Genomic DNA, 54,825 nt, shown 5'->3' on the forward strand with positions numbered 1-54,825 from the left:
GATGTTTGGTTGCGGGAGCCGGATTTGAACCGACGACCTTCGGGTTATGAGCCCGACGAGCTACCAGACTGCTCCATCCCGCGTCTGTGTGGCGGCATTCTACAGGCGAACGGCGAGGTGTCAACCGCTAATCCCGTAAAGGGTCAAATAAGTGTGAATTTGCGTCAAACGGTCGCAGCGGCGCGGTAAGTTTCGGAAATGCAACGAATTCCTGTTCGCCCGGATGTGCGTGATGCAGAGGCTGGTTTGAAAAACAGACAGACACAAAAAAGGCCACTCTTTCGAGTAGCCTTTTTTGATGTTTGGTTGCGGGAGCCGGATTTGAACCGACGACCTTCGGGTTATGAGCCCGACGAGCTACCAGACTGCTCCATCCCGCGTCTGTGTGTCGGCATTCTACAGAGGATCGCCGGGGTGTCAACCTTGAATCTGGATAAATCTGTTCCTGTTCAATCGGTTAGCGCTTTTTCCAGTGCAGGAGACGGGCGCGCAGGGCAGGTGGGGCAAGGCTTTCAGCTCTATCGTTCGATGATTCTCGATTGAGAAAATAAATTCATGGTTGTTTTCCTACAACCTGAAAAGAACCTTCAGACCACTGGTGCTATATACAGGTGCGAGTGAGATACTGCGTTTCCGGCTCGCCATGTTTCCTTTTCTGTCATGACCCAGCGAAAAATCATCCACGTCGACTGTGACTGTTTCTACGCCGCCATCGAGATGCGCGACGACCCGAACCTGGCCGGCAAACCGCTGGCGGTGGGCGGGTCGGCGGATCGGCGTGGGGTCATTGCCACCTGCAACTATGAAGCGCGGGCGTATGGCGTACGTTCGGCAATGTCGTCCGGGCATGCCTTGAAGCTGTGTCCCGACCTGACCATCGTCAAGCCGCGCATGGAGGCCTATCGCGAAGCCTCGAAGGAAATCCATACGATCTTTCGCGATTACACCGATCTGATCGAGCCACTGTCGCTTGATGAGGCCTACCTCGACGTCTCCGACAGCGCGCATTTTGGCGGCAGTGCCACGCGCATCGCGCAGGATATCCGCCGGCGGGTCTCCAATCAGTTGCACATCACCGTGTCTGCGGGCGTGGCCCCGAACAAGTTTCTGGCCAAAATCGCCAGCGACTGGAAGAAGCCCAACGGGTTGTTCGTGATTACTCCGGACCAGGTCGAGGATTTCGTCAGTGGCTTGCCGGTGAGCAAGTTGCACGGCGTCGGCAAAGTCACTGCCGACAAGCTGGGCAAGCTCGGTATCGTCGATTGCCTGCAACTGCGCGAGTGGGACAAGTTGGCGCTGGTGCGTGAATTCGGCAGTTTCGGTGAGCGACTCTGGAGTCTGGCCCGTGGGATCGATGACCGGTTGGTGCACAACGACAGCCGCCGACAGTCAATCAGCGTGGAAAACACCTACGACGTCGATCTGCCGGATCTGCGCAGTTGCCTCGACAAGCTGCCGGAGTTGCTGGAAACCCTGAAAACCCGCATGGAGCGGATCGACAGCAGTTATCGACCGGGCAAGCCGTTCGTCAAAGTGAAGTTCCATGACTTTACCCAGACCACACTGGAACAGGCCGGGGCAGGGCGCGATCTGGGCAGTTATCAGTTGATGTTGACCCAGGCGTTCAACCGGGGCGGGAAACCGGTGCGGTTGTTGGGTGTGGGGGTGAGACTTGAGGATTTGCGCGGTGGGTTTGAGCAGATGGAGTTGTTTGAGCGCTAATTGCTGCGGTGTTGCTGATGCCGCTTTCGCGAGCAAGCCCGCTCCCACATTTGATCGAGTTCCTTCAGTGGAATGCAATCAACTGTGGGAGCGGGCTTGCTCGCGAAGCTTTTCAGGCTTAATTCGGTCCAGGATCAGCGACCAGACGCCCCGCATCCTTGGTCAGCGACTTGAGAAATTCCGCCTGCAACTCAGGATCGTTGCGCGTCAGTTCTATGAGGCTTTGTTCCAGCTCGCTGGCCTCTTCCTCCAGACCCAGTTCCGACAGACGTTTGACCCGGTGGACCCACTGGCTCACTTCGTCGTCTTCCAGATCGTCATAAATCAACCCGTGCGCTTCGAGCAACTTGCTGCGCAAATGGCTGCTGATCGCCAGGGATGAGTCGCTGTGCACGTCATCCTTGCCGTCTTCGACGCTGATCTGCAGCTTGCCGATATGGTTCAGGTCATTTTCGGCGAACGGACTGTCCAGCAGGTTCAGGCGCAGCACGCCGTTGCGGTCAGTGGTCATGTCGAAGGTCTGCTTGCCGGCCTTGACCTGCACCGGACGCTCGCTCCACGGCAGGCTCGAATACTCGGTGCGTTTGTCGCGCTGGACTTCATCGATACCGGCCAGGTTCTGTTGCGCACGACCGTGGGACTGCACGTTCATGAACGGGTTGACCCCGGCAATGCCGTAGTTCAACCAGTCCTTGGTCACGCTGTCCGGCAGGTTGCCCAGAGCGAATACGTTGACCACATTGGCGCCAATACCGGCGACCACGGCCACTGCACCCAGCGGAATCTCGTAGATTTCGCGCCAGGGCTGATAAGGCGTGTAGCGATCGTAACGACGGGTGACCTCAAACTCGGTGACTTCGAAGGTCTTCTGTTCGTTGATTTTCACGCGACGCTGCGGCAGTTCGAGCACCTTAGGCTCACCGACATCGATCTGCAGGCTGTGATCGAGCAGTTTGCGCTCGACCCGCTCTTCGTGCTCGCTGCGCTGTGACATCTGATTGGCACAGCCGCTGACCAGCAGGGCGCCGCACAAGGCGGCGCCACCGAGGCCCAAGGTGTTTCGCTTGAACATGAGGTCTCTATCTGGATTCAGCGGCGGATACGGGCCTGAAGGAAGGACAGCACATCGGCAACCGGCAGCGCTTGCGCTTCGGCCTCGGTGCGGCTCTTGTATTCCAGGTTGCCTTCGGCGAGGCCGCGGTCACTGACCACGATCCGGTGAGGAATGCCGATCAGCTCCATGTCCGCGAACTTGATGCCCGGGCTGGTTTTCTTGTCGCGATCGTCCAGCAACACTTCGAAACCGGCCGCCGTCAGTTCTGCGTACAGCTTGTCAGTGGCTTCGCGCACCTGCTCGGTTTCATAACGCAGCGGTACCAGAGCGATCTGGAACGGCGCCAGGGTGTCGCTCCAGATGATGCCTTTCTCGTCGTTGTTCTGCTCGATGGCGGCAGCGACCACGCGGGATACGCCGATACCGTAGCAACCCATTTCCAGGGTGACCGGTTTGCCGTTCTCGCCCAGCACTTCGCACTTCATCGCCTTGCTGTACTTGTTGCCCAGCTGGAAGATGTGCCCGACTTCTATGCCGCGCTTGATTTCCAGGGTGCCTTTGCCGTCCGGGCTTGGGTCACCGGCCACGACGTTACGCAGGTCGGCAACGGTTGGAACCGGCAGATCGCGTTCCCAGTTCACGCCGAAGTAGTGCTTGTCGTCGATGTTCGCGCCGATACCGAAGTCGCTCATCAGTTCGACCGAGCGGTCGATGATGATCGGCAGCGGCAGGTTCAGCGGGCCGAGCGAACCGGCACCGGCGCCAATGGCGTCACGCAGCTCGGCATCGGAAGCCATGACCAGCGGGCTGGCCACGCCTGGCTGGTTGGCAGCCTTGATTTCGTTCAGCTCGTGGTCGCCACGGATGATCAGGGCAATCAGCTTGCCTGGCTCTTCGGCGTGGACGATCAGGGTCTTGATGGTCTTTTCAATCGGCAGATTGAATTTTTCCACCAGCGCGGCAATGGTCTTGGTGTCTGGAGTGTCGACCAGGCGCAGCTCTTCGGCCGGCGATGGACGCGAGGTTTCCCGTGGCACGGCTTCGGCTTTCTCGATGTTCGCCGCGTAGTCGGAGCCGTTGCTGAAGACGATGTCGTCTTCGCCGGACTCGGCCAGTACGTGGAACTCGTGGGAGCCGGCGCCACCGATCGAGCCGTTGTCGGCTTCAACTGGGCGGAATTTCAGGCCCAGACGGGTGAATACGTTGCAGTACGCCTGATGCATGCGGTCGTAGGTGACCTGCAGCGAAGCCTGATCGGCGTGGAACGAGTAGGCGTCCTTCATGATGAATTCGCGGCCGCGCATCAAACCGAAGCGTGGGCGGATTTCGTCACGGAATTTGGTCTGGATCTGGTACAGGTTGATCGGCAACTGCTTGTAGCTGCTCAACTCGTTGCGCATCAGATCGGTGATCACTTCTTCGTGGGTCGGGCCCGCGCAGAAGTCGCGACCGTGGCGGTCTTTGATGCGCAGCAGCTCAGGGCCGTATTCTTCCCAGCGCCCCGATTCCTGCCACAGCTCGGCCGGTTGGGTGCTCGGCATCAACACTTCAAGAGAACCGGCAGCGTTCATTTCTTCGCGAACGATGGCTTCAACCTTGCGCATTACCCGCAAGCCCATCGGCAGCCAGGTGTACAGGCCCGAAGCGAGTTTGCGGATCATGCCGGCGCGCAGCATCAGCTGATGGCTGACGACGACCGCATCGGAAGGCGTTTCTTTCTGTGTGGCGAGCAAAAATTGACTGGTGCGCATGGTTGGCCGTTGTCGGTTGCTATGACTGGAAATGACGGAGCAGTGTACCGGCGAGATTTGCCGACGTACAGGATTGCGCTCGGCGGTGAGGCTCAACGGCGGGAATCCTCCCGCCGTATCTGAATTGTCCTACGACTCTTCGACCACGGTGGTCGGCACAGGCTCGGGCGTTGGTGTCGGGCCTTCGCGGCGGTTTTCCTGAAACCAGTGCAGGGCGATCAGCACCAGGGTCGGCACGCCGAGCAGCGCCGTGATCATGAAGAAGTTGTGGTAGCCGAACTTCTCGACCATTACCCCGGAATAACCGCCGATCAGGCGCGGCAGCAACAGCATGATCGAGCTGAGCAGGGCGTACTGGGTGGCCGAGAACTTCAGGTTGGTCAGACTCGACAGGTAGGCGACGAAGGCTGAGGTCGCCATGCCCGAACTGAAGTTGTCGAGGGAGATGGTCACCACCAGCATCTGCAGGTTCGGGCCCATGTCAGCCAGCATCACGAACAGCAGGTTGGTTGCCGCCGAAGCTGCGCCGCCAATGAACAGGATCGGCAGGATGCCGAAGCGCACGATCAGCAGGCCGCCCATCCCGGCGCCGAGGAGGGTCATGATCAGGCCGAAGATCTTGCTGACGCTGGCGATCTGATCCTTGGTGAAGCCCTGGTCGATATAGAACACGTTGGCCATCACGCCCATCACCGTGTCGGACATCCGGTAAGTGGCGATCAGCCCGAGCAACAGCAACGCCTGCCAGCGGTAGCGCAGGATGAAGTCGTTGACCGGGGTCAGCACCGGCGCCAGGCCGCGACGGCCCATGGTCGACAGGCACAGGCCGGTGAGCAGGGTGTAGAGGATGGCGCGCAGGAAGGCGCGGTCTTCGAGCAACAGGTCGAGCGGGCTCATATTGCCGAACAGCACGCCGGCGAAATCGGTGTTGTAGAGCTGGGTGAACATCGCCGGAACCGACACCAGCAACACGATCAGCACGAATACCGAGGCCAGTTGATGCCCGAAACTGTAGCGGCCGGCCTGCAACTGCGTGCGCAGTGGCACTGGCGGTTCGCGCATCAGCAGCGAGGTCAGCAGGGCAGGCACCATCAACACGCCGAACAGGGCGTAGGTGCCGGTCCAGGCCGAGTGTTGATAGTTGAAACCGGTGGAGCCGAAGCCTTCGGCAAAGAACAGCGCGCCCGCCGTGGCGAGCAGGGCGGCGACGCGGTAGCCGGACATGTAACTGGCAGCCAGCGCGGCCTGGCGGCTGTCGTCAGCGATTTCCAGGCGATAGGCGTCGACCGCGATGTCTTGGGTGGCGGAGGCGAAGGCGACGATGACGGCAATGGCGATCAGCCAGGACAGGTGTTTCTGCGGATCACAGAAGCCCATGCCGATCAGCCCCAGAATCACCAGGGTCTGCGAGAGCACCAGCCACGAACGGCGGCGGCCAAGCTTGCCCAATAAAGGCAGGCGCCATTGGTCGAGCAGCGGTGACCACACCCATTTGAAGGCGTAGGCCAGGCCGATCAGGCTGGCGTAGCCGATGGTTTCACGGGCAACACCGGCTTCACGCAGCCAGACGGAAAGCGTCGAAAATACCAGCATGTACGGCAGGCCGGCAGCAAAACCGAGCAACAACAGCACGAGCGTCGAAGGACTGGCATAGGCGGCGAGCGCGGCGCGCCAGGTTTTACGGGGCATGGGCTGAAGTCTGCCTCAAGATTGCGAAAACAAAGCGCGCACTCTAACCGCTGTGCTCTATCGGACGCCAGCCATGGCGCTGAATATCCACACGATTGTTCAGGACGGTGACGCCTTCAGAACGCAATCGTGCCCGTTGTTCGTCCCCCGAGGGGCTGCCCAGTGGCAGACTGATCCGACCGCCGGCACCCAGTACCCGGTGCCACGGCAGTTTGGTATCGCCGGGTAATTGGCTCAGGGTCCGGCCGACCCAGCGGGCGGCGCGCCCCAACCCTGCGAGTTCCGCCAATTGACCATAGCTGACCACCTTGCCCTCAGGCACTTGGGCAAGGGTGGAATAAAGCGCCGTGCGTCGGATTTGCGCTTCGCTTTCCTCGGGATGATTCGGCTCTTTCACCTGCGCGGTTCCTGAACAATAGTCGTATCGATGGGCTCAAGCGTAATCGCTCGTTGGCCAGATGAGAAATGAACTCAATGGAAATCGCTCGGTCAGTCCTTGTCAGGGTCTTATTCCTACGGATAATGCCGACCTTTTTTCGCAAACTTGAGCCCTCGATCCGCTTATGTTGTCCAGAACCCTGCTGTGCCTTGCTGTCTTCAGTGCCTCCACGCCGCTGCTTGCCGATACCGTCTGGTTAAAGAACGGTGACAAGCTGAGCGGTAAGATCTCCGTTTTCGATGGCGGCAAATTGCTGATTCAGACCCAGTATGCGGGTGCGGTCAGCATCGACTGGAAAGAGGTCAAGACCCTGCAGAGTGATCAGGAGCTGCTGGTCAAACAGGACGCCTACAACGGTGAAAAAGCCAAGTCGCTGACCGCCGCCGATGACGGCAAGGTCACCCTGGCCAACGGCGAGGCGCCGAAGACCGTCGAGCTGGCGAGCATTCAGCAGATCCTCAAACCGAAACCGGTGGTCGAGGATCTGGTGTGGAAAGGTAATATAGGCCTGGCGATGGATTATCAACGGGCGGAAAAGGACACCGACGACTACGACATCGACTTCAAGACCACCGCGCGTCATGGCCGCTGGCGGCACACCGCCGAGGGCGAATACAACCGCGAAGTGCAGGACGAGCAGGTCACCACCAATAACTGGCGCGCCGAATACGCACTTGACCGCTTCCTCACCGACAAATGGTTCTGGCAGGGCCGCCTGAACTACAAGCGTGACTACGTTGAAGAGCTGTCGCGTCAGCGTGTGGTCGGTACCGGTCCGGGTTACCAGTTCTGGGACGACGAGCTGGGCGCGTTCTCGCTCGGTTCGCTGCTCAACCGCACCGATTACGAGTACAGCGATGGCGGCAAGGACAACTTCTATTCGGTCGCCATGAAGTGGGATTACAACCGCTACCTGATCGGCAAAAAAGTCGAGTTCTTCACCAATGGTGAGCTGGGCAAGCCGCTGTCTGACGTAGCCAATTACGCGCTGGATGCCGAGATGGGCCTGCGCTACAAGGTCACCGACTGGGCGTCGCTCAACCTCAAGGCCGAACGCGACATCATCAGTGGTACCAAGGATGCAGATTTGAACAAGACCCGCTACACCGCAGGGTTTGGCGTGGCCTGGTAAGGCAAGTCGAAAAAAAAGCAGCCGTGAGGGCTGCTTTTTTTGTGGCCGTTAAAAAACACACGCCCACAAAAAAGCCCCGCTTTGAGGGCGGGGCTCTTTTCTAAAGAAGCTACAAGTTAGATAACTTGTACTTCTTCAGCTTGCATGCCTTTCTGACCGCGGGTAGCGATGAAAGAAACCTGTTGGCCTTCTTTCAGGCTTTTGAAGCCGTCGGATTGGATAGCTTTGAAGTGAACGAACAGGTCGTCACCGGATTGTGGAGTGATGAAGCCGAAGCCTTTTTCATCGTTGAACCACTTAACGGTACCGGTTTGGCGATTAGACATGGTGTAACTCCTTGAACAAAGATAACTGCGACTCAGGAAGAACCCTGGCCGAGACTGAGTGCAAAGAGCAGGAAAAATTCTTGTAGATGGTTGGATCGAAATTCAACATATCGTGTAGAGATTCTCAGTGACACAAGCAACACAGTGGCGCCACCTTAACCCTTTTTCCGGAACGTGCCAATGTTTCTTGCGAAGGTTTCTCTGTTTTAGGGATCGACGGTGTGACGGTTCGTCGCCAGAGCCTGTATTTCCAGGGTGTTCGGCGAGAATTTCAGCGCGGACTTTGAACCCGGCGGCGCGCCCGGTAAGATGCCGGACAGATTTTTTCCACCTCGCTATTCAGGACACCCGCCATGAGCATCAAATCGGACAAGTGGATTCGCCGCATGGCGCAGGAACACGGCATGATCGAGCCTTTCGTCGAGCGCCAGGTGCGCGGCAGCGACGACAGCCGTGTGATTTCCTACGGTGTGTCGAGCTACGGCTACGATGTGCGCTGCACCAACCATTTCAAGGTGTTCACCAACATCAATTCGGCGATCGTCGATCCGAAGAACTTCGATGCCGGCAGCTTTGTCGACATCCACAGCGACGTCTGCATCATCCCGCCGAACTCCTTCGCCCTGGCCAGCACCGTCGAATACTTCCGCATTCCGCGCAACGTATTGACCATCTGCCTGGGTAAAAGCACCTACGCGCGCTGCGGCATCATCGTTAACGTCACCCCGCTCGAGCCTGAGTGGGAAGGCCACGTGACCCTGGAATTCTCCAACACCACCAACCTGCCGGCGAAAATCTACGCCAACGAGGGCGTGGCGCAGATGCTGTTCCTCGAATCCGACGAGCAATGCGAAGTTTCGTACAAGGATCGCGGCGGCAAATATCAGGGCCAGCGTGGCGTGACCCTGCCGCGTACCTGATCCATCCGGCAGTTCGCGGGAATTCTTTGGCGGGCAGACACTCTATGGGGTGTACTGCCCGTTTTTGCTTCTGGCAAAGCGGGCCTTCGCCGAGGAGGTTGCATGAAGATCGATCCGCATATCACCGCCCAACTGGCAAGGCTTGAGCCCAATCAGGTTGGCGTTTTGGCCTGGTCATTGTTGGCACACCCGGCTTTCCATATGGCAGGCGGCATTCCCGGTCAGCCTGATCCCGACACCCCTAACGAACAACCGACCGAACCCGGCGAGCCGACGCTGCCGGACGAGCCGCCACCCGCGCCAGTGGCCTGAGTCGCTACTCCATGAATGGCCAGTCGGCTGAGGTTTGCCCAAGACCTCAACTGACGGGCCATATTTCGTTGTCGCCGATGACGAAAATCCTGCACTGAGCGTCTTTCTCGACCTGATAACCACCGGTAAAGGCACCAAAGGCCGGCAGCAGGCTCAATCGCTCACCCAGTCGAAAACACGCCAGCCGCAAACGCTGCCGCCCCTTGCCGTTGAGCCGATAGACCGGATGCACATGCCCGGCCAGCACGTGTCGTTCGGGATGCGGGTCGGGTTCGTGTTGCAGGGCAAACGGCCCGAGCAGCAGCGGTTCCGGAACCACCCGGATATTCAGCGCCGTCGGTGGATCCCCGGCACGTTTGTCGTGGTTGCCGCGAATCAGCGTCATCGGCAGATCGGCATGACGTGCGCGCCATTCGGCCAAGGCATTCAGCGTACCCGTCGCATGCGAACCGGGGCCGTGCAGAAAGTCACCGAGGAAAATCAGCTGCCGACAGGGCAGTCTGGCCAGCAATCGGTCGAGCACTTCGATATTCGCCGTCGTGGTGCCTTGTGGTACCGGCTGGCCGAGGCTGCGATAGGCCGCGGCCTTGCCGAAATGCACATCGGCGATCAGCAGTGCTTGCTGCGCCGGCCAGTACAGGGCCTTTTCCGGCAGCAGCCAGAGTTCTTCACCGGCCAGGCGCACTGGATACGCTGCACTCATGAGGCTTGACCCTTGTCGGCGGATTTCTCCAGATCGCCGACCATGCGCCGGATGCGGTCAGCGAGTTTTTCCGAACTCATGCTTTCGCGCATGCGCTCCACCAGCAACGGAAAGCCTAGCGGCGTAGGACGTTTGATCAGGTGCATGTCCAGTTTCATCCGGTTGATCCGCTCCAATGTCTGCTCCAGACGACGAATATCCAGTTCTTCCCGTAAGACTTCTTCCCCGGCTTGAGCCAGCAGCAGGTTGTCAGCGTCGTATTGTTTGAACACTTCGAAGAACAATCCGCTGGAGGCCTGCACCTGACGGGTACTTTTCGGCGCACCGGGATAGCCGGCGAACACCAGCCCGGCGATCCGCGCGATCTCGCGAAAGCGCCGCAACGCCAGCTCCCCGGCATTGAGGCTGGCCAGCACGTCGCGCAGCAGATGCTCGGGGCTGAGCAGCGCCGCATCGAGTTGCTCGAACCAATCGACCGGCGTGGCGCTGAGCAACTCCAGCCCGTAATCATTCACCGCAATCGAGAACGTCAGTGGCTGGCGCTGACTCACGCGCCACGCCAACAGGCTGGCGAGCCCCAGATGCACCTGGCGCCCGGCAAACGGATAAAGGAAAAGGTGCCAGCCTTCACGGGATTTCAGCGCTTCGGCCAACAGACAGTCGGAGGTGGGCAGACCCGACCAGCGCGCCTGGGTTTGCAGCAACGGTTGTAGCGCCTGCATTTCCGGGCCGACGAACTCGCCCCGTGCTGCCGCCGTGAAGCGGCTGACCACGGCGGCGGCCAGTTCGTTGGAAAGCGGCATCCGCCCGCCATTCCAGCGCGGCACGGCGGCTTTTTTCGCGGTGCTGCGTTTGACGTACGCGGTCATGTTTTCCACCCGCACTAACTCCAGCAAACGCCCGGCAAACAGAAAGCCATCGCCCGGTTTCAGCCGCGCGATAAAACCTTCCTCGACGCTGCCCAACTGCTTGCCACCGCCACCCTTGCTCCAGAATTTCAGATTAATGCTCGCGTCGCTGACGATGGTGCCGATGCTCATGCGATGACGGCGCGCCAATCGCGCATCGGGTACCCGCCAGACGCCGTGTTCATCCGGTTCGACCCGGCGGTAATCCGGATAGGCCGTCAGAGAAAGCCCGCCGTGACGTACGAAAGCCAGCGCCCAGGCCCAATCTGCCCGTGTCAGATCACGATAAGCCCAGGCACCACGCACTTCTTCGTACAGCTCTTCGGGAATAAAGCCACCGCCCAGCGCCATGCTGACCAGATGCTGCACCAGCACATCCAGCGGTTTGTGCGGCGACAGACGCGGTTCGATGAGTCGTTGCGCCACGGCGTCGCCTGCGGCAGCGGCTTCGATCAGTTCCAGGCTGTGTGTCGGCACCAGCGTCACGCGCGAGGTGCGCCCCGGCGCGTGACCAGAGCGCCCGGCGCGTTGCATCAGTCGCGCTACGCCTTTGGCCGAGCCGATCTGCAGGACCCGTTCCACCGGTAAAAAGTCCACGCCCAGATCCAGGCTCGAGGTACAGACCACGGCTTTCAGCTTGCCGTCCTTCAACGCTTGCTCAACCCAGTCGCGGGTCTCGCGGGACAGCGAGCTGTGGTGCAACGCGATCAGCCCGGCCCAGTCCGGCCGCGCTTCGAGCAATGCCTGATACCAGATTTCCGACTGTGCCCGGGTGTTGGTGAAGACCAGGCTGCTGGCGCAGGCATCCAGTTCGGCGACCACCTGCGGGAGCATCTTCAGACCGATGTGCCCGGCCCAGGGAAAACGCTCGATGGCCGGTGGGATCAAGGTGTCGACATTGAGTGATTTTTCGCTCTGGCCCTGCACGCTGATCCCGCCGCCCTGTGGGATCAGCACCTGTTCGGCGTGGGCTTGATTACCGAGGGTGGCGGACACGCCCCAGACGATCAGTTCGGGTTGCCAATGGCGCAGGCGGGCGAGGGCCAGTTGCAGTTGTACGCCGCGTTTGTTGCCGAGCAGTTCGTGCCATTCATCGACAACGATCATCCGCAGGCTCGACAACGCAGTCCTGGCGTCGGCTCGGGCAAGCAGCAGGGTCAGGCTTTCCGGGGTGGTGATCAGCGTGGTTGGCAGGCGCCGGCCCTGACGCGCACGTTCGGCGCTGCTGGTGTCGCCGGTGCGCAGACCGATGCTCCACGGAATCTGCAAATCGCTGACTGGCGCTTGCAGGGCGCGTGCGGTGTCGGCGGCGAGGGCACGCATCGGCGTGATCCACAGCACGGTCAGTGGTTCGGCTGGTGCTTTGCGTTTTTTGCTGTCTGCAACGCTGGGTTTGATGCGGGCGAAGCGGTTGAGCGCGGCGAACCACACCGCATAGGTTTTACCGGCGCCGGTGCTGGCGTGGAGCAACCCCGACTGACCTTGTTTGACGGCGGCCCACACCTGCTTTTGAAAGGCGAACGGCTTCCAGTTGCGTGCGCTGAACCAGAGTTTTGCGAAGTCGGTGGAGGTGGGCATACCGGCGGCTTGCGCTCTGAAGGTGTTCCTTCAGTGACCGCGCCGTTGAGGGACAAGTTTAATTTTGTGCGAGTACATACACCCTTGTGGGAGCGGGCTTGCTCGCGAAAGCGGTGGGTCAGTCAAAACAATGCTGACTGACCCACCGCTTTCGCGAGCAAGCTCGCTCCCACAGGTTTTTATCTGCGTCTGTTACTTGAGGTTACCGCTGAGGAACTGCTTCAGCCGTTCGCTGCGCGGATTGCCCAGCACATCTTCCGGCGCGCCTTCTTCTTCCACCAGCCCTTGATGCAGAAACAACACCTGGCTGGAGACCTTGCGGGCGAAGCTCATTTCATGGGTCACCATGATCATCGTCCGACCTTCTTCAGCCAGACCCTGAATCACCCGCAACACCTCACCCACCAGCTCCGGGTCGAGCGCCGAGGTCGGTTCGTCGAACAGCATCACTTCCGGCTCCATCGCCAGCGCCCGGGCAATCGCCACCCGCTGTTGCTGGCCGCCAGAGAGAAACGCCGGGTACTGATCGGCAACCCGCGCCGGCAGGCCCACTTTATCCAGATAACGGCGGGCGCGGTCTTCGGCTTCCTGCTTGCTGCAACCCAGCACCCGGCGCGGGGCCATGGTGATGTTTTCCAGCACGGTCATGTGGCTCCACAGGTTGAAGTGCTGGAACACCATGGCCAGTCGCGTGCGCAGGCGTTGCAGTTCATTCGGGTCGGCGACGTGCATGCCGTGGCGGTCGGTGACCATGCGGATCGCCTGGCCATCGAGGCTCATGGCGCCGTCGTTGGGTTGTTCGAGGAAGTTGATGCAGCGCAAAAAGGTGCTTTTACCCGAGCCGCTGGCGCCGATCAGGCTGATCACGTCGCCGGTCTTGGCCTTGAGCGAAACGCCTTTGAGTACCTGATGGTCGCCATAGCTTTTGTGCAGACCTTCAACAGTCAATTTGTACATGGGGCAGACATCCTCAAGGCGAAAGTAGGTAGCCGCTGCGATAGGCTTCGGCGCCCGCCACGTGGGCGATCACCATGCCGGCAGTAGCCATGCGCCGCAACGAGCGGGCGTACAGCAGGCCGGCGGCAGTGCAATGAATGGGGGTGACCCGGTCGTGGATCGGGTCGATGATTTCGGCAATCTGTTGCCCGGCTTGCAGGTATTGCCCGGCCGTAGCGGTGTACACCAGCAAGCCGCCCACCGGCGTGGTCACCGGTTCGACGCCGGCCAACGGCGTGGCGGGGAACGGCAGGGGCGGCTGCGGTTTGGTCTCGCCGACGATCGCATCGAACTGGATCAGGTAATCGATCAAGGCCTGGCAGTCACGACTGGCCATTGGGTGATTGACGTCACCCTGGCCGCGCAACTCCACGGTCACCGAAAAACTGCCCAGCGGAATCTCGAAGTGTTCGCCAAAGCGCTCCTGCAGTTGCCACCACAACAGGGTGAAGCATTCGTCGAATGACTGGCCGCCGGAATCGGTGGCCAGCAGACTGGCCTGAGCTTCGATGTAACGCGCCAGCGGCTCGACCTGCGGCCACGCTTCGGGCGTGGTGTAGAGATGAACCACGGATTCGAAATCGCAGTGCAGATCCAGCACCATGTCGGCATCGCACGCCAGCCGTTGCAGGGTCAGGCGCTGGGATTGCAGTTGCGTGCCGGGTGTCTGGCGGGCGAGGGCGTTGCGCAGGCTGGTGCGGATCAGCTCAAGGTTGCGCTGCGGGTCGTCGCCCAGCTTGCCCTCGATGTCGTTGCCGATTTCTTCGCTGAGGTCGACGAACCAGCGATTGAAATTCTGCCCGCTCTCCATCTCGTACCGGCCCAGCGGCACGTCCATCAGCACTTGTTCGAGGCCGACCGGGTTGGCCACCGGCACCAGCACAATCTGGCTGCGCAGGCGCCCGGCGGCTTCCAGCTCCGCCAGTCGCTGCTTGAGGTGCCAGGCCACGAGCATGCCGGGCAGTTCGTCGGCATGCAGCGAGGACTGGATGTAGATCTTGCCTTGGGCCTGCTCCGGGCCGAAGTGGAAGCTGTGGATCTGTCGTGCGGTCCCCGGCACCGGGGCCAACAGGTCATGGATCTGGTGTCGCATTACAGGTTTTCCTAGTGGGTCGGCCCGAGGAATGCCAGCCATCGGCGTTCGGCGAGGCGGAACAGGCCGACCAGCGCGAAGGTAATGGTCAGGTAGATCAGCGCGGCGATGCCGAACGACTGGAAGGTCAGGTAGGTCGCCGAGTTAGCGTCCCGCGCAACTTTCAGGATGTCGGGGATGGTCGCGGTGAAGGCCACGGTGGTCGAGTGCAGCATCAGGATCACTTCGTTGCTGTAATACGGCAACGAGCGACGCAGCGCCGAGGGCATGATCACGTAGGCGTACAGCTTCCAGCCGGTCAGTCCGTAGGCCTTGGCCGCTTCGACTTCGCCATGGTTCATGCTGCGGATCGCCCCGGCGAAAATCTCCGTGGTGTAGGCGCAGGTGTTCAGGGCGAACGCGAGGATCGTGCAGTTCATCGCATCGCGAAAGAAACTGTCGAGCAACGGCTGCGCGCGCACGGCGGCCAGGCTGTAGATCCCGGTGTAGCAGATCAGCAACTGGATGTAGAGCGGCGTGCCACGGAACAGGTAGGTGTAGAACTGCACCGGCCAGCGCACATAGAAGTGCGAGGACACCCGGGCAATCGACAACGGGATTGATACCAGAAAACCGATGAAAATAGAGGCGCTGAGCAGCCACAGGGTCATCGCCAGACCGGTGATGTTGGTACCGTCGGTATAAAGGAAGGGTTTCCAGTATTCCTGCAGGAGTTCGATCATCGTACGGCCTCCCGGGCACCGGCGGCGTAACGGCGCTCGAGCCAGCGCAGGATGACGTTGGATGCACTGGTGATCAGCAGATAGATCAAGGCGGCGAGTACCAGGAAGTAGAACAGTTGATAGGTGCTTTTACCGGCGTCCTGCGCGGCTTTGACCAGATCCGCCAGACCGATGATCGACACCAGTGCGGTGGCCTTGAGCATCACCATCCAGTTGTTGCCGATGCCCGGCAGGGCGAAGCGCATCATTTGCGGGAACACCACGAAGCGAAAGCGCTGGCCGCGTTTGAGGCCATAAGCGGTGGCCGCTTCGACCTGACCGCGTGGTACGGCGAGGATTGCCCCACGGAAGGTTTCGGTGAAATACGCGCCATAGATGAAGCCCAGGGTGATCACCCCGGCGGTAAAGGAGTCGATCTCGATGTAGTCCCACTCCATGACGTCGGTCAGGGCTGTCAGCCAGGTTTGCAGGCTGTAGAAAATCAACAGCATCAGCACCAGATCCGGCACCCCGCGAATCAGCGTAGTGTAAAGCTGGGCAGGCAGGCGCAGCAGTTTGGATTTCGACAGTTTGGCACTGGCGCCCAAGAGACCGAGCAACACGGCCACCAGCAGCGACAACGCGGACAATTTGATGGTCATCCAGGTGCCTTCCAACAGCAACGGGCCAAAGCCCTTGAGGCTGAAGGCGGAGAGCCCCAGATTTTGTAAGAGGTTTTCGAACATAAATCAGCAACCTGAGCGGATGGAAAAGGCGCCCATCGAGTGATGGGCGCCAGGGCATTATTTACCGCTGTACAGATTCAGATCGCCAAAGTGTTTCTTTTGAATCTCGGCGTATTTGCCGTCATCGTGTAACGCTTTGATACCTTTATCTAAAAGCGCCTTCAGCTCTTTGTTACCTTTCTTAATACCGACAGCGGTTTTGGCTGGCAGCAATTCGCTGTCGACCGGCTTGCTGACTTCGTAGTTGGCGCCATCCGGCGACTTCAAAAAGCCCAGTTCGGCTTGCAGCATGTCCTGGATCGAGGCGTCGAGACGGCCGTTTTTCAGGTCGGCGTAGACCTGATCCTGGTTGGCGTAAGCCTGGATTTTTACCCCGGCCTTCTCCAATACGGCCTTGGCGTAGGCTTCCTGGATGGTGCCTTGCTCGTAACCGACGGACTTGCCCTTGAGGGAAGCGACGTCATCGCTCAGGCCGGAACCCTTCTTGAACACGTAGGAAGTCGGGCCGGAGAACAGCTCGCTGGAGAAGTCGATCGCCTTTTCACGGGCCGGGGTCACGGTCATCGACGAGATCACGCCGTCGAATTTGTTGGCGTTGAGGCCCGGAATCATGCCGTCGAAGTCACTTTCAACCCATTTGCACTTGACCTTCAGCTCGGCGCAGATTGCGTTGCCCAGGTCGATGTCGAAGCCCACCAGGCTGCCGTCGGCCGCTTTCGACTCGAACGGTGCGTAGGAAGGATCAACGCCAAAACGCAGCTCTTTGTATTCCTTGGCCAGCGCGGAGCCGGCAGCCATGCACAACGCCAGTGCAGAAAGGGTCAGCAATGCTTTTTTCATTATTCAATCCCTAAGAACCAATATGAGCGCTTGTGGCGCAGAATTATTGTTACTGGAACGCGTACGACCTATAGAAAGTAGCAATTTCCGAACCAGAGTCCCGAACAAGTGTTTTAAAAGGTTGGGGGAGGGAGGGGGAGAGGGAATGGTGCACGGGAATGGGCGTGGGGATTGAGCTGCACCAAGTTGGGTCGATGCAGGCATTTTTTAGTGATTCAGAATACTTGTAGCGAGGGGATTTATCCCCGAACGGCTGCGCAGCAGTCGCAAATCCGGTACACGCGGTTTACTGAAAGAATGATGGGGGGCCGCTTCGCGGCCCATCGGGGATAAATCCCCTCACCACAAGATCTCCTCACCAGAAAATCCACTCACTACAGGATGTTCATTCAGGACGATTGGAGGTTTGTCCCGGAAAACCGGGTCAGGCCAGCAAATCCTGCAACGTTGCCAGGCTATCGGCCTCATCCACCGTCTTGTCCTGCCGCCAGCGCAGCATCCTTGGAAAACGCACGGCGATCCCGCTCTTGTGCCGCCGCGACAGGGCGATGCCTTCGAAACCCAGTTCGAACACCAGACTCGGCTTGACGCTGCTGACCGGGCCGAACTTTTCCACGGTGGTCTTGCGCACGATGCTGTCGACCTGGCGCATTTCCTCGTCGGTCAGCCCCGAATAGGCCTTGGCGAACGGCACCAGCGCTCGTTGGCTGGACTCGGGCGGGCCGTCCCACACGGCGAAGGTGTAATCGCTGTACAGACTGGCGCGCCGGCCATGTCCGCGCTGGGCATAGATCAACACCGCATCGACGCTGAACGGATCGACCTTCCACTTCCACCACACGCCCATGTCCTTGGTCCGGCCTACGCCATACAGGGCGTCGCGGGCCTTGAGCATCATGCCCTCGACACCGAGGCGCCGTGAGGCTTCGCGCTGCTGGGCGAGGTCGAACCAGTCACTGCCAGTGAGAATCGGCGAGGCCAGTAACACCGGGTTGTTACCGTGAGCGATGACCTGCTCCAGTTGTGCGCGTCGTTCGGCCTGTGGGCGGTTGCGCCAGTCTTCGCCCTGCCACTCCAGCAAGTCGTAGGCGAGCACCACCACCGGCACTTCTTCGAGGATTTTCTTGTCGAGGGTTTTGCGCCCGATGCGCTGCTGCAGCAGGGCGAACGGTTGCACCGCCGGCGGTGCGCTCGATTGCGGATCGAAGGCGTCTGCGGTGCTCGGATGGGTGCTTTTCCAGACCACGATTTCGCCGTCGATTACCGTGCCGTCGGGTAACGCGTGGACCAGTGTGTCGAACTCGGGGAAACGCTCGGTCACCAGTTCTTCACCCCGCGACCAGACCCACAGCCGACCCTCGCGCTTGACCACCTGCGCCCGGATGCCATCCCACTTCCATTCCACTTGCCAGTTGCTCGCCGGCCCCAGCAGCGCTTCAAACTCCTCCACCGGTTGTGACAAGCCATGCGCGAGGAAGAACGGGTAGGGTTGGCCGCCACGTTGCGCATGTTCATCGGCGGATTCCGGCGCGATCAGTTTCAGGTAGCTGGTCGCGTTCGGCCGGTTCGACAGGTCGGTGTAACCCACCAGGCGCTGCGCCACGCGTTTGCTGTCGAGGCCGGCCATCGACGCCAGAGCGCGGGTGACCAGCAGTTTCGACACGCCGACGCGGAAACTGCCGGTGATCAGCTTGATGCACAGCATCAGGCTCGGCCGATCCAGTTGCGCCCACAGCGCGGGCAGGTGACGGGCGAGGTACTCCGGGGTTTCACCGCGCAGCGGCAGCAGCTTGTCTTCAATCCATTCGGCAAGACCGGCCTCGGAGCTGTGCGAATTTTCCGGCAGCACCAGGGAAATGGTTTCCGCCAGATCGCCAACGGATTGATAGCTTTCCTCGAACAGCCACGGTTGCAGTCCCGAGACTTCCACCGCCAGTTCGCGCAGGATGCGCACCGGCACCAGTTGCCGCGGGCGTCCACCGGACAGAAAGTACACCGCCCATGCCGCGTCCTGTGGTGCTGCTTGAGCGAAGTAGGTTTGCATCGCTGCCAGTTTGGCGTTGCTTGACGTGGTGGCGTCGAGTTCGGCGTACAACTCGGCGAAGGCTTTCATGCTTGCACCTCGGCGATGGCAGGTTCGGCGTCGATGTTTTCCTCTTCGTCGTCGCCGTACTCGGTGTTGAAACCCTGCGCGTCCAGGCCCTGTTCGCGCAGATGCCGGACCAGCACACCGATCGAACCGTGGGTGACCATCACCCGTTCGGCGCCGGTCTGTTCGATGGCCCAGAGCAGGCCCGGCCAGTCGGCGTGATCCGAGAGCACGAAACCGCGATCCACGCCGCGCCGCCGACGGGTGCCGCGCAGGCGCATCCAGCCGCTGGCAAAGGCGTCGCTGAAGTCGCCGAAACGGCGCATCCAGGTGCTGCCACCGGCCGAGGGCGGGGCGATGACCAGCGCCTGACGCATGATCGGGTCGGATTTTTTGATGTCGCCGGCGTAGATCGTCGGCGGCAGGTACACGCCGGCCTCGCGGTAGACCCGGTTCAGTGGCTCGACGGCACCGTGACTGAGGATCGGGCCGAGGCTGGCGTCGATGCCGTGCAGGATCCGCTGGGCTTTGCCGAACGAGTAGCAGAACAACACGCTGGCCTTGCCGGCGGCGATGTTCGCCTGCCACCACTGGTTGATCTCGCTGAACACCTGCGCCTGCGGTTGCCAGCGGTAGATCGGCAGGCCGAAAGTCGATTCGGTGATGAAGGTGTGGCAGCGCACCGGTTCGAACGGCGCGCAGGTGCCGTCGGGTTCGATCTTGTAATCTCCCGATGCGACCCAGACTTCGCCGCCGTATTCCAGACGCACCTGGGCCGAACCGAGCACATGCCCGGCGGGATGGAAACTCAAGGTCACGCCGTGATGGGTCAGCCGCTGGCCGTAGGCGAGGGTTTGCAGGTTGATCTCCTGACCCAGACGCGCACGCAAGATCCCTTCGCTGGCGCTGCTGGCAAGGTAGTGCTGATTGCCGTTACGGGCGTGATCGCCGTGGGCATGGGTGATCACCGAGCGCTCGACCGGGCGCCACGGATCAATGTAGAAATCCCCGGCAGGGCAATACAAACCTTCGGGGCGGGCGATAACAAGGTCCATGTCGTTACCAGAATGGGGGGCTTGTTAGCTATGAGGTTGGCGCGTGTCTGGAAGTTCTATCGATTTTCAAAGCTCCCTCACCCCAGCCCTCTCCCGGAGGGAGAGGGCGCCGACCGAGGTGTCTGGCGAGCTTCATCGGCCTGAAAGTCCGCGTCGATTATGGATTCGGCGCGACGGTTCAGGTCGGTGTATTGCGAAAGAACAACTCCGTCGGTCCCCTCTCCCTTGGGAGAGGGTTAGGGTGAGGGGCTTTTGATCTGTGCCTTACTTGCCCGGTGTGAGGGTCAAACGCGTCTTGCCATACACCCGGTCAAAGTTCTGCGGCTGCATCGGCAAGCCGATGTACTGACCCTTGAGCCACGCATCGATGCCGTTGAGGTAGTTCGGGCTGGCCGGGTTGCCGGACTGGCCGGTGCCGTTCAGGCCCATCAGCGGCTCAGCCTGGCTGAAATCAACGATGAAACGCATCGACGGCGCCCGCGTGGTGTTGAAGTCCTTGCCCCAGGCAAACGCCGCAGTATTGAGCGTGGTGTGATCGCCGCCGGCTGCCAGCGGGCCGCGAACGGTCTGGCCATTGGCGTTTTTCCACGTGTAGCTGTGCAGTTTGCCCCACTGCCAGGCCTTGTGATCGCCACCCAACTGACTGTCGCCAGCGTTGATCGCGGCGGCCAGACTGCGCGCCAGAATCACGGCTTTGTCTTCTTTCTGCGGGGTACGCAAGTCATCCCAGAACGGGCTGTCTTCGCGCCCGAGCAGGTGATCGGCCTGCGCCGCGTAGGACAAGTCGCCATTGGCAACAAAGGCTTTCCACGCCGGACTCGACTCGGGGCCGAGCTCATCGAGGAAGATCTGCTTCATGCTTTCTTGCAGGAACAGTTCATAGATCGCCGCATCCGCCGAGGTCGGGCTGAGCTTGCCGTCAAACGCCATCAATCGGGTGAACGCCTCGCGCGCCTTGTTGCGATCGGCTTCCGGCAGGGCGTCGATCGCCTGTTTCAGCGGCTGCTTCATGCCCGGCGCTTCAAACATTTTCTTCAGCTTGGCAGCGAAGGTGGTGGTCTGGTCGTACTGCATGGCGATCACGCTGCGACCGTCCTGTTTGCCGCTGTTGGCCAGTTCCGCCAAGCGCTCACCGCGCTCCGGCGCCGCCCACGAGTTGGACAACTGCATGCCGTAGCCGTGAGGAATGACCCGCTGGTTGGCGGTGCCGAGCCAGCCCTGGGTCGGATCCTGATCGTACGGGTGCAACATCGGGTCGGCATAACCGTCCCAGTCGTAACGACCTTCCCAGCCCGGCGATGGCAGCAGGCCTTCGCCTTCGCGCCGGTTGGGGAAACGCCCGGTGACCTGCCAGCCGATGTTGCTGGCGTCGGCGAATACCATGTTCAGGGCGATGGCGCGGATCTCGCGGCTGGCGTCTGACGCGCGTTCAACGTTCTGCGCACGGGTCAGGTCGAAAAATGCGTCCAGCGATTTGTCGTCGGTGAAGCTCGGGGTTTGCAGGGCCAGGCCAAAACCGTTGCCCTGTACGGCCTGAGCACTGTTGAGCAGCGCGCCGTGGCGGGTTTCGTACACCGCTTCGCGAATCGGCCGCTGGCCTTTGACGAAATAGGTTTCGTTGCGCACGCCCAGCGGCTGCCATTTGCCGTTGACCTCATAGGTCAGGCTGTTGCCCTGACGGCGGATTTTTTCCAGGAACAGGTCCTGGTTGTCGCCGAGCACACTGGTGGCGCTCCACGCGACTTTGCCGTTGAAGCCACCGAGCACCATCGGCAGACCGGCGACAGTGACACCGGCAGCCTGATATTTCGGCGCGCGGATCTGCACGAAGCTCCACAGCGACGGCGCTGCCAGTGGGCCATGGGCATCGCTGGCGAGAATGCTCTTGCCGCTGCGGCTGCGTTGCGGGGCGATTGCCCAGTTGTTCGAGGTGCTGGCGCCCAGCAGATTCACCGCCGCCAATTGTTGGCTGGCGTTGCTCAGCTCCGTCAGGCCGGGGATCTGCCCGTTGAGCTTGAGGCCTTGCAGCTTGTCGGCCTCGGCCAGCGGCAGATTTTCATCGGGTGCGGACGGGGTCAGCCAGGCGAGTTTGTCGCTGGTCACGGTTTGCGCCAGCACCAGGGATGAGATCTCTTCCGGCAGGTTGGCCGACTGGCTGAAGTTCAGCAGCGCGAAGATCAGCGCCGAATCTTCCGGTTTCCAGTATTCCGGCTTGTAGCCACTGGAGGCGAGGTCGCCCGGCAACTTGTCGGCGTAGCGGAACAGGTAGGCGTTGACGCCCCGCGCATAGACTTCAAAGAAGCGCTGGAGCCGTGGCGACGAAGCCTTGTAAAGCTCGGCGGCGCTTTTCTTCAGGTTGACCGCACGCATGTAGCGGTCGGCATCGAGCATCGACGGCCCGGACATTTCCGCCAGACGCCCCTGGGCCAGCAGGCGCAGGGTGACCATCTGGTTGATGCGGTCGCTGGCATGCACGTAACCGAGGGTGAACAGTGCGTCGTGGAAGCTGTTGCTTTCGATCAACGGCATGCCCATGGCATTGCGTCGCACCGAAACGTTCTGCGCCAGACCCTTGAGCGGTTGCACGCCGGAGGTGGGCGGGAGGGTGTCCTGCGCGTTCCAGGTCTGGCAACCGGACAGGCTCAAGACACCGGTCACTGCTGCGGCAACGCCGAACCGGGGAAGAAAATGTGTGAGGGCTGGCGAGGCCATGGCAAAGCTCCTGCGGGGGTGTAGAGGCTGGGGGCGCAATAAAGCCGCTACGTTAGTGAGCAGGAGATGGCCGCGCAAGCGGGGCGAGCGGTTATTTCTTGCCATTGATCGATGATTGTCTGATGGCTTGCTTATTTGCAGGGGTGGGTGATGAAGTGCGGGAATCAAATGACTCTCGTGAGAAGACGCCATGGAGCTTCAGGCCAACGCTGCACTGATCATCATCGACCAGCAACAAGGCATTCTGCAGCCGCGACTGGGTAGGCGGAATAATCCACAGGCCGAAGAACGCATGCTCGATTTACTGAGGGCGTGGCGCAGTAGCGGGCGGCCGGTGATTCATGTGCAGCATCTGTCGCGTGAACCGGATTCGGTGTTCTGGCCCGGGCAGTCAGGGGTGGAATTTCAGCAGCGATTCATGCCGCAGGACGGTGAATGGCTGATTCAGAAACAGGTACCGGATGCGTTTTGTGCCACGGGGCTGGAAGCGCAGCTGCATGAGGCGGGGATCGGGCAATTGATCATTGTTGGTGTAGCGACCAACAACTCGGTGGAATCCACAGCGCGCGCGGCGGGCAATCTGGGGTTTGAGGCGTGGGTGGCGGAGGATGCGTGTTTCACCTTCGACAAGGCCGATTATTTCGGCACACCGCGTTCAGCCGAAGAAGTGCACGGGATGTCGCTGGGGAATGTGCACGGGGAGTATGCGACGGTGGTCAGCGCTGCGCAGATTCTGGCGGCTGTCTGAACATTTTGGGGTGAATGTACCGGCCCATTCGCGAGCAAGCCCGCTCCCACAGTCGACTGCGTTCAGTCAGCGGGAACGCGGTCAACTGTGGGAGCGGGCTTGCTCGCGAAGGCAATGTGTCAGGCGAAAAATATCTTCACCTGAAGCATCAAGCGCCGTGGCACTTCTTGAATTTCTTGCCGTTGCCGCATGGGCAAGGGTCGTTGCGGCCGACGTCTTTCAGGGCGTTGCGCACCGGTTCCTGGTGGGCGTGGCCGCAGTTCGGGCCGTGGACATGGCCATGATCGTGATCGTGATGATGGTCATGATCGTGGTTGCAGTCAGGGCCATGGACATGAGGTTGCTGAGTCATCGGTTGTGCTCCGGAATTAAATCGGCGGGGATTATCACGCCATTGCGCTCCAGGTGCACGTAGTGGGCGATGAATAAACCGGTTTCCATCTCGCCCTGCAATCGATAGGGCACCTGCTGGTGCTGACTTTTCAGCATTTTCACCACGTCCTTGACCCGCGGCCACAGGTTGGTGCGGATCGGTATCCGATAGAACGCGCTGCTTTTCGGCCCTACCGTGATCCAGTGTTCATGCTCGCCTTCGGCAAGCAACAGGTCTGCCAGATGAATGCGATATTCCATGCCGCGCACCGTCAGGTCGCTGTCGTTTGGGTTGTCGATGCGAAAGTGCAGGATGAATTTCTGTTCGAGCAGCTTGGCCCGCACCACCTCGACTTTTACCAGGTGCACGGCGGGGTCGACGCTGTCGTCGCTGAACCATGAGGCGCAACCGCCGAGGTTCAGGATCAGCATCAATAACAAGCCATGCAGTGTGCGACAGTGACCGAGCATCGAAAAAACTCCCTTTGTGCCCCAGTCTAGTCGGCACTTCCCTTTATGCGCCGAAATACCCCGCACAGCACTTCTTGAACTTCTGCCCGCTGGCACACGGGCACGCGTCATTGCGCCCCAGCTTCAACTGCACGGTCGGGTCGATGAAGTACCAGCGCCCGGCGTTTTGCACGAACGAGGAGCGCTCGCGGTGGCTGTGTTCGCCCTGGCTGTCGTGCCAGCGCGCGGTAAAGGTGACGAAGGCATGCTCGGGTTGGCCGCCGAACACTTCCGAGCTTTCGACCTCAAGGCCGAGCCAGGTGCTCTGCGCGCTCCAGGCGCTGATCGACTGGCGATCCAGACCGGCCTGCTGGGCGGGCAGGGTGGTGGCCACCAGATAATCGATCAGCCCCAGCACGTAGGCGCTGTAGCGCGAACGCATCAGCGCTTCGGCGCAAGGCGCCGGGTGGCCTTCGTGATAGTGGCCGCAGCAGGCCTCCAGCAGGTTGCCGCTGCCGCACGGGCAAATGGCTGTACTCATTGCATTACCACCAGTATTTGCCGAAGTTTTCCGGATTGGCCCAGAATCGCGAGTTGAGCCAGTCGGGGACTTGTTTGTAGTCAAGCAGATCATAGGTGAACAGGGTCAGTACCTGATCGTCACGCTGGAAGCGTTCACTGGCCTGCAGCGCCAGCGAGTAGAAATCGGTTTCCTGCCAGCCGCTGGCCGGCAGATCCGCCAGCACTGCAATGCGGCTGGCGTTGAGGTTGCGAATCCCGCCCAGCAGATTCAAGCCGTCACGCTTGGGCAGGTGCTCAAGGCAATCGACCACCAGCGCCAGGTCGAAGCGCCGCGCCGCGAGTTCGGCGGGCAATGCACCGGGTGCGGCGTGGGCCACGCAGGTGTCTGGATGTGCCTGCTTGAAAGCGGCGAGCGCCGGAAATTCGCTGGCGCCGATCAGCAGCAGACGCGCCGGGGCATAGCGATCCAGTAAAGCGGCCAGCGCCTGTTGCGGCGTGCGCGAAGAAATGGCGACGTTCATCGAAGCTCCTCAATCAGATCGCCAAGACTAGCGCGCCAGACGGATCCGGCCTAGACCCCGATTTGCCGCGGGCGGCAAAAGTGCCGAATCCCTGTGAACACGGTCCCAAATGCCAGTGGCCTATTGCTGGCGGAGATTAAAACTCCGGTCTTTACTCCGTGAATCGGTTCTAAGCCGATCCCTCAGGAGAAAACCAGATGAGCATAGTTCGGACAGCATTACCTTTGATTCTGCTAACCAGTGTGTTGACTGGTTGCGCAGGTTTGCAGAAAACCGACTGGCCGACCTGTGCGGCGGTCGGTGGTGTAGTCGGTGCCGGTCTCGGCGCGACGGAAAGTTCGGCGTGGGCCGGTTATGGCGCGCTGGTGGTCGGTGGTACGGCAGCCGCCTATTGCTGGGTGCACGGTGATGGCGACGAAGACGGCGATGGTGTGCCGGACAGTCGCGACAAGTGCCCGCACACGCCTAAAGGCGTGCAGGTCGATGCTGACGGCTGCCCACCACCTGCCCCTGCGCCAGTGGTAGAAGAGGCCGTTGTGGTCAAGGAAGAAACTATCGTCATTCGCGATGTGCACTTCCAGTTCGACAAAGCCACCCTGACCGGCTCCGACAAACAGGTGCTGGATAAAGTCGCCACGCGCCTGAAACAAGAGTCGTCCACGGCGCAACTGACCGTGACCGGCCACACCGACAGCGTCGGCAGCGATGCCTACAACAAAAAGCTGTCGGATCGCCGTGCGCACTCGGTGGTGGAATACCTGATCCAGCAGGGTGTGCCGCGTGCCAGCTTCGTTTCGGTCTCGGGCATGGGTGAAAGCCAGCCAGTGGCGGATAACAAAACCGCAGACGGTCGCGCACAGAACCGTCGTACCGAAATCAAAATCGTCCGCTAGCCCCTCTCGCATCCGCGGCTTGTGCAGTCGCGGATGCGGGTCTTTACTCCTGTGTAACCGGTATGGGCCGGTGACACAGGAGCTTTCACAATGACTGTTTTCTCAAGGTCCGTCTTGCCGGTGCTGCTGCTGGGCAGCCTGCTCACCGGTTGCGCCACTCATAGCGATGGCGATGCCCCCCTCAATCAACGTACGTGGCCGATCTGCAGCCTGATCGGCGGGCTGGTCGGTGGCGGTCTTGGCGCCATTGAAAGTGGCGGCTGGGCCGGTGGCGGTGCGGCGTTGGGGATTCTGACTGGCGGGCTGATCTGTTATGCCCAGGATGGCGATGAAGACGGCGATGGCGTGTTCGACCGCCGCGACCGTTGCCCTGACACCCCGGCCAATACCCCGGTCGATCATCGCGGCTGTCCGCTGCCGCAATATCCGGTCACTGCAAAAGCTCCCGAACCTGCGCCGCAATCGGAAGTCATCACCCTCAGCGATGCCGGTAATGTGTTGTTCGATTTCGACAAGTCGGATCTGACCCCGGCCGCCAAGGCCCAGCTCGATACGCTGATGGACAAATTGCGCAACGCCGACGTGGTCAGCATCAAGGTCATCGGTCATACCGACAGTAAAGGTTCGGACGCCTATAACCAGGCACTGTCGGAACGACGCGCCAGCAGCGTGGCGGCGTACCTGCTGAGTCAGGGCCTGGCGCCGGAAAAACTGACCAGTGAAGGACGCGGCGAGAGCGAGCCGGTGGCTGACAACGCAACGGACGAGGGACGGGCAAAAAACCGTCGGGTGGAGTTGCATATCAATCGCTAGGACTTGTCTGTAGTCCGCAGGCTAGAGCTGCCGGTCGACGATCGTCGTCGAACCGGCAGCGATCCGACGACTGACAAATGTTTTTTCTTTTGCCCCTCTGGCTTATCCCCCGCGTAAGCCGTTACTGTGCGCCCAAAGAATAATTCCGACACGGGGGAGCGTATGAAGGTTTTCTGGGGGCTGGGGCGTTTGCTGACCCTGCTGTTCTGGTGCGTGGTGGTGGTCAATCTGCTGCTGCCGTTTGTGCATCCGCTGCATGCGCTGGTCAATCTGGCCGGTGCCTCGCTGCTGGCGCTGCATGTGCTGGAGTTGCTTTTCTCGCGCCTCAAAGGGCGTCCCAACCCGTGGCGCGACCGTCTGCGCATCCTGCTGTTCGGCGTTTTTCACCTGCAAACCATCCCGGCCCCGGCCGCTCCGGAGGCTTCTTCCCATGCGTAAACTTTGCCTGCTCGCTGCACTCATCAGTCCTCTGGCCTGCGCCCAGGTGGTCAGCGTCGAAACCAACTCCCTGATGCGTTTGCCCAACACCGCCAGCACCTTGCAGCTGGAACGGCTGGACGTGGCGGACTATGGCACCTTGCTGATTCCTGCCAATGTGACCGAGCTGACCGTCGGCGAATTGCGCCTGGGCCATGAAGCGCGCATCGCGATCGTCCCGAGTGAACAGGCGCTGGACATGAAAGTCATTCGTGCCGAACTGTCCGAAGGCAGCCTGATCACCGCACGCGGTGCGCCGGGTACCTATGAAAAAGCCGCCCGTGCCGGGCGTAATCTGAATTTGCAGTTCAAGGCACTGAACGCGCCAAAACTGTTTGTCGATGCCCGTGGCGGCACCGGTGCACCGGGTTTCGTCGGCCTGGATGGCGGCAACGGCGAAGATCCGGGCTGCACCTGGGGCGCGGCCGGTCATGGTTTTGACGGCAGCAATGGTAGTGACGGCCAGCCGGGCGCACCGGGTGCGTTGGTGCGTCTTGAAGTGCCGCGCGAGTTTCCGGCCGAGCTGATCAAGGTCAACGTTGCGGGCGGCGCCGGTGGTCCAGCGGGTGTTGGCGGTAAGGCGGGCAAGGGCGGCCAGTCCAAGGGCTGCCTGGTGTATCGCGCCGATGGCGGCAAGAACGGCAAGGCCGGTGCGGATGGTCAGCCTGGGCCGGTGGGTGCGGCGGGGGCGGTGACTGTGCAGCGCCTCTGAATAACAGCACTGTTCACAATTGAGGTGAGGGGATTTATCCCCGATGGGCTGCGAAGCAGCCCACTCCAGATACCGCGTTTCTTCAGATTGAACGCGTCAGCTGATTTGGGGCCGCTTCGCGCGCCATCGGGGATAAATCCCCTCACCACAAAAGTGTTCACAGCGCAAAAAATGGGGTGGGTCAGAACATCGGCCGCGCCGCGGCAATCGCCACCAGCACCAACCCGACGATCAAGTTGATCCCCACCACCCGGCGAATCCGACCCAGCACCGCCGCACCCGCCGACCAGTCCTTCGCCTCAACGGCCTTGCGCAACTCCGGCAGCATCAAACCCTGAATCCGGATGAACAGTGCGGTCATCACTACATACAGCCCGATCATCACCTGCACGTATTTCGGTGCGGTCTCAAAGCCCACTTGCTGCAAATGCAGCATGCCCACGCCGCTGATCGGCAACAGGATCACCGCGACCCAGACCCAACGAAAAAAACCTTGAAACACTTCCACCCACAAGGTCAGGCGGCCAGGGCCGTCGAGAGCCTTTACAGCCGCCGGGCGCAGGACCATCCAGGCGAAAAACATGCCGCCGACCCAGACCAGGGCGGACAGGACATGCAGCGGATAAACGAGGCTAAAAGGTGTCATTGGGGCACTCCGTTCTGCGCGGGATTAATTAGCGGGGTATGATAGCCGCCATCCGAAACCACTGAAAATTTATCCAGCGTTTTTAGCGCCCGACAATCAATGATCAGCACTGAACTCAAAACCACGATCCAGGGCGCCTATTCGCGTTTTCTTGAAGCCAAGAGCCTCAAGCCGCGTTACGGCCAGCGCCTGATGATCGCTGAAATCGCCAAAGTCCTCGGGGATATCGACACCGACGACGAAGGCCGGCGCAGTGGCGACCCCGCGATTGTCGCGGTGGAAGCCGGCACCGGTACCGGCAAGACCGTGGCCTACAGCCTGGCGGCGATCCCGACGGCGAAGCTGGCCGGCAAGCGCCTGGTGATCGCCACCGCGACCGTGGCCCTGCAAGAGCAGATCGTCTACAAGGACTTGCCCGACCTGATGCGCAACAGCGGGCTGAACTTCAGCTTCGCGCTGGCCAAGGGCCGTGGTCGCTACATGTGCCTGTCCAAGCTCGACATGCTGCTGCAGGAAGGCCACGCGCAAACCGCCACCGCCCAGCTGTTCGAAGAAGAAGGCTTCAAGATCGAGGTCGACGAGGCGAGTCAGAAGCTGTTTACCAGCATGATCGAGAAGCTCGCCGGCAATAAATGGGACGGCGACCGCGACAGCTGGCCCAACGCGCTGGAAGACGCCGACTGGGCGCGCCTGACCACCGATCACAGCCAGTGCACCAATCGCCACTGCCCGAACTTCGGCCAATGCGCTTTCTACAAGGCGCGCGAAGGCATGGGCAAGGTCGACGTGATCGTCACCAACCACGACATGGTGCTGGCTGACCTCGCTTTGGGCGGCGGCGCGGTACTACCGGATCCGCGTGACACCATTTACGTGTTCGACGAAGGCCATCACCTGCCGGACAAGGCCATCGGCCACTTCGCCCACTACACGCGCCTGCGTTCCACCGCCGACTGGCTGGAAACCACCGCGAAGAACCTCACCAAATTGTTGGCCCAGCATCCGTTGCCGGGCGATCTCGGCAAGCTGATCGAGCAAGTGCCCGAGCTGGCGCGCGAGATCAAGACCCAGCAGCAGTTCATGTTCACCGCGTGCGAGCAGATTGCCGATTTCAAACCCGGCGAAGACGTCGAAGGTCGCGAGCGGCCACGCCATCGTTTCGTCGGCGGGGTGATTCCCGAGCACATGCGCGAAATGGGCATCGAGTTGAAAAAAGGCTATTCGCGGCTCAACGATCTGTTCACCCGCCTGACCGACCTGCTCAAGGAAGGCATGGACGGCGAGGTCAACATCGGCATCGCCAGCAATCAGGCCGAGGAGTGGTATCCGCTGTTCGGCAGCCTGTTGTCGCGGGCGTCGGGCAACTGGGAATTGTGGACTGCATTTACCGCCGAAGACCCGGAAGACAGCCCGCCGATGGCGCGCTGGCTGACACTGGCCGAGAGCGGTTCGCTGTTCGACATCGAGGTCAACGCCAGCCCGATTCTCGCCGCAGAAACCTTGCGCCGCAGCCTGTGGAACGTGGCCTACGGCTGCCTGGTGACCTCGGCAACCTTGACGGCACTGGGCACTTTCGACCGGTTCCGCATGCGTGCCGGTCTGCCGAAAAAAGCGGTCACTGCCGTGGTGCCGAGCCCGTTCCATCATGCCGACGCCGGCGTGCTGCGGGTGCCGGATCTGAAGGCCGACCCACGCGACGCCGCTGCTCACACCGCGGCGATCATCCGCGAGTTGCCGGATCTGGTCGAAGGCTCGCGCGGCACGCTGGTGCTGTTCTCCTCGCGCAAACAGATGCAGGACGTGTTCGATGGCCTCGACCGCGACTGGCGCAAGCAAGTGTTCATTCAAGGCAACCTGTCGAAACAGGAAACCCTGAACAAGCACAAGGCGCGGGTCGATGGCGGCGATTCCAGCGTGCTGTTCGGTCTTGCCAGTTTCGCCGAAGGGGTGGACTTGCCGGGGGCGTACTGCGAGCACGTGGTGATCGCCAAGATCCCGTTCTCGGTGCCGGACGACCCGGTCGAGGCGGCGCTGTCGGAGTGGATCGAGGCCCGGGGCGGCAATCCGTTCATGGAAATCTCGGTGCCCGATGCCTCGCTGAAACTGGTTCAGGCCTGCGGGCGTCTGCTGCGTACCGAAGAGGACCGCGGCACCATCACCTTGCTCGATCGGCGCCTGGTCACCCAGCGCTACGGCAAGGCGATCCTCAATGCGTTGCCGCCATTCCGTCGTGAAATATCTTGAGACAACGGTGGGCAGTTTTGCCCGCCGCGCTGTCTATCTCTCTGCCATGCTTTTCCATTGGCCTTAGTTGGTCGTTAGGGAGAACTCCGTTCTTATGATTCGCCGTTCGTTGCCTGCCGTATTCGCCTTGATTTTCGCTGCCCCGTTACTGGCGGCGCCTGCGGGTCAGCAGACCCTGTTCAACTTCGTCCGTCCTGCCGACGTGGTGAAAGTCGTCACCGAAAACACTGACCTGCCACAAGCCAACGCCGAGCAAACCCCTGAAGGTGAAGTGTTGCGCCGAGTGACGTTCAACCCGGTAGCCCGTCCGACCCTGCGCCTGACTCCGCAAACCGGCGCCTGGGACTGGTCGCAGTCGGGCATGATGAGCCTGCGTCTGCAGAGTGCAATGAACTGGGCCGTGACGGTCTATGTGCAAATCCAGAGCAACAACGGCCAGACCCTGACCAGCCGCGTCGACCTGCCGGCCGGCCCGGCGCAAACCCTTTTGGTGCCGCTGGTGGCGACTTCGCCACTGAGCCAGGGCATGAAGGCCGGGCCGCCGATGCCGATGACCGTCGATGGCCAGCGGATTCTGCTGGCCAGCAGCAGCGGTGAGCTGGACCGCAGTCAGGTGGTGTCGGTGAGCCTGTGGATGAATCAGCCGAAAGCTGCGCAGAGCCTGCTGCTCGAGCGTTTCGGCGTGCAGGACGGCGATGCTGTGACCCAGGCCGTCTACGGCAATCTGGTGGATGCCTACGGTCAATCGACCCGCAGCAAATGGCCGGAAAAAGTCAGCAACGACGAACAACTGAAATCCGCCGCCGCCAAGGAACAGCAACAGCTGAAGACCTGGTTGGCCGAGCGCGAAAAGTCTTCGCTGGACAAGTTCGGCGGCTGGAACAAAGGCCCGGCGTTCAAGGCCAGCGGCTTTTTCCGCACTGAAAAACGTGACGGTCGCTGGTATCTGGTGACCCCTGAAGGACATCCGTTCTATTCGCTGGGGGTCAACACCGTCAGCCCGCAGGTCAACCAGACTTACGTGGCCGGGCGTGAGTGGATGTTCGAATCCCTGCCCAAGGCCGACGAGCCGCTCGCCAGCCATTTCGGCGAGGGCGACAACCGTGGCGGCAACGGTGCCGATCAGGGCCGTGGCTATGGCAACGGGCGCTGGTACGACTTCTATGGCGCCAACCTGCAGCGGGTTTACGGCGAGCCCTGCAAACCGGACAGCGATACCAAGGCCGGAATTGCTGAAGCGGCCAAGGCTGGTGCGGTTGAAGAAACCGCAGTAAGAGCTGCCGAGCCTGTGCCAAAGTCAAACGAGGCGAAGGCCGGTGTCGCCGCAGCGGCGAAAACAGACGCCGTAGCGACGACTGCTGAAAAGGCTGCCGATCAACCCGTCGCTGCGCCGTGCAAGGCCACGGTCGATCAGCAGAAGTGGGCCACGCACACCCTCGATCGCCTGCAGGCCTGGGGTTTCAACACCGTCGGCAACTGGAGTGCCGACTCGCTCGCCGACGCCGAGCGGGTGCCGTACACCTTGCCGCTGTCGATCGTCGGCGACTACACCAGCATCAGCACCGGCAGCGACTGGTGGGGCGGCATGCCTGACCCGTTCGACCCGCGTTTCGCCATGGCCACCGAGCGTGCTGTGGCCATTGCTGCCCGCGATCATCGTGATGATCCGTGGCTGATCGGCTACTACGCCGACAACGAACTGGCCTGGGCCGGCCCCGGCGACGACCCGCAGTCGCGCTACGCCCTGGCCTACGGCACATTGAAAATGACCACCGACGTGCCGGCCAAGCGCGCATTCCTCAAGCAACTGCGCGACAAGTACCGCAACCAGGCGGGCCTGTCGAAAGCGTGGGGCATTGATCTGCCGGCGTGGGAATTGATGGAAGACCCGGGTTTCGTGCCACCAATGCCGAATCCGGAGCACCCGGAAATCGAAAACGACTTCAAATACTTCCAGAAAGTGTTCGCCGACACCTACTTCAAAACCATCTCCGATTCGCTGAAATGGCACGCGCCGAATCAGCTGCTGCTCGGCGGCCGTTTCGCCACCAGCACTCCGGAAGCGGTGGCGTCCTGCGCGCAGTATTGCGACGTGTTGAGTTTCAACATGTACACGCTGAAACCACAGGACGGCTATGACTTCGCCGCTCTGCGTGCCCTCGACAAACCGGTACTGATCACCGAATTCAACTTCGGCTCCAGTGATCGTGGCCCGTTCTGGGGTGGCGTGACGCAACTGGCGCGGGAAGAAGATCGCGGCCCGGCGTATGCCAACTTCCTCAAACAGGCATTGAGTGAACCGTCGATTGTCGGCGTGCACTGGTTCCAGTATCTGGATCAACCGGTGACCGGGCGTCTGCTCGATGGCGAGAACGGGCACTTCGGCCTGGTGGGGATTACCGATCTGCCGTATCAGGGCTTTGTCGAGGCGGTGCGCAAGAGCAATTTGCAGGCAGTTGATCAGTTGGGCAAAGAGGCTGAGAAGGCCGCCGCTGCCGGTCATGAAGCGGAGGGCGGGCGCAAGGGTGAAGCTGGCAAAGGCCCGGGGGGCGGGCATGCCGGTGGGCATTCGGGCAATGGTCATTAAGGTTTAGACCGCGTCATCGTTCTTCGCGAGCAAGCCCGCTCCCACACTGATCTCCAGTGCCGCAGAGATCAAATGTGGGAGCGGGCTTGCTCGCGAAGGCGGCAGCCGTCTCAGCAAACATCTGGAAGTAACCGTCCGGCCCGCAGCTGTTCCCAAATCCCTCAAGGGCTGGAACAATGCGGGCCACTTTGTAGAGCGTTTTCGCGGGGGAGTTGCGGGTGCAGATTCAGGGACATTACGAGCTTCAATTCGAAGCGGTGCGCGAGGCTTTCGCGGCACTGTTCGACGATCCCCAGGAACGCGGCGCAGCCCTGTGCATCAAGGTCGGCGGAGAAACCGTCCTCGACCTCTGGTCCGGTACTGCCGACAAGGACGGAACCGAGGCCTGGCACAGCGACACCATCGCCAACCTGTTTTCCTGCACCAAGACCTTTACCGCGGTCACCGCATTGCAATTGGTGGCCGAAGGCAAACTGCAACTGGATGCACCGGTTGCCCGCTACTGGCCGGAATTCGCTGCCGCCGGTAAAGAATCCGTCACCCTGCGCCAATTGCTTTGCCATCAGGCCGGTCTGCCGGCCCTGCGCGAGTTGCTGGCGCCCGCCGCCCTCTACGAATGGCAGACCATGGTCGACGCCCTTGCGGCCGAAGCGCCGTGGTGGACGCCGGGCACCGGCCACGGCTATGCCGCCATCACCTATGGCTGGCTGGTCGGGGAGTTGCTGCGTCGCGCTGACGGTCGCGGGCCGGGCGAGTCGATCGTCGCCCGCGTCGCCAAGCCGCTGGGGCTGGATTTCCACGTCGGTCTGGCTGACGAAGAGTTCTACCGCGTGGCGCACATCGCTCGGGGCAAGGGCAACGTCGGCGATGCCGCGGCCCAGCGCCTGTTGCAAGTGACCATGCGCGAACCGACCGCCATGACCACTCGCGCCTTCACCAATCCGCCGTCGGTGCTCACCAGCACCAACAAACCGGAATGGCGCCGCATGCAGCAGCCGGCCGCCAATGGTCATGGCAACGCGCGCAGCCTGGCCGGTTTCTACGCCGGTTTGCTCGACGGCAGCCTGCTTGAAAGCGAAATGCTCGAAGAGCTGACCCGCGAACACAGCTACGGCGAGGACAAGACCCTGCTGACCCGCACCCGCTTCGGTCTGGGCTGCATGCTCGATCAACCCGACATGGCGAACGCCACCTACGGCCTCGGCCCGCGGGCGTTTGGTCATCCGGGGGCGGGCGGTTCAGTGGGTTTTGCTGATCCTGAGCACGATGTCGCGTTCGGTTTTGTGACAAATACCCTTGGGCCGTACGTCTTGATGGATCCGCGCGCGCAGCAACTGGCGCGGGTACTTGCCACTTGTCTGTAAAGCTTTACATGAGGTTCCAGGGTTGGAACCAGATCCGGTTTTTCGATTCAAAGCGTCAGTTTATCCGGGCAAAAGAGCTCTGATTTTTCATTACTTCACTTTGTGGATTTTCAATGTCATCCAAAAAAACTCTCGCCCTGGCCCTGTGTGTTGCGATCACCGGTTGTGCACAGACTCCTAAAAACGATGCGGACGGCGGTAGCTGGTGGCCGTTCGGATCCTCCGACAAAGTGGCGGCCAAAGAGCCGGCCCCAGCCCCGGCTCCTGCCGTAGCCCCGGCGCCGCTCAAACCTGCCGCGACCGCACCTGTGGCCAAGACTGAAAGCAGCAGCCACTGGTACTGGCCGTTCGGCGGTTCCGATGATGCGGCGGCCAAAGCCGAGGTGAAACCCGAAGTCAAACCAGAAGCCAAACCGGCGGTAGTGGCCAAGTCCGATGCCGACACCGGCACGAAGTGGTGGTGGCCGTTCGGCGGCAAGGATCAATCCACTGCCAAAGTGGTGCCGATGCCTGACCCGAAAGTCACCCAGGCCTGGCTGGATGACTACGAGCCACGTCTGCGTGCAGCGATCAAGGACAGCAATCTGCAACTTGAGCGCCGTGACAACGTGCTGGTGGTGATCGCGCCGGTTGAAGGCTCGTTCAACCCGAAGCGTCCAGCGATGCTGCTGCCGGTGACCCTCAGCCCGTTCACCAATGTCGCGAAAATCCTCGAAGCTGACCCGAAAACCGCAGTCCTGGTGCTTGGTCACAGCGACAACACCGGTGCCGCGCCGGCCAACGTCAAACTCAGCCAGGAGCGCGCCCAGTCCGTAGCGGCGATCTTCCGCTTGAGCGGCTTGCAGCGCGATCGCCTGATGCTGCGTGGCATGGGTGGCGATGCCCCGCGTGCCGCCAACGACAGCGCCGAAGGCCGTGCCCTGAACCGTCGCGTCGAACTGCTGGTGACCCCGCAAAACACCATGGTTGCGCTGCTGAGCAAGTACAACATGCCGGCGCCGGCACCGACCACGATGCTTGCCGCACAGGACGTCAAGCCTGCAGCCAAACCGGTAACTCCGGCGCCGGCTGCTTCGAAGGCCGCCGTACCTGCAACCAAAAAGGCTCCAGCGAAGAAAGCCGCCGCCAAGGCGCCGGCGAAAAAAGCGGCGACCAAGGCACCGGCAAAAACCCCTGCCAAGAAAACCGCCCCGGCCAAAGCCGCAGCGACTGACAAGAAAGTTGCTGCAAGCGATACTTCCAAGCAGTGATCCGCTAACGAAAAGGAATGCGCCATGACCCAGGCTCTGGCAGATATGCGTCGTGATTACACCCGGGACGGACTGACCGAGGCGCAAGCCCCGGGCGAACCGTTTGCGCTGTTCCACCAATGGTTTGCCGACGCGGTAAAAACCGAACAGGCACCGGTGGAGGCCAACGCCATGACCCTGGCCACGGTCGATGCGGACGGTCGACCGCATTGCCGCATTCTGCTGCTCAAGGGCCTGGACGCGCAGGGCTTCACCTTTTTCACCAACTACGACAGCGCCAAGGGCCAGCATCTGGCGGCGAATCCTTTCGCGGCCATGACATTTTTCTGGCCAACCCTGGAGCGCCAGGTGCGCATCGAAGGGCGGGTGGTCAAGGTCACGCCGCAAGAGTCCGACGCGTATTATCAGGTGCGACCGCTGGGCAGCCGGCTCGGCGCCTGGGCCTCACCGCAGAGCCGGGTGATCAACGGGCGTGGCGAGCTGGAAGATCTGCTCAAGGCGACTGAACAGCGCTTCAGCGACACCCAGCCCGACTGTCCGGAACACTGGGGCGGTTATCGTCTGCTGCCGGAGCGCATCGAGTTCTGGCAAGGCCGTCCAAGTCGTCTGCATGATCGCCTGAACTACCGTTTGCAGGGCGCCAACTGGATTCTTGAACGTCTGGCGCCTTAAGCAGTCTACCGAGCGGGATAGCCTGCCGCAGTGGCCTCAAGCCACTTCGGCAAGTCCCGACGCTTGATTTTCTGCGCCCGGGCATGGGCCAGTTGTTCTAGCATGAAGGCGCGCTTGCCCTCATCCTTGCCCGCCAGCGACAGGGCCAGATCACGATCCATCCAGCGTTTGATCCGCACGTACAGCCACCAATGGAAGTACAGACCGGCGACGGTGGTGACGAAAATGATCAGGTAATCCATGAAAATCCTTGGGTCGGCAGGGCGGATTGAGCGATTTGGCGCTACTGTTGGGTGAGTTTGCAGGTGCCTGTACCGGGCCTGAATAAAATCAAGTTTATCCGGGCTGCGTCGTGACAGGCGTCAAGCAGCGGGGTTTAATGAACACATGTTCTTTTGGAGTTGATGCTATGCGTAAGTCTGTTCTGCTGGTTGCTTCCTTTTCCACGATGGCGATGTTGCTGACCGGCTGCCAGTCGAGCCTGACCGGTGACTCCTACTCCCGTGACGAAGCGCGTCGTGTGCAGACGATTCGCATGGGCACCATCGAATCCCTGCGTCCGGTGAAAATCGAAGGCACCAAGACCCCGATCGGCGGCGCTGCAGGCGCAGTGGTCGGCGGTGTCGGCGGCAGCGCCATCGGTGGCGGCAAAGGCAGCATCGTCGCGGCGGTCATCGGTGCTGTGGCCGGTGGTCTGATCGGTTCCGCGACTGAAGAAGGCCTGACCCGCACCCAGGGCGTGGAAATCACCGTGCGCGAAGACGACGGCAGCATGCGCGCCTACGTGCAACAGGTTCAGGAAAACGAAGTGTTCCGTGTTGGTGAGCGCGTGCGCATCTCCACCGTCGGTGGCACCAGCCGCGTTTCGCACTAAGCGGCAACGAGCGGTAAAGAAAAACCCCGATCAGGTGACTGGTCGGGGTTTTTTGTTTGTTTCAATTCGACTGCTTAGTGCTGGGCACAGGTACCCATAAAATACTCCAGACCCTTTGGGAAGCTGACTTTCAGCAGGACCTCCAATGCGCTTACTTGATCCCGGCTCAATAACAACTCTCCAGGCTCCAGTTCGTTAAGTGGCTTGGATTCAATGAGCTGTGCAACCTTTTCATTCATTTCGCTACCGTTGATATCCATTTCAAACTGTAGCGAGCTGTCTTGGAATTCGTCAGGGTAAAACCCGGTTATTGAAAGGTAACGCATGTTTTAGTCCCTTAATTTCTAGAGGTTCTTCTATCCGGCTCGGCAGGCCCGGTTTGTTCACCAGTAATATGATTGAACTCACCCAAATGAGTGGTTCCCAGTTTGTCGTATTTTTCTACAGCATTGCTTTTGTAATCCCATTCATAGATCCGACCTTTGCGGTCTACCCAGCGTGCTCGCCGCTTTCCTCCACCCTGAACCGATGACTTGGACTTCACTCTGACTGCATCAGGAAACGCAGGTAGCGTCTTCGGGTGGTCGTAGTAGGCATGGTCGCGAGCTCGACTGAGCACAATGTAAACCGGCCGAACCCCCGAATCCGCCGGAAACACCAGAATGAAATCCCGATACTCCGGCGGATAAACCGGATTCACCAGAATCTCGTCCGCCGCTTTCGTTGGTGGGTACACCCAGATATGCGGTGCCTGCGGAGCGGCCTCCAGCGCGGGGATGCCGAGGATGTCGGAGCCGTCCACGGCGGGCGTCCAGATCAGTTCGATGCCTTCGCCGAGGTCTGCGACAAAGCGGTTATCACGTGCGGTGAACTGCGCGACATCGACCATTTCCCAGTCGCGATTCTTGCCGGTGTAGAAACCATAACCCTTGAGGCTGCCGTCGGCCTGTTGTTCGACATGTAGGCGCACGCGGGTTCGAGCCTGTCTGAGGGCGAGCAACTGGTCTTCGGTGTAGAGGGCGCTGTCGCCCAGGTTCGATGGCATGAGCAACGCCACCAGCCCGACCAAAGGGGTCACAACGGCGGCGGAAGCGATGGCGGGCAATGCCTTGAACGCCTCACCCGCAAGGGCGAAGGTGCCCAGGCCTGCCGGGATGGCAGTGCCGCTGATTTTCTTGAGTGGAACGCCGCCGCTGTCATCGGCTTCACGGCCGCCGAGCAGGACCAGATCTCCGTAATCTTTCAGGCTGTCGGTCGGCACCATCCCCGAAGGATTCGAGTAATCGATGATCGCGTCCGGCAACTTGCAGGACTTGGCGAACACGCACCCGGCGCGTACGGGATCAGGCTTTTTCGCCGCAACCTCTCGACTGCGCTCGAAAGCCTCCTGCCGCGCCAGCATGGCGTCGTAAGCGTTTTGTCGGGCTTCGCGCTCGGCCAGTTCAGTGGCCGTCATGTAGCGCCAGGTGACGTGATGCCCGTCGCCCGCCGGCGGGTTGGGGACCCGGGGAATGTCCTTGTTGCGAGCCACTGAGCGTCCTTTCGTTCATCCATCGACAACCCTTCTAAAGGGCTGTGCGACGTTAACGAAGCGGACAAATGCTGGCTGTAGGACGGATCTTTGATTAAGTGCGGATTGTTCGCTATTTGTCAGGCAGGGGGGCGAGCAGGCCGCTTCAGTTCAAAGAACGGGGGGATAGGTTCTGCGCAATTACAGCAAAAGCCTGATACCCATTTGCCCAGAACCTGGCAGTTGGTGGATGAATTGAGCCTCAGCTGTATCTGTGAGCCTTGCCGGTTTTTTCCTATGCTGGGGGACTGAGCCTGTGACAAGGCTACTCCTGCCCGACTCAACGAGAGCATGACCATGAGTGACAACCGCCAGTGGGCCCGCGAAGCCATCCGCATCATCGAAGCGGACTTCCAGCGCAGCGCCGACACCCATCTGATCCCCTTGCCGCTGCCAGGTTTTGCGGGAATTGAGCTGTACTTCAAGGACGAATCCAGCCATCCCACCGGCAGCCTCAAACATCGTCTGGCGCGGTCGTTGTTCCTTTATGCGTTGTGTAACGGGTGGCTCAAACCCGGCGCGCCGGTGATCGAGGCGTCAAGCGGTTCGACGGCGATTTCCGAGGCGTATTTCGCGCGTATGCTCGGTTTGCCGTTCATTGCGGTGATGCCGGCGACCACCTCGAAAGAGAAGATCGCGCAGATCGCCTTCTACGGTGGTCAGAGCCATCTGGTGAAAGATCCGACGCAGATTTACGCCGAATCCGAACGTCTGGCCCGCGAGCATGGCGGCCACTTCATCGACCAGTTCACCTACGCCGAGCGGGCCACCGACTGGCGGGCGAACAACAACATCGCCGAGTCGATCTTCCAGCAGATGCGTTTCGAGAAACACCCGGAACCGAGCTGGCTGATTTCCAGCCCCGGCACCGGCGGCACCACCGCGACCCTCGGTCGTTATGTGCGTTACCGCCAGCATTGCACCCGGGTGCTGTGCGCCGACGCCGAGCGCTCGGTGTTCTTCGATTATTACCAGACCGGAGACGCGAGCCTGCGTCTGGACTGCGGTTCGCGGATCGAAGGCATTGGCCGGCCTCGGGTGGAAGCGTCGTTCCTGCCCAAGGTTATCGATGCGATGGTCAAGGTGCCTGACGCCTTGTCGCTGGCGGCCATGCATTATCTGGCGCAGCGTCTGGGACGGCATGTCGGCGGGTCGAGCGGCACCAACCTGATCGGCGCACTGATGGCGGCGCAGCAGATGAAAGCGGCGGGGGAGTCGGGGTCGATCGTGGCGATTCTGTGCGATGGCGGCGAGCGCTATGCCGACACCTATTACGATCAGGGCTGGCTGAAGGCGCAGGGCTATGAGCTGGAGGGATTGATTGCAGCGGTGGCGGCGAGTGCCGAGAAAGGTGAGCCGTTGCCGACTTCAGTCCTGCGCGCCAATATCTGAAGTAACACAGAAACCAATGTGGGAGCGGGCTTGCTCGCGAATGCGGTGGGTCAGTCAACATTGTCGTCGACTGACCCACCGCATTCGCGAGCAAGCCCGCTCCCACAGGAGGTTGGTGTTACTTCAAGACAGATGTATCAGGCTTCCAGACCGAGAATGTCCCGCGCCACGGCCTCGGCAATCCGAATCCCGTCCACACCCGCCGACAGAATCCCACCGGCATAACCCGCGCCTTCACCCGCGGGGAACAGACCTTTGACGTTCATGCTCTGCAGCGACTCGTTACGCGTGATGCGCAGCGGCGACGAGGTGCGAGTCTCGATGCCGGTCAAGACCGCATCGTGCAGCGAGTAGCCGCGAATCTGCTTTTCGAACGCCGGCAATGCTTCACGAATCGCTTCGATGGCAAAGTCCGGCAGCGCCAGGGCCAGGTCGCCCAGGGCCACGCCCGGTTTGTACGATGGCTCGACTTCGCCCAGTTCGGTCGACGGGATGCCGTTGATGAAGTCGCCGACCAGTTGCGCCGGGGCTTTGTAATCGCTGCCGCCGAGGATGAACGCGTGGGATTCCAGACGCTCCTGCAACTCGATACCGGCCAGCGGGCCGCCCGGGTAATCGACTTCCGGGGTGATGCCGACGACGATCCCGGAGTTGGCGTTGCGCTCGTTACGCGAGTACTGGCTCATGCCGTTGGTGACCACGCGATTCGGCTCGGACGTCGCCGCCACTACGGTGCCGCCCGGGCACATGCAGAAGCTGTAGACCGAACGGCCGTTCTTGGCGTGGTGCACCAGTTTGTAGTCGGCAGCACCGAGTTTCGGGTGGCCGGCGTACTTGCCCAGCCGCGCACGGTCGATCAGCGACTGCGGGTGTTCGATGCGGAAACCCACCGAGAACGGCTTGGCTTCCATGAACACGCCACGGCTGTGGAGCATGCGGAAGGTATCGCGGGCACTGTGGCCGAGGGCCAGAACCACGTGTTTCGAATGCAGGGTTTCGCCGCTCGCCAACTCGACGCCGACCAGTTGGCCGTCTTCGATCAGCACATCGGTGACGCGCTCCTGGAAGCGCACTTCGCCACCCAGGGCGCGGATCTCTTCACGCATGGTCTCGACCATGCCGGTCAGACGGAACGTACCGATGTGCGGTTTGCTGACGTAGAGGATTTCTTCCGGCGCGCCGGCCTTGACGAACTCGTGCAGGACTTTACGGCCAAGGAACTTCGGATCCTTGATCTGGCTGTACAGCTTGCCGTCGGAGAACGTACCCGCGCCGCCTTCGCCGAACTGCACGTTGGACTCGGGGTTGAGCACGCTTTTACGCCACAGACCCCAGGTGTCCTTGGTGCGCTGACGGACTTCGGTGCCACGTTCGAGGATGATCGGCTTGAAGCCCATCTGCGCCAGCAGCAGGCCGGCAAATATCCCGCACGGGCCGAAACCGACTACGATCGGGCGCTGGCTCAGGTCGCTCGGCGCCTGACCGACGAATTTGTAGCTGACATCCGGCGCCACGTTGACGTTACGGTCGTCGGCGAACTTGCCCAGCACCTTGGCCTCGTCGCGCACGGTGAGGTCGATGGTGTAGATGAAGCACAGTTCGGAGGACTTTTTTCGCGCGTCGTAGCTGCGCTTGAACAAGGTGAAATCGAGCAAGTCATCGCTGGCGATGCCCAGGCGCTGCACGATGGCGGCACGCAGGTCTTCTTCGGGATGGTCGATTGGCAGCTTGAGTTCGGTGATTCGTAACATGGCGAGGATCCGGATTCGCGGGGCGCACAACTGCGCCAGGGCGTTTGAAGGCCGCGATTATAAGCCGCAAAGGCCGGATCCGGTGAGGCTAAAACGCTCAGTCGTTGCGCGATCCGCCGAAATACCCGCAACCACGTTCGACCTTGCCGTCGATGCGCAGCTCGGCGCTCATGTGCTGCACGCTGCCGGTGCTGCTGTCGACGCAGCGCTGCGGCGCGACCCACAACTCGATGCGCTGGTTGTTGGCTTCGCTGCTCAGGTTGAAGCGGCCGTCGCCCAGTTGCTCCTCGACATAAGGCACCGCCAGCGCCGGCTGGCCTTCGCGGCCGATGACCATGCCCTTGCCGCTGACTTTGACGTTCCACTCGGGCCCGTGGCCGGCGGCACGCAGGATCAACAGTTTGAAGTTCGGGTCATCGCACGCAGTGCCAGAGCGCTCGACGCGGTACAACTGGCCGAGGTCGAGGCGGTCGCCGGCGATCCTCCCGCGCACATCGGCAAACAGCTTGCCCTGCTGATCGGCGAGGGTCGCAGCCTCTTGCAGCACGCTGGTGCCGCCGATGTCGTTGACCACGTACTGACGCTGTTCGCCACACGGCTGGAACACCAGTTTGCCCTCGGCTGCGGTCAACTGCCCCTGCATCCGGGTCTGCCCGACGTGGGACGCGCTTTCACGAGAGCCGTCGAGCAATTGGCAGGCGGCGAATAACGGCAGCAGGGCGACAACGATCAACGAACGGGCAACACGCATCTTCGGCTCTCCAGACAAGTGCCGCCACGTTACGCAGGCTGACCGTTGATCACAAGGGTTTAGCCCACGTGAAAGGTCTGACCGGTTTGCAGGCCTTCGACACTTTTCGCGTAGGCCAATGCCACATCGGCTGCTGGAACCGGCTTGTAGCCACGGAAGTACGGGGCGTAGCTGCCCATCGCTTCCAGCAGCACGGTCGGGCTGATCGAGTTGACGCGCAGGCCTCGCGGCAACTCGATGGCGGCGGCTTTGACGAAGCTGTCCAGAGCGCCGTTGACCAGTGCCGCCGAGGCGCCGGTGCGGATCGGGTCGTGGCTGAGCACGCCGGTGGTGAAGGTGAACGAGGCGCCGTCGTTGGCGTATTCGCGACCGATCAGCAGCAGGTTGACCTGGCCCATCAGTTTGTCTTTCAGGCCCAGGGCGAAGCTGTCAGCGTTCATCTCGCCGAGCGGAGCAAAGGTCACGTTGCCGGCGGCGCAGATCAGCGCGTCGAACTTGCCGGTCTGCTCGAACAGCTTGCGAATCGAGGCGCTGTCGCTGATGTCCACCTGGAAGTCGCCGCTGCTGCGACCGATGCGAATCACTTCGTGACGCTGGCTCAGCTCTTTATCCACGGCTGAACCGATGGTGCCGGCGGCACCGATCAACAGAATCTTCATGGGACTGTTCCTCAATGGGTTGAACGAAGTTTCAGTCTAGAGTGGTTTTTTCTGCGGATAAGCGCACTAATAGGCAACCTTTGGTTTTCAATTGGAAACAATCCATGAGTGAAATGGATGATCTGGCGGCGTTTGCGGTATTGATCGAGGCCGGCAGTTTTACCCTGGCGGCGCAGCAACTGGGTTGCAGCAAGGGCCAGTTGTCCAAACGCATCAGTCAGCTGGAAGCACAGTTTTCCGTGGTGTTGCTGCAACGCACGACGCGCCGTCTGAGCCTGACTGCCGCCGGCGCCGCTTTGCTGCCGCAGGCGCAAGCGCTGGTCGTTCAGGTGGAGCGGGCACGTCAGGCGCTGGCGCGTTTGAAAGACGACATGGCCGGCCCGGTGCGGATGACGGTGCCGGTGTCGCTGGGGGAAACGTTTTTCGATGGCCTGCTGCTGGAGTTCTCGCAGAAATACCCCGAGGTGCTGATCGAGCTGGAGCTGAACAACCACTATCGCGACCTGTCCCGGGATGGCTTCGATCTGGCGATTCGCACCGAGGTGGCCAATGACGAACGGCTGGTGGCCAAACCATTGCTGGCGTGGCAGGAAATGACCTGCGCCAGCCCGGCCTATCTAGAACAGTTCGGCGAACCGCTGACTCCGCAAGAGCTGGCCGAACACCGCTGCCTGCTCAACAGCCACTACAGTGGTCGCGAGGAATGGCTGTATCACCAACAGCACGAATTGCTGCGGGTGCGGGTGTCGGGGCCGTTCGCCAGCAACCATTACAACCTGCTGAAGAAAGCCGCACTGGCCGGCGCCGGTATCGCACGATTGCCGTCGTACCTGCTGCAAACGGAGTTGGCTGATGGCCGGTTGCGCTGGCTGCTGCGCGATTTTCAGACGCGGCGGATGCCGATGTATCTGGTGCACCCGTACCAGGGCGGTTTGCCCAAGCGCACGCAGGTGCTGGCGGATTATCTGATTGGCTGGTTCAAACGCAGCGGCGAGGCGCTGGATCGCCTTCAGCGCTAACTCATTTCCTGTAGGAGTGAGCCTGCTCGCGATTGCGTAAGCAAATTCAACAGATATGTTGGCTGGATTACCGCTATCGCGAGCAGGCTCACTCCTACAGTTTGTGGTCAGCTGACAAAACGTCGTGCGATCAGATGATCAATCGACAATTTCCCCGGCCCGGTCGCCATCAGGTACAGCAACACTGCCGCCCAGGTGCCATGGGTCGGGTAGGCATCGGGGTAGACAAACACCTCGATGACCAGCGTCATGCCCAGTAGCGCCAGCGCTGAAAACCTCGTGGCGAAGCCAATCAATATCAGCACCGGAAAGAAGTGTTCGGCAAACGCCGCCATGTGCGCGGCGATTTCCGGTGACAGCAGCGGCACGTGGTATTCGCTCTGGAACAACGGAATCGTCGAGTCCGCCAAGCGTGGCCAGCCGAGTTGAACGGTGCCGTCGATCAAGTCGATGGCCAGCCCCTCGACCTTGGTCTGCCCGGACTTCCAGAACACCGCGGCAATCGAGAATCGCGCGATGAAGGCGATCAGGTTGTGGGGGATTTTTTCCATTAATCCGATGGCGCGAATGATGAGGTTGTTCATGGCGATACCTTGGTGTTCAGGTCGGTGATGGCGTTGTGGCCGATCAGCAGGGCGAGCGTCTGCGGCAGATCGAAAGGTGGACTGTCTTGCGCGGCTTGCAGCAGCGGTCGGTGATGGAGCAGATGGCGGATGAATACGCTGGCGCCGTGATCGAGGGCAAACACCTCGACCTCCAGAGCGTTGCGCAGCACCAGTGCGTGTTGCCCTTGATGGATGTCGATGCCTGCCAGCGTCGCTTCTCCTTGATGCGCCGCCCAGATCGAAACCACCGAGTAAGCCGAATCGAGCAGGTGCAGCGAGGGATGCAGGGTGATGTCCAGTTCGGCGAGTGTTTGCGGATCGGCCAGTGCAGCGCTGATCTGTTGCGCACTGACCGTCGCGGCATCGGCGGCGTGATAAGCGCGGGTGCGCAAGCGTTCGAGCCGTGCGACATCGGCCAGATACGGCACCTCGGCCGCCGCTTCGAATGCGTCAATGAAGTCCGCCAGACCGTCGCCGTAACGGCTCATCAACGGACTGTGCGGCGGCTGCTGCTGGATGAATATGCCGGCCATGCCACGGAAGAATTCCTCGCCGACCAATTGCTGCACCACCGGATAACTGTCGGCCAGCGCGTTGATCAACGAACCTTGCACGTTATTGCGATACACCAGGAATCGGCTGGCAGGATCAGCACCGTTGGCGCTGCACAGGCCAGCGGGGCAGGGCAGGCGAGTGTCGAGCAGGGCGGCGCTGAAGTCGGCTTGCGTGCTCATGGCCGACTCCCAGCGTGCAGCAACAACGCTTCGGCCTGCTGCGCCTCGGCCAGCAGCACATTGAACGCCGGAACCTGGTTGTCCCGCTCGATCAACGTTGCCACCGGGCCGACGCGTTCGAGCGCCTGTCGGTATAGCGCCCAGACCGCGTCATCAATCGGCGCGCCGTGATCATCGATCAGCAAGCGGTCGCCGAGGCTGTCGGCGTCTTCGGCGAACCCGGCCAGATGAATCTCGCCAACCGCGTGCAAGGGCAGTGCGTCGAGGTATGCCAGTGGATCGCGTTGATGATTGATGCACGAGACGTAGACATTGTTGACGTCGAGTAGCAGACCGCAGCCGCTGCGACGGATCACCTCGGCGATGAACTGCGGCTCATCGATGGTCGAGCGCTGGAACGCCAGATAAGTGGAGGGATTCTCCAGCAGCATCGGCCGCTTGAGGCTGTTCTGCACTTGATCGATGTGTTCGCAGACGCGGTTCAGCGTCGGCGTGTCATACGCCAGCGGCAGCAGGTCATTGAGGAACACCGGGCCGTGGCTCGACCAGGCCAGGTGTTCGGAAAAGGATTGCGGTTGATAACGCTCGATCAGTGTTTGCAGGCGTTGCAGGTGCTGAACGTCCAGTGGCCCTTCGGCCCCGATCGACAGCCCGACGCCGTGCAGCGACAGCGGATACTGCTCGCGGATCAACCCGAGAAAATGATGAAACGGACCGCCGTCGACCATGTAGTTTTCGGCGTGGACTTCGAAGAAACCTATGTCCGGTAGGGTGCCGAGCACTTCACGCAAGTGCCCGGTCTTGAGCCCCAGCCCCGCGCGGGGCGGGAGCCCGCAGAGGGCTGCCCGAGTGCGCGGTGGGACAGGTTCGTTGGTGGTGAACATGGGCGTCACTCGGGCAGGCAATGGATCAGGACTTGGCTTTGAAGGCTTCCATCTGACCGAAACCGGTCGGCGAGGTCTTGCTCTCGGTGGTGGTGCAGGTGCCTTTCGGCACGAACTTCCACGAGTTGGCCTGGTAGTCCATCTTCGCTGTGCCGGCACAGGTAGTGCCCGCGCCCGCGGCGCAATCGTTGTGACCCTTCATGGCCACGCCGAAGCATTTTTCCATGTTGCTGTTATCGGCGGCATTGGCGCTGGAAACGGCAGTCATGCTCAGGGCGGAACCAAGAGCCAGAACCAGTGCAGCGGCGGACAGGGTGCGAGTGGTAGCAGTCATGATGTTTCTCCAGATTTGAGCTTGGGTTTTACAAGCGAAGTGCGCTTGCTTACCCCACTAGAGAACGCTCATGGCGATGCGTTACAGCGCAGTGCAAAGTTTTTTCGAAAAGATTTTCGAACACTGCAATCCACTGTGGGAGCGGGCTTGCTCGCGAAGGCGTAGTGTCAGACACCATTGATGTCGGATGACACAGCGCTTTCGCGAGCAAGCCCGCTCCCACAGGGGATCTGTGTTGGATTCAATCTATCTGCCAGGCACAAAAAAAACGGCCCGAAGGCCGTTTTTTTGTTCAGCGAAAAGGATCAACCGCCGAGGTACGCCTCGCGCACTTTCGGGTCGGTCAGCAGCGCTTCACCAGTGCCTTGCATGACCACGCGGCCGTTCTCCAGAACGTACGCACGGTCAGCGATTTTCAGCGCCTGGTTGGCATTCTGCTCGACCAGGAACACCGTTACACCGTCCTTGCGCAGCTGTTCGATGATGTCGAAGATCTGCTGGATGATGATCGGTGCCAGGCCCAGCGACGGCTCGTCGAGCAGCAGCAGTTTTGGCTTGCTCATCAGCGCCCGGCCGATGGCAAGCATCTGCTGTTCGCCGCCGGACATGGTGCCGCCGCGCTGGTTGAAGCGTTCTTTCAGGCGCGGGAACAGGCCGAGGACCTTGTCCATCTGCTCCTGATAGTCGCCCTTGTCGGTGAAGAAGCCGCCCATCGACAGGTTCTCTTCGACGGTCAGACGGGCGAACACCCGACGACCTTCCGGCACCACGGCGATGCTCTTGCGCATGATCTGCGACGAGTCCTGACCGACCAGCTCCTCACCCATGTAGCGGATGCTGCCGCTGTGCGCCTGCGGCGAACCGCAGAGCGTCATCAGCAGCGTGGACTTGCCGGCACCGTTGGCGCCGATCAGGGTCACGATCTCGCCCTGACGGACTTCGACGTTGACACTGTGCAGGGCCTGGATCTTGCCGTAGAAGGTGGAAACGTTTTCGAACTGCAGCATTTACGCTTCCCCCAGGTAGGCTTTGATCACTTCAGGATTGTCGCGGATCTGATCCGGCGTGCCGTCGGCCAGAGGCGTGCCCTGGTTGATCACGACGATGTGGTCGGAAATGCTCATGACCAGTTTCATGTCGTGTTCGATCAACAGCACGGTCACGTTGTGCTCTTCACGCAGCACGCTGATCAGCGCCTTGAGGTCTTCGGTTTCCTTCGGATTGAGGCCGGCGGCCGGTTCGTCGAGCATGAGGATCCGTGGGCGGGTCATCATGCAGCGGGCGATTTCCAGACGCCGTTGCTGACCGTAGGCCAGGGTGCCGGCGGTACGGTTGGCGAACTCTTTCAGGTTGACCTTTTCCAGCCAGTACTCGGCATATTCCATGGCCTCGCGCTCGCTCTTGCGGAACGCCGGGGTCTTGAACAGGCCGGCCAGGAAGTTGGTGTTCAGGTGACGGTGCTGGGCGATCAACAGGTTCTCGACCGCGGTCATGTCCTTGAACAAACGCACGTTCTGGAAGGTGCGAACCACGCCCTTGAGGGCGATCTTGTGCCCCGGCAGGCCCTGGATCGGCTCGCCGTCCAGCAGGATGCTGCCGCCCGATGGCTGGTAGAAACCGGTCAGGCAGTTGAACACGGTGGTCTTGCCCGCGCCGTTCGGCCCGATCAGCGCCACCACTTGTTTTTCCTTGACGGTCAGGGCCACGCCATTGACCGCCAGCAAGCCGCCGAAGCGCATGCTCAGGTTTTCGACTTTAAGAATCTCGCGGCTCATTTTCGCAACTCCATGTGTGGGCGTTGCATCGGCAGCAGACCTTGTGGACGCCAGATCATCATCAACACCATCAGCGCACCGAACATCAACATCCGGTATTCGCTGAACTCACGCATCATTTCCGGCAACAGGATCATCACCACGGCCGCGAGAATCACGCCCAGTTGCGAGCCCATGCCACCCAGCACGACGATGGCGAGGATAATCGCCGACTCGATGAAGGTGAACGACTCCGGCGTCACCAGACCCTGACGGGCAGCGAAGAAGCTCCCGGCGAAACCGGCGAAGCTTGCCCCCAGGGTGAACGCCGACAGCTTGATGATCGTCGGATTCAGGCCCAAGGCACGGCAGGCGATTTCGTCTTCACGCAGCGCTTCCCACGCGCGGCCGATCGGCATGCGCAGCAAACGGTTGATGATGAACAGCGCCGCCAGTGCCAGCACCAGGGCCACCAGGTAGAGGAAGATCACCTTGTTGATCGAGTTGTATTCGAGGCCGAAATATTCGTGGAAGGTTTGCATGCCTTCCGCCGCTTTACGTTCGAAGGTCAGACCGAAGAACGTCGGTTTCTCGATGTTGCTGATGCCGTTCGGACCGCCAGTGATATCGGTCAGGTTACGCAGGAACAGCCGGATGATTTCGCCGAAACCCAGGGTCACGATCGCCAGATAGTCACCGCGCAGACGCAGCACCGGGAAGCCCAGCAGGAAGCCGAACGTCGCCGCCATCAGACCGGCAATCGGCAGGCAGATCCAGAAGCTCAGGCCGTAGTAGTGCGACAGCAGCGCGTAGCTGTAGGCGCCGACGGCGTAGAAACCGACGTAACCGAGGTCGAGCAGACCGGCCAGACCGACGACGATGTTCAGACCGAGGCCGAGCATCACGTAGATCAGGATCAGCGTGGCGATGTCCACCGCTCCGCGGGAGCCGAAGAACGGCCACACCAGTGCACCGAGGATCAGCGCAATGATGATGTAGCGTTGGGTGGTCGGCAGGGTCAGGAAATTGCTGGCCTTGGCCGGGATCAACGGCAGGCCCGGCGAGGATTTCCACGCCTTGCTGATCTGCTGGTTGAACAGCACCCGCAGGAACATCAGCACCGAGCACACGGCGATGGTCGCCAGAATGGCCGGGCTGGTGCCATGCACTTCGAGGTTGATGCCGACGATGGTCAGTTTCAGACCGAGTACCGGGTAGGCCACGGCCCACACCAGCAAGGCACTGAACAGTGCCTGTTTAAGATTCCTAGTCATACTTTCTCAACCTCCGGACGGCCCAGAATGCCGGTCGGACGGAACAACAGCACCAGAACCAACAAGCCGAAAGCCACGACGTCCTTGTACTGGTCGCCGAAGATATCGGCGCCAAAGGCTTCCGCCACCCCGAGCACCAGCCCGCCGAGCATCGCGCCGGGGATGCTGCCGATCCCGCCCAGTACCGCAGCGGTGAAGGCCTTGAGGCCGACGAGGAAACCGGCGTTCGGGTTGATCACGCCGTACTGCATGCTCAGCAGCACGGCAGCGACGGCTGCCAGCGCAGCACCGATGACGAAGGTCAGGGCGATGATGTTGTTGGTGTTGATGCCCAGCAGGTTGGCCATCTTGATGTCTTCGGCGCAGGCACGGCAGGCGCGACCCAGGCGAGAGCGGGAGATGAACAGCGTGAGGCCGAGCATGGCGACCAGAGTCACCACGAACACCACGATTTGCATGTAGGAAATCAGCACTTCATGTGCGCCACCTGGCCCGATGGAGATGTTGCCGGGGATCAGGTTGGGGATGGATTTGTCCTTGGAGTCTTGCGCGAGCAGAACCGTGTTCTGCAGGAAGATCGACATACCGATCGCGGAAATCAGCGGGATCAGACGGTTGCTGCCGCGCAGGGGGCGGTAGGCGATCCGTTCGATGCTGTAACCGTAGGAACTGGTGACGACGATGCTCGCGATGAACGCGGCGGTCATCAACAGCGGGACGTTGTCGATTCCCATCATGGCCAGCCCGGCAATGGCGATGAACGCCACGTAGGAGCCGATCATGTACACCTCGCCGTGGGCGAAGTTGATCATTCCAATGATGCCGTAAACCATCGTATAGCCGATGGCAATCAGGGCATACGTGCTGCCAATGGTCAGGCCATTAACCAGCTGTTGGAAGAAGTGATAGATGTCAGGCATTACAGCGCTCCTAAAAACCTGATACGCATTTCACTGGTGGAGTCATTTTCCCGCCCGGCCCCGTGGATCTTTATCCACTTCGAATCCGGGTTTTGCCAGCGAACCGCTGATGACGGTTTTGAGATTTTCAGGTGGGGAGACTGGCGGATCACGCCAGCGCGGCCCATACATTCGTAAAACAAAGCCCACGGCACGCCGTGGGCTTTATTGGCAGTCAGTCAGGGCGCGCCTTACTGAGGCGAAACTTCAGTTTTCGGTTTGCCGAAGTGCCACTCGTAAACCACAAATTTGAAGTCCTTCAGGTCGCCCTTGGCGTCGAAGCTCAGGTCGCCGGTAGGGGTCTTGAAGGAGCCTGCGTGAATGGCTGCGGCCACTTTGGCCGGGTCTTCGGATTTGGCTGCGGTGATACCGCCGGCAATCACTTCAACCGCCGAGTAGGAAGGGAACACGAACGGGCCGCTCGGGTCTTCTTTCTTCGCCTTGAAGGCATCAGCCAGGGCAACGTTGGCCGGATCCTGGTCGAAGGATTTCGGCAGGGTCACCAGCAGGCCTTCGGAGGACTCTTTGGCGATCTGCGAAATGGAGTCGTTACCCACGCCTTCCGGACCCATGAACTTGGCTTTCAGGCCTTTTTCCTGGGATTGACGCAGGATCAGACCCAGCTCCGGGTGGTAGCCGCCGTAGTAGACGAAGTCGACGTTAGCTTGCTTGAGCTTGGCGATCATCGAAGAGAAGTCCTTGTCGCCGGCGTTGACGCCTTCGAACACGGCGACTTTCACGCCTTTCTTCTCCAGAGTCGCCTTGACTGCGGTAGCGATGCCTTCACCGTATTGCTGCTTGTCGTGCAGGACGGCAACGATTTTCGGCTTCACGTGGTCGGCGATGTAGTTACCGGCGGCAGGGCCCTGGGCGCTGTCCAGACCGATGGTGCGGAAGACCATTTTGTAACCACGGGCGGTGATGTCCGGGCTGGTGGCAGCCGGGGTGATCATCACGACGCCTTCGTCTTCGTAGATGTCCGAAGCAGGCTGAGTGGAGCTGGAGCACAGGTGACCGACCACGAACTTGACGCCGTCGTTGACGACCTTGTTCGCCACCGCTACCGCTTGTTTCGGATCGCACGCGTCATCGTATTCAACGGCTTCGAGTTTCTTGCCGTCGACGCCGCCCTTGGCGTTGATCTGTTCGATGGCCATTTTCGCGCCACTGAACTGCATGTCGCCGTATTGGGCTACAGGACCGGTTTTAGGGCCGGCGATACCGATCTTGATGGTGTCAGCGGCGAACGAATGGCTGGCAACCCCGGCCAGAACCATAGCGGCAAACAGTTTGGAAATCTGCTTAGTAGCCTTAGTCATAGTGCTCCACTCTTACTGTTGTAATTTTTTTGAGTTCTGGCGCCGCAGCAGCAGAACCGGGTCAGATATCTTTGCGATACCCTCCGGAAATGCCCCCGGCAACTGTACCGGTACAGTGTAGAGCGCCGGTTGTTGGCCTGGGAAGCAGGCGCCGAGGGGCAAAACTTGGGGGTGTCGCATTTTTGAATGAAAAAGACAGAATTGCGGCGGGGCTTTCGTGGGCATATATCCCAAACACCAGCATTCCTTGGCGTTCCTGCTCTTTTCGTTCGGTGAAGCCATTTGCAACCGGGTTTTTCTGCCGGACCACCGACGTTATCATTCGCGTCGATTTCTTTTCCGGACAGTCCCATGAATCAAGAACCTAGCACCCTCTATGCCAAGCTGCTTGGTGAAACCGCATCTATTACCTGGAAAGAGCTGGAGCCGTTCTTCGCCAAGGGTGCCCTATTGTGGGTCGACCCGGCTCTGGATTTGATCGCCGCCGCCGAGGCCGTGGCCTCGGATGATGGCGAGAAAGTCGCCGCCTGGCTGGCCGAAGACAAGGTCGCCAAGCTGTCTGAAACGCGGGCGCTGGATATTTTCGAACGTGATCCAGCGCTGTGGGCGGTGGTGGTGAGTCCGTGGATTCTGATCCAGGAAAGGGCGGTCGCCTGAGCTCGCGCACCTTTGTAGTGCGTGAGACCATCAGCGAAAAGTGTGTAGCCGAGTAGCGTGATGGCACGTTGCCGTAGAGAAAGGCCACAAGCGTGGGTGGCCTCACGGTGACGTAAACGTAACGGGAACAGTTTATTGAGCAGCCGGAGGGCTGCTTAATTGTTTCTGGATATTGGAAGGGCTGAGATTTTCAGGGAATTTGAGGGCCCCATCGCGAGCAGGCTCACTCCTACAGGGGAACGCATTTCAACTGTAGGAGTGAGCCTGCTCGCGATAGGGGCAACTCGGATCTGGATCAGACCGAGTAAGTCTTCCCGGTATGGTTATTCAAGGAAATAACCTTGGTCTTGCCGATCCGGTGACGGTAGATCTCGCGCAGGTACTTGATCGACTTCTTCACGCAATCGCGCGACAGGCGAATGTCGTTGATCGAGACGAACTTGTCCTTGTCGTTGATCAGCTCGCGGTACTTCTTCTCGTACATCGGCTTGATCGCGTACCAGTTGGTGTCGAGGATCTTCGCCGGGTTCTCGAACTCGTTGAGCAGATCGTCGATGCGGTCTTCGTCGAACTCTTCATTAATGATGAAGTCGAGGATCGAGTTGTCCAAAGTCTCGTCAAAACGGTACGGGGTCTTGGCGAAGCAGCGCTTGATGAACGCCACGATCAACGTCAGGAAGTCGTCCGACAGGCACGGGCTCTTGGCGATCAGGGTGGTCAGCGACAGGTTGGCCGAAGCGCCGATCACCAGCGCATAACGCTTGAGCGTGGTGTTGGGGAACAGGCTGTTGAGGTGGGTCTTCAACCGGTTCAGGTCCATGTACGACAGTTTGTAGTCCTTCGGCAACGAGACGATCGACACCACCGACGAGCAGTTCTTGAAGAAGTGCAGGTCGTGCAGCGCCGCGGCGTCGTAGCCGGAATTCTTGTACTGCTCGAGCGAGGCGCGATAGCGCTTGGATTCGATCGGCAGCAGGCTGATGCCTTCGATGGCCTGGGTGACCTTGTTGAAGTGCGGCAGGTCGATCGAGCGGAAGAACAGGTCGTCGATGTTCAGACGCTGTGGCTCTTTGTCGAAGACCTTGAACTTGTCGCTGCTCGGCGGCGGGGTTTCCGGCACCACCGATTCGGCGTAGGCAATCGCCACCGGGCCGGCCAGACTCATGAACAGGTCGTTGGCATCCAGGCGAATGGTTTCGCCGATGTCGATGCCGGCGCGGCGGAAGTAGTTCTGGTCGTAGTCGGTGGTCAC

General features: G+C 60.8%; 54 protein-coding genes and 2 tRNA genes (1 of these 56 only partly in view). 18 read left to right on the top strand and 38 right to left on the bottom strand.

Annotated elements, in window-relative coordinates; genetic code table 11:
* Positions 1–6 precede the first annotated feature (6 nt).
* Together J1G18_RS10110 and J1G18_RS10115 are read right to left on the bottom strand one after the other, a co-directional pair.
* Positions 7–83, bottom strand: a tRNA-Met gene (locus J1G18_RS10110).
* A gap of 220 nt (positions 84–303) precedes the next feature.
* Positions 304–380 (bottom strand) — tRNA-Met (locus tag J1G18_RS10115).
* A gap of 280 nt (positions 381–660) precedes the next feature.
* On the opposite strand from J1G18_RS10115, the gene dinB reads away from it, so the two are divergent.
* Positions 661–1,722: a DNA polymerase IV gene (gene dinB, locus J1G18_RS10120; RefSeq protein WP_098967529.1), complete on the top strand. Its 1,062-nt coding sequence runs from the start codon at positions 661–663 to the stop codon at positions 1,720–1,722.
* Between the two features lie 118 nt (positions 1,723–1,840).
* Here dinB and J1G18_RS10125 read toward each other — a convergent pair whose 3' ends face one another.
* From J1G18_RS10125 to J1G18_RS10140, 4 genes are all read right to left on the bottom strand, one after another.
* Entirely contained in the window at positions 1,841–2,794 is a 954-nt protein-coding gene (locus tag J1G18_RS10125) for a hypothetical protein (protein WP_027614341.1), read from the bottom strand.
* Positions 2,795–2,811: 17 nt separating this feature from the next.
* Positions 2,812–4,527: a proline--tRNA ligase gene (locus tag J1G18_RS10130; protein ID WP_223007596.1), complete on the bottom strand. Its 1,716-nt coding sequence runs from the start codon at positions 4,525–4,527 to the stop codon at positions 2,812–2,814.
* A 129-nt stretch (positions 4,528–4,656) separates the two neighbouring features.
* Complete coding sequence (locus tag J1G18_RS10135; protein WP_210558009.1) at positions 4,657–6,216, bottom strand: AmpG family muropeptide MFS transporter; 1,560 nt, start codon at positions 6,214–6,216, stop codon at positions 4,657–4,659.
* Between the two features lie 43 nt (positions 6,217–6,259).
* Entirely contained in the window at positions 6,260–6,613 is a 354-nt protein-coding gene (locus J1G18_RS10140) for an MGMT family protein (protein WP_098967536.1), read from the bottom strand.
* Between the two features lie 166 nt (positions 6,614–6,779).
* Here J1G18_RS10140 and J1G18_RS10145 point away from each other — a divergent pair, with 166 nt between their 5' ends.
* Positions 6,780–7,787 carry a DUF481 domain-containing protein gene (locus J1G18_RS10145; RefSeq protein ID WP_027614345.1) on the top strand — a complete coding sequence of 336 codons (1,008 nt, stop codon included), beginning with the start codon at positions 6,780–6,782 and terminating at the stop codon, positions 7,785–7,787.
* A gap of 116 nt (positions 7,788–7,903) precedes the next feature.
* Here J1G18_RS10145 and J1G18_RS10150 read toward each other — a convergent pair whose 3' ends face one another.
* Positions 7,904–8,113 carry a cold-shock protein gene (locus J1G18_RS10150; protein WP_002554837.1) on the bottom strand — a complete coding sequence of 70 codons (210 nt, stop codon included), beginning with the start codon at positions 8,111–8,113 and terminating at the stop codon, positions 7,904–7,906.
* Between the two features lie 353 nt (positions 8,114–8,466).
* Between J1G18_RS10150 and dcd the strand changes: the two genes are divergently transcribed.
* Together dcd and J1G18_RS10160 are read left to right on the top strand one after the other, a co-directional pair.
* On the top strand, positions 8,467–9,033 hold the full coding sequence (gene dcd, locus J1G18_RS10155) for a dCTP deaminase (protein ID WP_003222308.1): 567 nt from the start codon (positions 8,467–8,469) through the stop codon (positions 9,031–9,033).
* Between the two features lie 102 nt (positions 9,034–9,135).
* Positions 9,136–9,345, top strand: coding sequence for a hypothetical protein (locus J1G18_RS10160; protein ID WP_027614346.1), 210 nt, complete (start codon positions 9,136–9,138; stop codon positions 9,343–9,345).
* A gap of 46 nt (positions 9,346–9,391) precedes the next feature.
* On the opposite strand, the gene pdeM is transcribed toward J1G18_RS10160, so the two are convergent.
* The 10 genes from pdeM to J1G18_RS10210 all read right to left on the bottom strand — a co-directional run bounded on the left by pdeM (position 9,392) and on the right by J1G18_RS10210 (position 22,766).
* Positions 9,392–10,048, bottom strand: a complete 657-nt coding sequence (gene pdeM, locus J1G18_RS10165; protein WP_223007597.1) for a ligase-associated DNA damage response endonuclease PdeM — start codon at positions 10,046–10,048, stop codon at positions 9,392–9,394.
* Positions 10,045–12,534, bottom strand: a complete 2,490-nt coding sequence (locus tag J1G18_RS10170) for a ligase-associated DNA damage response DEXH box helicase (protein WP_223007598.1) — start codon at positions 12,532–12,534, stop codon at positions 10,045–10,047. Before J1G18_RS10170 ends, pdeM begins: the two co-directional genes overlap by 4 nt.
* 192 nt (positions 12,535–12,726) lie before the next feature.
* Positions 12,727–13,491, bottom strand: a complete 765-nt coding sequence (locus J1G18_RS10175; protein ID WP_123586990.1) for an ABC transporter ATP-binding protein — start codon at positions 13,489–13,491, stop codon at positions 12,727–12,729.
* Positions 13,492–13,504: 13 nt separating this feature from the next.
* Positions 13,505–14,623: a succinylglutamate desuccinylase/aspartoacylase family protein gene (locus J1G18_RS10180; protein ID WP_134785578.1), complete on the bottom strand. Its 1,119-nt coding sequence runs from the start codon at positions 14,621–14,623 to the stop codon at positions 13,505–13,507.
* Between the two features lie 11 nt (positions 14,624–14,634).
* On the bottom strand, positions 14,635–15,345 hold the full coding sequence (locus tag J1G18_RS10185; RefSeq protein ID WP_097086541.1) for an ABC transporter permease: 711 nt from the start codon (positions 15,343–15,345) through the stop codon (positions 14,635–14,637).
* Complete coding sequence (locus tag J1G18_RS10190) at positions 15,342–16,070, bottom strand: ABC transporter permease (RefSeq protein WP_003222319.1); 729 nt, start codon at positions 16,068–16,070, stop codon at positions 15,342–15,344. The genes J1G18_RS10185 and J1G18_RS10190 overlap by 4 nt, the downstream gene beginning before the upstream one ends.
* A gap of 57 nt (positions 16,071–16,127) precedes the next feature.
* Positions 16,128–16,910, bottom strand: a complete 783-nt coding sequence (locus J1G18_RS10195) for a transporter substrate-binding domain-containing protein (RefSeq protein ID WP_003222321.1) — start codon at positions 16,908–16,910, stop codon at positions 16,128–16,130.
* Positions 16,911–17,334: 424 nt separating this feature from the next.
* Positions 17,335–19,023, bottom strand: coding sequence for an ATP-dependent DNA ligase (locus J1G18_RS10200; protein WP_134785581.1), 1,689 nt, complete (start codon positions 19,021–19,023; stop codon positions 17,335–17,337).
* A complete protein-coding gene (locus J1G18_RS10205) occupies positions 19,020–20,054 on the bottom strand; it encodes a ligase-associated DNA damage response exonuclease (protein ID WP_223007599.1) in 1,035 nt (344 codons plus the stop codon). The genes J1G18_RS10200 and J1G18_RS10205 overlap by 4 nt, the downstream gene beginning before the upstream one ends.
* Positions 20,055–20,318: 264 nt before the next feature.
* Positions 20,319–22,766, bottom strand: a complete 2,448-nt coding sequence (locus J1G18_RS10210) for a penicillin acylase family protein (protein WP_223007600.1) — start codon at positions 22,764–22,766, stop codon at positions 20,319–20,321.
* Between the two features lie 190 nt (positions 22,767–22,956).
* On the opposite strand from J1G18_RS10210, the gene J1G18_RS10215 reads away from it, so the two are divergent.
* On the top strand, positions 22,957–23,514 hold the full coding sequence (locus J1G18_RS10215) for a cysteine hydrolase family protein (RefSeq protein ID WP_223007601.1): 558 nt from the start codon (positions 22,957–22,959) through the stop codon (positions 23,512–23,514).
* Positions 23,515–23,662: 148 nt separating this feature from the next.
* On the opposite strand, the gene J1G18_RS10220 is transcribed toward J1G18_RS10215, so the two are convergent.
* Genes J1G18_RS10220 through J1G18_RS10235 form a run of 4 tightly spaced genes read right to left on the bottom strand, consistent with a single transcriptional unit; the run spans position 23,663 to position 25,379 of the window.
* The gene (locus J1G18_RS10220; protein ID WP_003198420.1) at positions 23,663–23,866 is read right to left on the bottom strand and encodes an SEC-C metal-binding domain-containing protein; all 204 of its coding nucleotides are present in this window, start codon (positions 23,864–23,866) and stop codon (positions 23,663–23,665) included.
* Positions 23,863–24,357 carry an LEA type 2 family protein gene (locus tag J1G18_RS10225; RefSeq protein ID WP_027614355.1) on the bottom strand — a complete coding sequence of 165 codons (495 nt, stop codon included), beginning with the start codon at positions 24,355–24,357 and terminating at the stop codon, positions 23,863–23,865. The genes J1G18_RS10220 and J1G18_RS10225 overlap by 4 nt, the downstream gene beginning before the upstream one ends.
* Before the next feature lie 43 nt (positions 24,358–24,400).
* Positions 24,401–24,877 (bottom strand): YchJ family protein, encoded by a 477-nt coding sequence (locus J1G18_RS10230; RefSeq protein ID WP_027614356.1) that lies wholly within the window; start codon positions 24,875–24,877, stop codon positions 24,401–24,403.
* Positions 24,878–24,881: 4 nt separating this feature from the next.
* On the bottom strand, positions 24,882–25,379 hold the full coding sequence (locus J1G18_RS10235) for a DUF6231 family protein (RefSeq protein ID WP_027614357.1): 498 nt from the start codon (positions 25,377–25,379) through the stop codon (positions 24,882–24,884).
* Positions 25,380–25,576: 197 nt separating this feature from the next.
* On the opposite strand from J1G18_RS10235, the gene J1G18_RS10240 reads away from it, so the two are divergent.
* From J1G18_RS10240 to J1G18_RS10255, 4 genes are all read left to right on the top strand, one after another.
* A complete protein-coding gene (locus tag J1G18_RS10240) occupies positions 25,577–26,272 on the top strand; it encodes an OmpA family protein (protein WP_098967546.1) in 696 nt (231 codons plus the stop codon).
* Positions 26,273–26,362: 90 nt separating this feature from the next.
* Positions 26,363–27,085, top strand: a complete 723-nt coding sequence (locus J1G18_RS10245) for an OmpA family protein (protein ID WP_098967548.1) — start codon at positions 26,363–26,365, stop codon at positions 27,083–27,085.
* A gap of 162 nt (positions 27,086–27,247) precedes the next feature.
* Positions 27,248–27,523 carry a DUF1145 domain-containing protein gene (locus J1G18_RS10250; RefSeq protein WP_027614360.1) on the top strand — a complete coding sequence of 92 codons (276 nt, stop codon included), beginning with the start codon at positions 27,248–27,250 and terminating at the stop codon, positions 27,521–27,523.
* Positions 27,516–28,274, top strand: coding sequence for a hypothetical protein (locus tag J1G18_RS10255; protein ID WP_098967549.1), 759 nt, complete (start codon positions 27,516–27,518; stop codon positions 28,272–28,274). The genes J1G18_RS10250 and J1G18_RS10255 overlap by 8 nt, the downstream gene beginning before the upstream one ends.
* Positions 28,275–28,455: 181 nt before the next feature.
* Here the strand turns inward: J1G18_RS10255 and J1G18_RS10260 are convergent, their stop codons facing one another.
* Positions 28,456–28,920, bottom strand: coding sequence for a CopD family protein (locus J1G18_RS10260; RefSeq protein WP_098967551.1), 465 nt, complete (start codon positions 28,918–28,920; stop codon positions 28,456–28,458).
* Between the two features lie 99 nt (positions 28,921–29,019).
* On the opposite strand from J1G18_RS10260, the gene dinG reads away from it, so the two are divergent.
* The 5 genes from dinG to pdxH all read left to right on the top strand — a co-directional run bounded on the left by dinG (position 29,020) and on the right by pdxH (position 37,037).
* A complete protein-coding gene (dinG, locus tag J1G18_RS10265) occupies positions 29,020–31,164 on the top strand; it encodes an ATP-dependent DNA helicase DinG (protein WP_003222341.1) in 2,145 nt (714 codons plus the stop codon).
* 94 nt (positions 31,165–31,258) lie between these two features.
* Entirely contained in the window at positions 31,259–33,751 is a 2,493-nt protein-coding gene (locus J1G18_RS10270) for a beta-galactosidase (protein WP_223007602.1), read from the top strand.
* Positions 33,752–33,969: 218 nt separating this feature from the next.
* A complete protein-coding gene (locus J1G18_RS10275; RefSeq protein WP_134785587.1) occupies positions 33,970–35,115 on the top strand; it encodes a serine hydrolase domain-containing protein in 1,146 nt (381 codons plus the stop codon).
* A gap of 113 nt (positions 35,116–35,228) precedes the next feature.
* Complete coding sequence (locus tag J1G18_RS10280) at positions 35,229–36,365, top strand: OmpA family protein (protein ID WP_134785588.1); 1,137 nt, start codon at positions 35,229–35,231, stop codon at positions 36,363–36,365.
* 24 nt (positions 36,366–36,389) lie between these two features.
* Positions 36,390–37,037 carry a pyridoxamine 5'-phosphate oxidase gene (pdxH, locus tag J1G18_RS10285; RefSeq protein ID WP_223007603.1) on the top strand — a complete coding sequence of 216 codons (648 nt, stop codon included), beginning with the start codon at positions 36,390–36,392 and terminating at the stop codon, positions 37,035–37,037.
* A gap of 5 nt (positions 37,038–37,042) precedes the next feature.
* On the opposite strand, the gene J1G18_RS10290 is transcribed toward pdxH, so the two are convergent.
* Positions 37,043–37,279: a hypothetical protein gene (locus tag J1G18_RS10290; protein ID WP_223007604.1), complete on the bottom strand. Its 237-nt coding sequence runs from the start codon at positions 37,277–37,279 to the stop codon at positions 37,043–37,045.
* 167 nt (positions 37,280–37,446) lie between these two features.
* On the opposite strand from J1G18_RS10290, the gene J1G18_RS10295 reads away from it, so the two are divergent.
* The gene (locus J1G18_RS10295) at positions 37,447–37,911 is read left to right on the top strand and encodes a glycine zipper 2TM domain-containing protein (RefSeq protein ID WP_007969461.1); all 465 of its coding nucleotides are present in this window, start codon (positions 37,447–37,449) and stop codon (positions 37,909–37,911) included.
* A 74-nt stretch (positions 37,912–37,985) separates the two neighbouring features.
* Here the strand turns inward: J1G18_RS10295 and J1G18_RS10300 are convergent, their stop codons facing one another.
* Together J1G18_RS10300 and J1G18_RS10305 are read right to left on the bottom strand one after the other, a co-directional pair.
* Positions 37,986–38,237: a pyocin S6 family toxin immunity protein gene (locus tag J1G18_RS10300; protein ID WP_027614368.1), complete on the bottom strand. Its 252-nt coding sequence runs from the start codon at positions 38,235–38,237 to the stop codon at positions 37,986–37,988.
* Positions 38,238–38,248: 11 nt separating this feature from the next.
* Entirely contained in the window at positions 38,249–39,442 is a 1,194-nt protein-coding gene (locus J1G18_RS10305; protein ID WP_223007605.1) for an S-type pyocin domain-containing protein, read from the bottom strand.
* A gap of 336 nt (positions 39,443–39,778) precedes the next feature.
* Between J1G18_RS10305 and J1G18_RS10310 the strand changes: the two genes are divergently transcribed.
* Complete coding sequence (locus J1G18_RS10310; RefSeq protein WP_115986242.1) at positions 39,779–40,873, top strand: PLP-dependent cysteine synthase family protein; 1,095 nt, start codon at positions 39,779–39,781, stop codon at positions 40,871–40,873.
* Positions 40,874–41,010: 137 nt separating this feature from the next.
* On the opposite strand, the gene J1G18_RS10315 is transcribed toward J1G18_RS10310, so the two are convergent.
* From J1G18_RS10315 to J1G18_RS10325, 3 genes are all read right to left on the bottom strand, one after another.
* On the bottom strand, positions 41,011–42,624 hold the full coding sequence (locus J1G18_RS10315; RefSeq protein ID WP_098967562.1) for an NAD(P)/FAD-dependent oxidoreductase: 1,614 nt from the start codon (positions 42,622–42,624) through the stop codon (positions 41,011–41,013).
* A 97-nt stretch (positions 42,625–42,721) separates the two neighbouring features.
* Positions 42,722–43,375, bottom strand: coding sequence for a COG3650 family protein (locus tag J1G18_RS10320; protein WP_223007606.1), 654 nt, complete (start codon positions 43,373–43,375; stop codon positions 42,722–42,724).
* Between the two features lie 59 nt (positions 43,376–43,434).
* On the bottom strand, positions 43,435–44,034 hold the full coding sequence (locus tag J1G18_RS10325) for a short chain dehydrogenase (RefSeq protein WP_098967565.1): 600 nt from the start codon (positions 44,032–44,034) through the stop codon (positions 43,435–43,437).
* A 104-nt stretch (positions 44,035–44,138) separates the two neighbouring features.
* On the opposite strand from J1G18_RS10325, the gene J1G18_RS10330 reads away from it, so the two are divergent.
* Entirely contained in the window at positions 44,139–45,053 is a 915-nt protein-coding gene (locus J1G18_RS10330) for a LysR family transcriptional regulator (RefSeq protein ID WP_223007607.1), read from the top strand.
* A gap of 107 nt (positions 45,054–45,160) precedes the next feature.
* Here J1G18_RS10330 and J1G18_RS10335 read toward each other — a convergent pair whose 3' ends face one another.
* The 9 genes from J1G18_RS10335 to J1G18_RS10375 form a co-directional block, all read right to left on the bottom strand.
* Positions 45,161–45,637 (bottom strand): DoxX family protein, encoded by a 477-nt coding sequence (locus J1G18_RS10335; RefSeq protein WP_223007608.1) that lies wholly within the window; start codon positions 45,635–45,637, stop codon positions 45,161–45,163.
* Entirely contained in the window at positions 45,634–46,392 is a 759-nt protein-coding gene (locus J1G18_RS10340; protein ID WP_223007609.1) for a DNA-binding domain-containing protein, read from the bottom strand. The genes J1G18_RS10335 and J1G18_RS10340 overlap by 4 nt, the downstream gene beginning before the upstream one ends.
* Positions 46,389–47,276, bottom strand: a complete 888-nt coding sequence (locus tag J1G18_RS10345) for a DUF692 domain-containing protein (RefSeq protein WP_223007610.1) — start codon at positions 47,274–47,276, stop codon at positions 46,389–46,391. The genes J1G18_RS10340 and J1G18_RS10345 overlap by 4 nt, the downstream gene beginning before the upstream one ends.
* 25 nt (positions 47,277–47,301) lie before the next feature.
* Positions 47,302–47,610: a DUF2282 domain-containing protein gene (locus tag J1G18_RS10350; protein ID WP_007969475.1), complete on the bottom strand. Its 309-nt coding sequence runs from the start codon at positions 47,608–47,610 to the stop codon at positions 47,302–47,304.
* Positions 47,611–47,915: 305 nt separating this feature from the next.
* Positions 47,916–48,617: an ABC transporter ATP-binding protein gene (locus tag J1G18_RS10355; RefSeq protein ID WP_003222380.1), complete on the bottom strand. Its 702-nt coding sequence runs from the start codon at positions 48,615–48,617 to the stop codon at positions 47,916–47,918.
* Entirely contained in the window at positions 48,618–49,385 is a 768-nt protein-coding gene (gene livG, locus J1G18_RS10360; RefSeq protein ID WP_003222381.1) for a high-affinity branched-chain amino acid ABC transporter ATP-binding protein LivG, read from the bottom strand.
* On the bottom strand, positions 49,382–50,638 hold the full coding sequence (locus tag J1G18_RS10365; protein WP_003222382.1) for a high-affinity branched-chain amino acid ABC transporter permease LivM: 1,257 nt from the start codon (positions 50,636–50,638) through the stop codon (positions 49,382–49,384). Before J1G18_RS10365 ends, livG begins: the two co-directional genes overlap by 4 nt.
* Positions 50,635–51,558, bottom strand: coding sequence for a high-affinity branched-chain amino acid ABC transporter permease LivH (livH, locus tag J1G18_RS10370; protein ID WP_003222384.1), 924 nt, complete (start codon positions 51,556–51,558; stop codon positions 50,635–50,637). The genes J1G18_RS10365 and livH overlap by 4 nt, the downstream gene beginning before the upstream one ends.
* Positions 51,559–51,788: 230 nt before the next feature.
* Positions 51,789–52,916, bottom strand: a complete 1,128-nt coding sequence (locus J1G18_RS10375) for a branched-chain amino acid ABC transporter substrate-binding protein (RefSeq protein WP_223007611.1) — start codon at positions 52,914–52,916, stop codon at positions 51,789–51,791.
* A 351-nt stretch (positions 52,917–53,267) separates the two neighbouring features.
* On the opposite strand from J1G18_RS10375, the gene J1G18_RS10380 reads away from it, so the two are divergent.
* On the top strand, positions 53,268–53,573 hold the full coding sequence (locus J1G18_RS10380; RefSeq protein ID WP_047292130.1) for a DUF2288 domain-containing protein: 306 nt from the start codon (positions 53,268–53,270) through the stop codon (positions 53,571–53,573).
* Between the two features lie 295 nt (positions 53,574–53,868).
* On the opposite strand, the gene J1G18_RS10385 is transcribed toward J1G18_RS10380, so the two are convergent.
* A protein-coding gene (locus J1G18_RS10385) for a hypothetical protein (RefSeq protein WP_027614384.1) crosses the window boundary here: on the bottom strand, positions 53,869–54,825 show its end. Its footprint extends 1,242 nt past the window's final position; 957 of the gene's 2,199 nt are visible here — the last part of the coding sequence; the start codon falls outside the window, past its right edge; its stop codon occupies positions 53,869–53,871.

Origin of the sequence: Pseudomonas sp. MIS38 (assembly GCF_019891575.1) — a bacterium.
GTDB lineage: Bacteria > Pseudomonadota > Gammaproteobacteria > Pseudomonadales > Pseudomonadaceae > Aquipseudomonas > Aquipseudomonas putida_A.

What these genes read in the sequence shown, in the direction of transcription:
- J1G18_RS10230 (WP_027614356.1), bottom strand. Translation starts at nt 24,877, where the DNA reads ATGAGTACAGCCATTTGCCCGTGCGGCAGCGGCAACCTGCTGGAGGCC.
- dcd (WP_003222308.1), top strand. Translation starts at nt 8,467, where the DNA reads ATGAGCATCAAATCGGACAAGTGGATTCGCCGCATGGCGCAGGAACAC.
- J1G18_RS10220 (WP_003198420.1), bottom strand. Translation starts at nt 23,866, where the DNA reads ATGACTCAGCAACCTCATGTCCATGGCCCTGACTGCAACCACGATCAT.
- dinG (WP_003222341.1), top strand. Translation starts at nt 29,020, where the DNA reads ATGATCAGCACTGAACTCAAAACCACGATCCAGGGCGCCTATTCGCGT.
- J1G18_RS10255 (WP_098967549.1), top strand. Translation starts at nt 27,516, where the DNA reads ATGCGTAAACTTTGCCTGCTCGCTGCACTCATCAGTCCTCTGGCCTGC.
- J1G18_RS10190 (WP_003222319.1), bottom strand. Translation starts at nt 16,070, where the DNA reads ATGTTCGAAAACCTCTTACAAAATCTGGGGCTCTCCGCCTTCAGCCTC.
- J1G18_RS10225 (WP_027614355.1), bottom strand. Translation starts at nt 24,357, where the DNA reads ATGCTCGGTCACTGTCGCACACTGCATGGCTTGTTATTGATGCTGATC.
- J1G18_RS10160 (WP_027614346.1), top strand. Translation starts at nt 9,136, where the DNA reads ATGAAGATCGATCCGCATATCACCGCCCAACTGGCAAGGCTTGAGCCC.
- J1G18_RS10325 (WP_098967565.1), bottom strand. Translation starts at nt 44,034, where the DNA reads ATGAAGATTCTGTTGATCGGTGCCGCCGGCACCATCGGTTCAGCCGTG.
- J1G18_RS10315 (WP_098967562.1), bottom strand. Translation starts at nt 42,624, where the DNA reads ATGTTACGAATCACCGAACTCAAGCTGCCAATCGACCATCCCGAAGAA.
- pdxH (WP_223007603.1), top strand. Translation starts at nt 36,390, where the DNA reads ATGACCCAGGCTCTGGCAGATATGCGTCGTGATTACACCCGGGACGGA.
- J1G18_RS10300 (WP_027614368.1), bottom strand. Translation starts at nt 38,237, where the DNA reads ATGCGTTACCTTTCAATAACCGGGTTTTACCCTGACGAATTCCAAGAC.
- livG (WP_003222381.1), bottom strand. Translation starts at nt 49,385, where the DNA reads ATGAGCCGCGAGATTCTTAAAGTCGAAAACCTGAGCATGCGCTTCGGC.
- J1G18_RS10250 (WP_027614360.1), top strand. Translation starts at nt 27,248, where the DNA reads ATGAAGGTTTTCTGGGGGCTGGGGCGTTTGCTGACCCTGCTGTTCTGG.
- J1G18_RS10280 (WP_134785588.1), top strand. Translation starts at nt 35,229, where the DNA reads ATGTCATCCAAAAAAACTCTCGCCCTGGCCCTGTGTGTTGCGATCACC.
- J1G18_RS10185 (WP_097086541.1), bottom strand. Translation starts at nt 15,345, where the DNA reads ATGATCGAACTCCTGCAGGAATACTGGAAACCCTTCCTTTATACCGAC.
- J1G18_RS10290 (WP_223007604.1), bottom strand. Translation starts at nt 37,279, where the DNA reads ATGGATTACCTGATCATTTTCGTCACCACCGTCGCCGGTCTGTACTTC.
- J1G18_RS10365 (WP_003222382.1), bottom strand. Translation starts at nt 50,638, where the DNA reads ATGACTAGGAATCTTAAACAGGCACTGTTCAGTGCCTTGCTGGTGTGG.
- J1G18_RS10210 (WP_223007600.1), bottom strand. Translation starts at nt 22,766, where the DNA reads ATGGCCTCGCCAGCCCTCACACATTTTCTTCCCCGGTTCGGCGTTGCC.
- J1G18_RS10240 (WP_098967546.1), top strand. Translation starts at nt 25,577, where the DNA reads ATGAGCATAGTTCGGACAGCATTACCTTTGATTCTGCTAACCAGTGTG.
- J1G18_RS10375 (WP_223007611.1), bottom strand. Translation starts at nt 52,916, where the DNA reads ATGACTAAGGCTACTAAGCAGATTTCCAAACTGTTTGCCGCTATGGTT.
- J1G18_RS10260 (WP_098967551.1), bottom strand. Translation starts at nt 28,920, where the DNA reads ATGACACCTTTTAGCCTCGTTTATCCGCTGCATGTCCTGTCCGCCCTG.
- J1G18_RS10180 (WP_134785578.1), bottom strand. Translation starts at nt 14,623, where the DNA reads ATGCGACACCAGATCCATGACCTGTTGGCCCCGGTGCCGGGGACCGCA.
- J1G18_RS10205 (WP_223007599.1), bottom strand. Translation starts at nt 20,054, where the DNA reads ATGGACCTTGTTATCGCCCGCCCCGAAGGTTTGTATTGCCCTGCCGGG.
- livH (WP_003222384.1), bottom strand. Translation starts at nt 51,558, where the DNA reads ATGCCTGACATCTATCACTTCTTCCAACAGCTGGTTAATGGCCTGACC.
- J1G18_RS10330 (WP_223007607.1), top strand. Translation starts at nt 44,139, where the DNA reads ATGAGTGAAATGGATGATCTGGCGGCGTTTGCGGTATTGATCGAGGCC.
- J1G18_RS10335 (WP_223007608.1), bottom strand. Translation starts at nt 45,637, where the DNA reads ATGAACAACCTCATCATTCGCGCCATCGGATTAATGGAAAAAATCCCC.
- J1G18_RS10150 (WP_002554837.1), bottom strand. Translation starts at nt 8,113, where the DNA reads ATGTCTAATCGCCAAACCGGTACCGTTAAGTGGTTCAACGATGAAAAA.
- J1G18_RS10350 (WP_007969475.1), bottom strand. Translation starts at nt 47,610, where the DNA reads ATGACTGCTACCACTCGCACCCTGTCCGCCGCTGCACTGGTTCTGGCT.
- J1G18_RS10270 (WP_223007602.1), top strand. Translation starts at nt 31,259, where the DNA reads ATGATTCGCCGTTCGTTGCCTGCCGTATTCGCCTTGATTTTCGCTGCC.
- J1G18_RS10130 (WP_223007596.1), bottom strand. Translation starts at nt 4,527, where the DNA reads ATGCGCACCAGTCAATTTTTGCTCGCCACACAGAAAGAAACGCCTTCC.
- J1G18_RS10295 (WP_007969461.1), top strand. Translation starts at nt 37,447, where the DNA reads ATGCGTAAGTCTGTTCTGCTGGTTGCTTCCTTTTCCACGATGGCGATG.
- J1G18_RS10135 (WP_210558009.1), bottom strand. Translation starts at nt 6,216, where the DNA reads ATGCCCCGTAAAACCTGGCGCGCCGCGCTCGCCGCCTATGCCAGTCCT.
- J1G18_RS10145 (WP_027614345.1), top strand. Translation starts at nt 6,780, where the DNA reads ATGTTGTCCAGAACCCTGCTGTGCCTTGCTGTCTTCAGTGCCTCCACG.
- J1G18_RS10195 (WP_003222321.1), bottom strand. Translation starts at nt 16,910, where the DNA reads ATGAAAAAAGCATTGCTGACCCTTTCTGCACTGGCGTTGTGCATGGCT.
- J1G18_RS10345 (WP_223007610.1), bottom strand. Translation starts at nt 47,276, where the DNA reads ATGTTCACCACCAACGAACCTGTCCCACCGCGCACTCGGGCAGCCCTC.
- J1G18_RS10175 (WP_123586990.1), bottom strand. Translation starts at nt 13,491, where the DNA reads ATGTACAAATTGACTGTTGAAGGTCTGCACAAAAGCTATGGCGACCAT.
- J1G18_RS10200 (WP_134785581.1), bottom strand. Translation starts at nt 19,023, where the DNA reads ATGAAAGCCTTCGCCGAGTTGTACGCCGAACTCGACGCCACCACGTCA.
- J1G18_RS10170 (WP_223007598.1), bottom strand. Translation starts at nt 12,534, where the DNA reads ATGCCCACCTCCACCGACTTCGCAAAACTCTGGTTCAGCGCACGCAAC.
- J1G18_RS10235 (WP_027614357.1), bottom strand. Translation starts at nt 25,379, where the DNA reads ATGAACGTCGCCATTTCTTCGCGCACGCCGCAACAGGCGCTGGCCGCT.
- J1G18_RS10310 (WP_115986242.1), top strand. Translation starts at nt 39,779, where the DNA reads ATGAGTGACAACCGCCAGTGGGCCCGCGAAGCCATCCGCATCATCGAA.
- J1G18_RS10245 (WP_098967548.1), top strand. Translation starts at nt 26,363, where the DNA reads ATGACTGTTTTCTCAAGGTCCGTCTTGCCGGTGCTGCTGCTGGGCAGC.
- pdeM (WP_223007597.1), bottom strand. Translation starts at nt 10,048, where the DNA reads ATGAGTGCAGCGTATCCAGTGCGCCTGGCCGGTGAAGAACTCTGGCTG.
- J1G18_RS10380 (WP_047292130.1), top strand. Translation starts at nt 53,268, where the DNA reads ATGAATCAAGAACCTAGCACCCTCTATGCCAAGCTGCTTGGTGAAACC.
- dinB (WP_098967529.1), top strand. Translation starts at nt 661, where the DNA reads ATGACCCAGCGAAAAATCATCCACGTCGACTGTGACTGTTTCTACGCC.
- J1G18_RS10125 (WP_027614341.1), bottom strand. Translation starts at nt 2,794, where the DNA reads ATGTTCAAGCGAAACACCTTGGGCCTCGGTGGCGCCGCCTTGTGCGGC.
- J1G18_RS10215 (WP_223007601.1), top strand. Translation starts at nt 22,957, where the DNA reads ATGGAGCTTCAGGCCAACGCTGCACTGATCATCATCGACCAGCAACAA.
- J1G18_RS10340 (WP_223007609.1), bottom strand. Translation starts at nt 46,392, where the DNA reads ATGAGCACGCAAGCCGACTTCAGCGCCGCCCTGCTCGACACTCGCCTG.
- J1G18_RS10320 (WP_223007606.1), bottom strand. Translation starts at nt 43,375, where the DNA reads ATGCGTGTTGCCCGTTCGTTGATCGTTGTCGCCCTGCTGCCGTTATTC.
- J1G18_RS10355 (WP_003222380.1), bottom strand. Translation starts at nt 48,617, where the DNA reads ATGCTGCAGTTCGAAAACGTTTCCACCTTCTACGGCAAGATCCAGGCC.